The organism is Flavobacterium sp. FlaQc-48 (genome assembly GCF_044007335.1).
GTDB lineage: Bacteria > Bacteroidota > Bacteroidia > Flavobacteriales > Flavobacteriaceae > Flavobacterium.
In genome coordinates this window covers 346,029-403,699 of sequence record NZ_JBIPCR010000001.1, presented here as the reverse complement: position 1 = coordinate 403,699, position 57,671 = coordinate 346,029, and the positions used below count along the sequence as shown (strand labels likewise).

The window sequence follows — 57,671 nt, the reverse complement described above, 5'->3', positions numbered from 1 at the left end:
TACTTTATCAGTATACCCCCGCAGCCCTTGACAGGCGAATACTTTTTACCTAATTTTGCCGCATGACACCAGAAGAAATAAAACGCTATTTTGAAGCCACGCCCCCGCCCCAGGAAATGGACTGGAAGCCCTGGGCGAAAATCACAGATTCCCAGCTTTTCCTAAAGAGCTGTTACTTAACTATAGACAATTACAAAGGAAGCCTCGATATGTGCCCGGCATGGTGGCATCTCAAAGAGGTTTATATGCTTGTAAGACGAGGTTCACAGGGAGCCAAAAGCGAGAATCAAACTGAATAAAATTTAAATTTCCAGCTCTGCTTTAAGCGCATTAATGGCCCTGCCCTACTTACCCCGATAGAAGTAAAATCCTTTTGTGCCGAGGATGGGCACAAAAGATTGCTTGAACTCCTCGTATTTTCATGATCTCTTCAACATCCCGATAACTTAAAGTAAACCTAAGCTTGAAATAGACTGCCGGCAGAATAATAGACTTTGGATAGCAATGACCTTTTGTATTCATTTTTCGATGAGTTTAAAATTCTAAATATAAAAGTTATTCCCAGATGCGACAGATCCACATTTTTATGCTTTATACTTATTTCTTATAATGTTGTTTCCTGAATATAAAATAATCAGGGAAAAATAAGAACCAACAATAAAAAGTCGGGAGAATTTTATCAGGTGTAGAATTTCTACGAAGCAAAAAAATTGCGCAAAGTCAGAGTAGAGACATTTGCGCAGCGTTTCATAAGGAAGACTTCAGAGAGCGGGGTATACAATCAAATATTTTTGATATAAATAAAAACAAAAATAGTCAACCTATATCAGAACAAGACAAATAATAAAAAGCACTGAAAACCAATCCTTTTCAGTGCTTTTTCGATTCTTTATAATTTACTTATGTTATTTCAATTGAGTAGTATTTACTCTTGTTGGCGTATCTTTTCCACTAATAATCGAAGAAGAACTTAATGCAATTGATTTTATTATTTGGGTCATGTTATCAATATCTAACGTTTCAAATTCATCATCGGCTGTGTGATACGTTGGCTCATTATCCATTTTTGAAGTAGAAACGGTATGAGCAGGAACTCCAAGCTTGGCTAACGTAGCGTTGTCTGAGCGGTAAAATAATTGTTGCTCTGGATAAGGATCTGAATAAAATGTAAAACTTGTTCCTGTTAAATTATTTTGTAAAATCTGCCCCATATCCGACTTTTCGTAGCCTGTAATGTAAGCAGAGTTTTTACCCCATTTAGATTCTGTTCCTATCATTTCAATATTGAACATCGCAATCACTTTTTCCGGCACAAGCTGTTTAGAAAAATATTTGGCTCCGTAACCACCTATTTCTTCAGCTACAAATGTGGTAAAAATAATTGTACGCTCGTTGTTATTTTGTTTTTTAAAATATTTCGCAAGCATAATTACTGCTGTTGTTCCGGCCGCATCATCATTAGCGCCATTATAAATAGAATCTGTTGCAGGATGCGGAGCACCTTCTTCAGGAGAGCCTACCCCTAAATGATCATAATGCCCTGAAAAAATCACATACTCATTTGGTTTCGTTTTTCCGGGTAATATTCCAACAACATTATTCAATGTTTTTTTGGAGATTATATTAGTTAATTCAACAGAAAAAGTGGTCGCTTCTATGGTACCAAAAACAAACATAATCGTATTGTTTCCAGGATTAGCATTTATTCGATCAATATGTTTAATATTCGGCAAAACAGTATCAAATGAAGGGTCAACCAGTACCAAGAGATTTTTAGGACTTTTATAATATTCATTAAATTTCTCGCCAATGTTATCCCCTTTATTGATTTTTACAATAGAAATATCGCTTTTTTCAGTTAAAGAAACTTGAGGAAGGTACGAGAATGTTACAACTTGATTATTATTTATTTCTTTACCATCAATAGTAATTTTTGAAGAAGCTGCTTTAGAGGCAGTCATCGAAAATTCTTGTCTGTAATTCGTTGCTGCATTGAAAGTTTGCAAACCAATTGCTGCAAACTCTGATTCTATAAAGGCTGATGCTTTGTCAATACCGGGAGTAAAAGTTCTCCTGCCCTGCATATCATCAGCCGAAAGTATTTTCTCTATACGAGTTACTTCCTTGTTCGTAATAATTTTATCAATCGATTGTCCATGTACATTAAAACATTGACTTAGAATAAACATACTTACAATAATTTTTTTCATATTTTACTTTTATAAATAACATTTTAGTTAAACCAAAAGTAATTTAATTATTTGCAAAATTCAGCGCCTGGTAAAAGTTTTTAATTGAAAAAACTGACAAAATTACTAAATTATAAATTGCAATTACATGACTAAACAATTTTACCGATTCCAAGGCAGACAGTTTGGCTTTTAAAAAGGTAATTTTGCCATTTTTATAAAACCTGATCAAAAAAAGAACTGCATGCCACAAAAAACCGCCTTGCATGAAATACAAGACGGCTGTCCATAAAAACATAATCTTCCATTTTATGCTTCTATCTGTTCTATAAAATGGTAAGCATGCGATAGAGCTTACCTTCTGTTCTTTTTTATTATCGTGATATAGTATCCGTAGGCAAGAGCAATGCCTATTAAAACCAAATCTGAACTAGGGTTAACCCTATCATTAATCATATTATTAACTTCTCCTGCCAAACTTAAAAAGGGGCAAATCCCCAAGCTTTTTCAGATTTATAGAAAAAGTGAAGCCCGTTCTTTGCAATAGTACGGCAGTTTAAGATTATAAGGCTTTTGCAGGGGATGTAAAATATAACTCATTGTAATAATTAACAATATGTTCATAAATCCTAAGCACAGCAAAACCATTTAGTTACCAAGTTTCGCTTGCTTATAATTCAACAATCGTTACACTGAGGTACTACTGCCTTTTTACCATCAGCCTCATTACTTAAAGAGAACCGCCAAAATTCAATATTCAAAGACTCCCATATTTATCCTTATAAGTTTTAAGTTCCCTGTCGGTTTGATCCAGCAGTCTCTCCAGCAGTGCAATTTTATCCCTGTAGAGCATCTCAATATTAGAAAGATCCTCCTTTCCTAGAGACGCCTTGGACTTCATGCAATCGCTCTTAAGGTACAGACTGCTTTCAAAGCCTATAATGCTAATGAGATCCATTTCAAATATAGAGACGATCTCTTCTAATTTATCGCAACTCAGTGCTATGATGCCTTTTTCAATTTTACTGTAGCCCGCCTGGGTAATATTAAGTCTTAAGGCCATATATTCCTGGGTGTAGTCTTTAAGTTCCCGGATGCTTTTTATATTTTCGTTTATTTTTCCCGGCATTTGAATTGGTTTTATAAGTTTACATTTCAAACTACATCATCTGGCGCAAATTCATAAAATAACACTGCACAGCAGTACAAACAGCCCTGAATGGCGAAAGGCTTGCTCCCTAGCCCTGCATCAGGCAATGTATGTCCTGTTTCCCCGATCTATACGACAGGGAAAGTATTAGGAAAAACTCTAATGAATTAGCACTAAAATCTCTCTTCCACTTTTTTACCATTGTAATTAATAATCCTGGTGGTTCCATCTGGCAGTACAACGGTAAATTTTCTGCTGCTTAGCATTCCGGTATATTGTCCCTTCCTGTTGGAAATCGTTAATTTTTTTGACGCCTCATTCCAGGAAAACTCAATTTCGGAATAAAATCCTTTTTCATAATTGTAATTGTCAAACTCATCCTCATAAAGCACAAAAGAGCAATCTTTACCCGGGTATACTTTTATCTGTAAGTTATCCCACTTTTTCTGGGTTGCAAATTGCACTTTTGGACCTAAGGCAATAATTGCTCCTTCCCTTACATAAAGAGGCAGCATGTCAATAGTGGTTTTTCTGTCAATTTCCTGACCTCCTTTAATTTTCTCATTGGTCCAGAAGTCATACCAATTTGTACCAGCAGGCAGATATACATTTCTTGACTTTTCAGCCGTAAAGTCTACCGTTGTTTTATCTGTATTTTTTTTATCTCCTTGCTCATCCCAGCCCGTTGATTCGTTAACTTTTACTATTTTCTCCGGTGTATATTGTGCGTGGACCACGGGAGCTACCAAAATTGACCTGCCAAACATAAACTGATCTTTAATATCCCATCCTTTTTTATCGGTTGGAAAATCCATAAATAATGCCCGCATAAAACTCGACTGCTTACTGGTAACTTCCCATGATGTGGAATAAATATAAGGAAGAAGCGTATAACGAAGATTAATAAATTTCTCAATTGCATCGTAGATAGGCTCCCCTTTTATACCAAAATTATAAATCTCCCTTGGAACATCTGTACCATGAGAACGCATCATTGAATTAAAAGTGCCAAACTGAATCCAACGCACATAGAGTTCCTGATAAAGAGGATTTTTGGCCCCTGACCTTTCATTCCATGCTTGCCTGTAAGCTCCTGCAAAAAAACCACCTATATCTGAATTCCAATGCGGTATGCCCGTAAGAGTAAAATTCAGACCGGCCGGAATCTGATTACGAAGGGTCTCCCAACTCGAGGCTGTATCACCAGACCATGTATTGGCCCCGTAGCGTTGTTGGCCTGCAAAGGCAGATCGGGTTAAAATAAATACACGCTTCTCTGATGTGGTTTTGCGCTGATGGTCGTAAACTCCGCCTACAGTCATTAAAGGATATGCATTTCGCACTTTTCTAAAAGATCCCAGATACGTCTTTGTATCATAATCTGCTGGTTTTGCCTCAAAGTGATCTGGTTCTGTGGAATCCATCCACCAGCCGTCAATTCCATGAGAAAATAGTCCCTTATTGGCATATTTCCAGTAAATATCTCTTGCCTGAGGATTGTAAGGATCATATACTCTAACCCCTGAAGGATAATCTGCATTTGGAGGCCATATTTCTGAACCGGATTCCGGCCAGGTTTTAATATTAAATAACATTCCCTTTTGATCCATTTCCTTATAAGGCTTTGTCTGCGGACCAAAGGAAGACCAAATCGAGATAATCATATGGGCATTAAGATGATGAACCTGATCCACCATTTTTTTCGGATCTGAAAATTCAGGATTCAAAAACTCCATGGCATTCCATAAATAATTGTTGCCCCAATACTGCCAGTCTTGTATTATTCCGTCAAGGGGTACTGATAGCTCTCGATACTTTTTAACTACTTCTACCAATTCATTCTGACTTTTATATCGCTCTTTACTCTGCCAAAAACCATAGGTCCACAAAGGGAACATGGGTACTTTTCCAGTTAATTCACGCATTTTTCCAATTACTCCATCTGCATTGCCCCCGTACATGAAATAATAATCAACAGCGTCCCCCACAATAGATTTAAACGAAGTTTGGGTGGCATCATCTGTAAATTCTGTTGGAGAATAATTATCCCAATAAAGCCCATAGCCTTTTATGGATTGAAAAAAAGTCACCGCATCATCCACATTACCCTGCTCGAGGTGATATTTTTGATTCCTTTGGTTTAAATCTCCTCTTTGATGTTGTCCCAAACCATAAATAGGTTCTTCTTTATCTAAAATAAAAGATTGTGTGACTGTAAAGGTCTTTACTCCTGTATCATCAAAAGGTTCAAAATTGGTTCCCTGAGGTTTTTCTTTTAATAATTCATTTTCAAAGGCTGCAAATGCTACATCTCCTGAAACAGTATTTACACTAACGGTTAATTGATCTGACTTTAAAAAGATAATATTGCCAAGGGTTTTAACACTAAAAGCAGTTTTGGCAGGCTTTAAAACTACCGAGAGACTTTCTTTTAAAAAATTCTTTCCCTCCGGAAATTTAATAACCCTGACAATAGCAGGACTGTAAAACTGTATTTCTATGTTATTGCCATTGGCAATAGTGGTGATTCCTTGAATGGTTTTCTGGAATTTCTGCCCATTACTATGAAGGCAGAAAAGCAACACAGTACATAAGGAGTAGATAATTTTCATTTCAGTTGAGTTAAATAGTTTATAGTGCAATAAAAATAACTTTTGTCATTTTTAAAGCCTTTAAGCTATGTTGAAATAATTATAACTCATGTTGAAACCAGACATCACTTCACCACAAAACACAAAGAATCAACACATTAAAAAACAATTAATTTATTGTATTGAAAAATTTCAATCCCTGCTCTGGCTGGGTGTTTTACCAAAAGTGTCATGAAAGCATTTGGTAAAATACGAAATACTATTAAAACCTACCTGATCAGATACATCGGAAATTGTCAGTTTTTTATCCAATAATAATTCAGCTGCTTTCTTTAGCCGGATAGTACGAATAAAATTTGTGGGAGAATGACCTGTAAGGGCCATAAGTTTTCGATATAAACCAGTACGGTCCATATTCATATCCTCACTGAACTTCTCTACGGTATAATCAGAATTCGACAAATTATCCAAAATACACTGAAAAGTGCGTTTTAAAAACTCCTGATCAATGGGATTATCTGTCAAAGCATCAATTTGCACTTCCTTTTTATTAATGAACGTTTTTCTTCTGGTCTCGTTTATCTCCAGTAGTTTATCAATTCGCAACACCAGCAAATTAATATCAAAGGGCTTTACCATATAGGCATCGATTCCAGCCTTATAACCTTCAAAGCGGGCCTCATCAGAGCTTCTTCCCGTAAGCATAATAATGGGAATGTGACTCACGGCAATGGTATTTCGAACCGATTGACTCAATTGCGAGCCGTCCATTTGGGGCATCATCATATCTGTTACGATAAGATCCGGAACATGCTTTATGGCTTTCTTTAGTCCTTCTTCTCCATTATTGGCTGTGAATACATTATAATACTTTTTCAATTCATCGAGCAGATAACCTCTAAAAAGGATATGATCCTCAACAATAAGTATATTTTTTCTTGCTGATTCTTCCCCTTCTTTAAAAGAGCTCAATTCAGTTTCTTTACCAACTTGTAATAGTACCTTAAAAGAAGTTCCCTGCCCTGGATTACTAGATACCCTGACCCGCCCGCCATGCATTTCTGCATAATATTTTACCATATAAAGGCCTATACCGCTGCCAGAGTATCCACCCTTTTGATTGTCTGCCTGATAAAAACGATTAAAAATATTATCTATTTCTATTGTAGAGATTCCAATCCCTGAATCTTCAACCAAAATGATCAGAACTTTATCCTTATTGTCAATTACGGCCGAGAATTTAACTGCCCCTCCCGAGCCGGTAAATTTAAAAGCGTTAGAGAGCAGGTTAATTATTATTCTGGTGATTTTTTGTCTGTCCAGATACAAATCATCATTTTGCGGGTCGATATCCCAGTTAAAGTCAATTTTTTTTTCCGCTGCTATCGACTCATAGGCTTTACACAATTCAGCGATAAAGGAAAGATTATCATAAAAATTGCGATGTAAAATTTCTTCTCCTGTATCGATCTTTTTAAAATCAAGCAACTGATTGACAGTATCCAGTAAAAGGTCGCTACTGGAACTGATTTGCAAGAGTTCTTTTTTTATTTTCTGATCTTCCACTCTTGCAATCAGCGATTTTAAGGGTGTTATAATAAGGGTAAGCGGGGTACGCAACTCATGACTCATATTGGTTATAAAATCCGACTTTGCTCTCTCTACGGCATAATCTTGCTGCTTTTTGCGGATCAGGGCATTACGTTTTATAAGAGCCTTAGAAATTAAAGCAATCCCTACACATAATAATACCAAATAAAGTACTCTGGCGAGAGTCGTATTCCATATAGGAGGCTCGATGATAATTAAAAGATTTTTCACTCTCCCAGGCCAGTGCAGACCATCAGAACTGGCCTTAACCATAAAAAGATAGCGGCCGGGAGCTATATTGGTATAACTTGCCTCACCTATTCCTGAGGCAGAACTCTCAATGCGCCAATTCCTGTCAATACGCTTCAGTTTATATCTGAAATAAGTATGGGACTCATTGATATAATTGAGTCCGGAAAACCCAATGCTAAAAAAGTTTTGATCATGCTTCAGCCTTAAGGTATCGGTTGATGCGATGGCATTATTTAAAACAATCTCCTGGTTTATTTTCTGACCATTTGTCAAGTTTTTGCCAAACAATTTGAAATTAAATAATATGGGATTAAGAACATATTGAGTATCTATGGCATCATTTCTCTTTAGATTATTCATACCGTCTATTCCCCCGATAAACAATCCGTATTTTGAAGAAATAAGTGCTGAGCCATCCGTAAATGGATATTCCAGCACTCCGGTAAATTTATCATAATTTACAATTCTAAAAGTAAGTCGGTTTGTTGCTCTTTTTTTAATGATATGGCTCACACCGCGTGAGGTGGTAACCCAAAGTGAACGATCTATATCTTCCACTATCGCCTTAATGCTATTGTTTACTAACCCCTTATCGCTATTTAATTCACACAACTTTTGATTTTTATGATCCCAAACTGTCAGACCATTATAAGTCCCCAGCCATAAATCCTGGTCAGAATCAGATAAAATACAACTGTATTTATGGTTCTTTTGGCTGAACATGGGCATTCTTTTATGCCCTTTTGCCAAAGGCATGATAATTTTATCCCCTGCCATATCCATCATAAAAGGGCCATTAGAGGAAATGCCAACCAATTGATGATTCCACTGGGTGATTTGAAATACATCGGCAGGAGAATGAATCAAAAAGGACAGACCAAAAGACTCCAGAGACTTATTCCACTTGAAAATTCCAGTCTCAGTGCAGATATAAATTTCCCCCTGAGTACTTTGATATGCACAAATGGTCAATTGTTTTGTATATTGTTTTATAATGCCATCTCTTCCCTGTACAAACAGTCCTTTATTGGTGGAAATCCAAATTTGACCTGCAGAATCCTTTAACAGAGAATAGCAATGCAATTGGGAGAGTAAAACCCTGAATGATTGGGTATCATTGAGAGGAAGTTCGGCTATATAGAGCGCTTCACTAGTACCGATCAGCAATTTCCCGTCAGAAGTTTCTTCAAAACAATTGACCTGGAATTCTTCATTGTCCTTTAAGTTAAAATTACTTTTTTGATAATATTTAAAACGAGAACGATCCGGATGATGATAATAAATCCCCTTGTTTAATGTCCCTATCCAAAGCCCTCCCTGATAATCGAATAAAACAGTACTTACCTCGGTCTTTATCTTGTTTTTCTCTTTTAAATTTAGCTCTGGATAAAAACTGCCCAGGGTATTGCCCGATCTAAAGTACCAAAGCCCTTTGCTGCAGCTAATGAAAAAATCCCCATTCTTATTTGCTGCAAAAGTGTTAAGCCAATAGGTATGGCTTTGCAATAAGACCACTGACTCTTTGGTCTGGGTATCATATCGGATCAATTGTCCTTTTCCGATTCCCGACCTTACAACATATAGATATTTACCGACCCTCGTGGTGTGATTCCAATCATTAAAATTACCCAAAGCATCCTGGACAATAAATACTTTGTAAATCTCTTTTGAGGTGAAGCGGTCAAAACAACGCACTAATCCTGATCTATAAATTAAATATACCTTCTTTTGATCGCTAACAAGATCATAAAGTAGTTCGTCAGGGCTTCCCTTTATAAAAATGCTCTTTAAAAAGCAGACCACTCTTTTAGAATCCTGCTTGTAACAAAGTAGTTCGCCCAAGTCATTTACCACCCATATATCTTTTTTTTCATCAACAAATAAATCAACCGGGGTGCCTTTAAATCCTAAAAAACGGAGCGTTTTAATTGGATCGGCTTCGCTCCTTTCTTTAGAGACATTAATCAGGCTGATCTTTCCTTTATGCTTGAACCAAATGCGATTGTTCTCTGCATAACTGTGATGAAATCCCCTATAGGAGATAAGTGGAGCAGAATTATCATCGTCAATTTCTATTGTCTTAAAATCTGCTCCATCGTATAAATTGAGCATTCCCACAGTAAAAACACCTATTCTCCCATCCTCGAGTTCAATAAAATTCCTGATTTTCTCTTCATTGAGCTGATGTCTGTTTTCAATTGGAAAAAATAAAAGATCTTGTGGGAAAACTTTACTGCTAAAAGAAAAAAAGATGGCGCAAAGAAAAAAATACCCATGCACAGAGAGTCGCAAAATACCGTTTTCTTTTCTCTGACTCTGCCACAAAAATTTAAATAGTAATTTTGTCATTTATTTGAAGTTTGCATCTATAAAAAAAACTAGTACGGAATTGTAAATAGGTTCTGTCACATCTGTCAGAATCAAATATAAGAATTTAAGTAATTTAAAAGTTATTCCGCCAATCTACAGAATGATTTAAACATAGATATCAAGGCTACGGAATGTTATGGTGGCTGGATTATGAAAACACAATCTCAATTGTTGATGAGGAAATTATCACCGAATTAAAAAAAAATAATATATCAAAGGAGTTCCATCGGGGTTACGTCTTCGCAAAAGACAATTTAGCGGCAAAGTGACCTATCGTGCCGACGGATATTTAGGTAATTACATCATTGTTAATCCAATAAATAATATTGTTGCCGTCAGAATGATAAGCCATCCGAGTCATAAGGAAGAAAAAGACAACTTTTCAGATTTTGGTAAACGGGTAATAGATTTAATAGAATAGATACCAGTAATAACAAAAAACATTTCTAATTGCGTCTGCACGCCAGACACAATTAGAAACATAAAAATAAATAATTGATCAATCAACTTTTACTACATTTTTTAAAGAAATATGACAAAAAATTATCAACTTAAAATTTGTAGTAAAATCATGGTACATAGTGTTTTTGAAAACTAGAAATTTACTAAAACTAAGGAATACAACAGTTGGGCTCGAATGCGTAAAAACCTAACACATTGACTTACTAAAAGTTACGCAGTTTTTTTTTAAGACATTCAGAAATCCTGCTATCATTGAGATTAAAATTTTCATGATTGCAATATTCTAATTTTAAAGTTCTGACTTTAAATCTATTTTCCCTTTCTGAAGTCCTTTACCCGTTACTTCCAATTGTATTGCGCCTGCATTTTTGACTGCTTTAACCAATACTACCAATTTACCGCTGAAAAGCTTCATTTTATTTTCATGAAATATTTCTAATGATGTAGCATCGCCGTTACATGCCGCTCTGTAAGTTGCAGCACCCGTTACTTTAAAATTTAGTTCATTGACAGCTGTCGGGCATGGAATTCCGTTTTTATCTACTACAGAAACGGTTACAAAAGAGATATCTTCGCCATCGGCCTTAATGATTTTGCGATCGGCTTCGAGAACAATTTTATATGCATCTCCTGCGGTTTTAACCTCACTTTCGGCAGCTATTTTTCCATTCGAATCAAATGCTACTACTTTTACCGTTCCGGGTTCGTATTTTACCTCATTCCACATTAAGCGATAGCGGTTTTGCGGAGTTGAATTATTTTTTTTCTGAATTCCCATACTTTTTCCGTTTACAAAAAGCTCAGCGCTGTCGTAATCGGTGTAAACGAAAACGGGAGTAATTTCCCCTTCTCTTCCTTTCCAGTTCCAATGTGGCAAGATATGAAGCGTTTTATCCTGCTTATTCCATCTGCTTCTGTACAGATAAAAACGGTCTTTAGGAAGTCCCGCCAAATCTGAAATTCCGAAATAAGAACTTCTCGATGGCCATTTTTCATCATAAGGTGTTGGTTCTCCCAAATAATCAAAACCGGTCCAGACAAATTCGCCAATAACCCACGGTTTGTCGTCCTGCAATACAAAATCTTCATCAGGAACATTCGACCAGCTGCACGCTTCAAGATCATACGACGAACATTGAAGATCATCGTATTGTTTCTCTTTTTGCTGCACAACAGGAAATTTATAAATTCCTCTTGAACTCACTGTTGAAGCTGTTTCTGAACCTAATATAAATCCTTGTGGAAACGATTTATAAGCTTCTTCATAAAGGTGCACTCTGTAATTCAGTCCCGGTACATCTAATAAAGACCCAAAACCTGACGCCATAGTTTGTTTTACCTGATCCATTCCTACCGTTACAGGGCGCGTAGGATCTTCTCTATGAAAAACATCCTGCAAAAATTTAGCCCTTGTCAAGCCTTCGGCTCCATATTGATCCGGAACTTCATTTCCTGAGCTCCACATGACAATACAAGGATGATTCCTTGTGGCTCTTACTAAATTTACAATGTCTTTTTCTGCATATTCTTCAAAAAAGCGATGGTATCCGTTTTTAACTTTTGGCTTTGCCCATTCATCAAAACTTTCAGCCAGAAACATGAACCCCATTTCGTCAGCCAATTCAAGCTGTTCAAAAGAAGGCATATTATGAGAACTGCGAATGGCATTACATCCTAAATCTTTTAGAATCGTAAGCTGTCTTCGAAGCGCTGCTTTGTTTACCGCAGCACCAAGAGGCCCAAGGTCATGATGAAGACAAACGCCTTTAAATTTTGTTATTTTTCCGTTCAGGCTAAAGCCAACATGCGGTTCGTATTTTATAGATCGTATACCAAATTTTATACTTTGTTCGTCTTTTAAAGTTCCGTCGGCTGCGTATAATTTGGTAATCGCTGTATACAAATAAGGCGTTTCAGGACTCCATAAATGAGGTTGGGCAACCGCAATAGTCTGATGAAATTTTCCGTCTTTTATTTCAGTATCTTTCTGTGTTGCTACTATAGTATTAGCGGCATCTTTTATCTGCGTTACCATCGACAGATTACTGCCATTAACTTCGGCTTTAAGATCTACAACAGCACTAGTTTCTTTGATGTCCGGAGTGGTAATAAAAGTCCCCCATTGTGTAAAGCTTTCCTCCTCTTTTACCACAACACTTACTTTTCTGTACAAACCTGCTCCCGGATACCATCTTGACGAAAATGGTTCATTGGTCAATTTTACTGCCAGTAAATTTGCTGATCCGGGAATAAGATCTTTGCTGATATCAATATAAAAATAGCTGTATCCGTAACCCCATTCTCCTATCTTTTTTCCGTTTAAAAAAACCTGAGGTTCGCTCATGGCGCCTTCAAAAATAAGCAATGCTTTTTTTCCTTTTTTAAACTCGGGAATAGAAAATGTATTGCGATACCAGCCGGTACCAATATGCGGCAATGCTCCGGTACGGCCTGTTTTTTCGGTAGGAACTTTTTCTCCGTTTTGTTCAATTGCCGAAACTTGTTTGTCCCACTCTTTATCAAAAGGTCCGTAAATGGCCCAATCGTGCGGTATACTGACTTTTTCCCATTTCGAAGTATTAAAATCTACCGAAAAAGCATCTCCTTTTACTGCTGCAGAAAAGCGCCAGTTGTCTTTTAAAACAGTGGTGGATTGTGACATCATTTTTCCGGATGAAAAAACCAGAAGAAATACGAACAATATTGATCTAAAAATTAATTTCATTTTATTTTTTATTTTTTCACCATTAAGATAGTTAAGAGCATTTGGCTTAAATCTTAATCCGTTGAATGAAATGCATAAAAATCTAATTAAACACATAGAAACATAGATTTTCTGATTTTGAAAAAAGTAAAGCAAAAAGAAACTCGTTTCTCACACATAGCTATGTGTTTTAATGCAAGTGAAACGCCTTTTTTTGAGTTCAGAAAATCTATGTTTCTATGTGTTAAAAATAATTACACCCAATGGTTTAACTTAGTTTCTTAATAGTAAATTTAATTTTTTATTTAATTTTTGAAAGCATCCAATGCCGGTGACGGTTTCCCATCAGAAAGCCAGGCATTCAATTGATAACCGCTCCAGCTTTTTTCGCCTTGTGGTTCCCAGTAAATAACGCCTAAACCTTTATTATTGGGTACGCTTTTTACGGCTTTTATCGTGGCTTCAAGCATTTCTTTGGTGTTTTGTACCTGTTCGAAATCACCACCCACTTCGACCACCATGACTTCTTTATTGTAGCGTGCTGCCATATCTTTTAGATTATTTTCTAAATCTAAAATAGTACTTTGATAATCGGTTTTGATCCAATACGGATAATACGACAAACCTATTACATCATATTTTACTTTATTTTCTGTGGCTTTATCAAAAAACCATCTGAACTTTTCGCTTTTATTTCCTTCATCCAAATGTACAATTACTTTAATTTTTGGGTCGATGGCTTTTGTAGCTTCATATCCTTTGTCCAGTAATTGTGCAAGCTGACTGAAATTATCTGTACTGCCTTCCGGCCAAAGCATACCGCCTGGGATTTCATTTCCAACCTGAACCCATTCCGGTGTTACTGCGGCTTTTTTTAGCATTTTCAAAACGTCATAAGTATGCTGATACACATCGGTTAACAATTCCGGAAAAGAATGTTTAGCCCATGCAGCAGGTTTATTTTGTTTGCCGGGATCTGCCCAGGAATCACTGTAATGAAAATCGATCATAATACGCATTCCCATTTTTTGAGCACGAACCGCCATGACAACCGTTTCTTCCGGACTGCAATGTCCGCTGGCTTTATCATTATTCGGGTTTACCCAAACACGTAAACGAATGGTGTTTATTCCGCGGTCTTTTAATAATTGCAGACAGTCTTTTTGAGAACCGTCTGCATCATAAAATTTATAGCCTGTTGCTTCCATTTGTGGCAGCCAGCCTACATCTGCCCCGTTTGAAAAGGAGTTTTTTTCGCTAATCATTTTTGGTTTACAAGAAGTAAATGCCAAGGCAATTAGCATCAAAAAAGATACAGTTTTAATTGATTTTTTCATGTTTTATTCTTTACTGAAAGCTTGCATTACTGATAAGGCATTATTATCAAAACTATACAAAGCCTGATTTTCGAATGTAGAACCGCTGGTAGATTGTGGCCCTTTGAAAGCAACCCATTCTCCTCCCCAATACGCGAATCCTTGTCCAAATTGGGATGTTTTTACTAAGTTTTTAATATCCATTACAAAAGTTCTTTGTCCCGCCGGAGTTGCCGGATATCCCGGTACCAGCTGATCGTTTGTTCCTACAATATTATTCGTCTGGTCGTTGTGCAATAAGGTAAAAGGATAAGCGGTTTCTGCAATCAGGACTTTTTTGCCGAATTTTTGTCCTAAAGCATCAATGGTATTTTTTACTACTGTTAAGTCTTTACCGTGCCAAACCGGATAGTAAGATAATCCGATATAATCGTAATCAATACTTTTCATTTTAGTAAAAAACCAATCAGTAGCACCGCCGTCTACACCTGCATAATGAATCATTATTTTGGTGTTGGGCGCTTTGCTGCGAACCGCCGCGCTTGCAGCAGTTAATAATGCGATACATTGTTGTTCGTTACTAATCAGGTTTCCTTGCGGCCACAATAATCCGCTATTGATTTCATTACCAATCTGGATAATATCCGGATTGATTTCTGTCATTATGGTTGATGTGTAATTGGTAACGGCTGTTTTTAAATCAGTAAACAACAAATTTTTCCATTCTTCAGGAACGGTTTGTGTTCCCGGATCAGCCCAATTGTCTGAATAGTGAACAGTAAGCCAGACTCTAAGGCCGGCTTGTTTTGCTTTTTGAGCCAATTGTTTTACTTCGCTTAAACCGGAACGCCCGTTTACAGGATTTTTCCATAAACGAATTCGGACTGTATTACATCCTGCATTTTTTAGTGTTGTAAGCATTGGTTCGGCTTTGCCATTGCTGTAAAATTTAGTTCCCAATGATTCAATCTGCGGAAGAAAAGAAACATCTGATGCTCTGATAAAAGTATCGGTTGCATCCGGCGGGTTAACAGCTTCTGTATCTGCAGCATCATTACCTGAGCAGGAAAACTGAATAGCAGTTATGGCCAATAACCCCAAAATTTTTATATATTTTTTCATGATAATTAATACGTTTTGAATTAGAAGAAGCCTCAAAATACGCTGAAGATTCTCTTATTTTTTTAACCCATCGGGAGTAATTATTTTAACACATAGAAACATAGAATTGTTGAACTCAAAAAAGGCATTTCATTTGCATTAGCACACATAGCTATGTGTGAGAAACTAGTTTCTTTTTGATTTACTCTTTTCAAAAACATAAAAGCTATGTTTCTATGTGTTTATTTTTTTTATGATTACACCCAACGTTTTTTTTAATTCAATTATGGAGTTGATATGAACATATAACGGCCATCTAAGTCATTGAACCAGATTTCATATTTTCCGGCCTCAACAATAATATCTCCGCCATTATCACCCCAGCTTACATCCCATCCGCCATTTGCTTTGAATTTCATTTTTCCTGCTTTTAAAGTTTGGGTAACTTTCCAGATATGGCCATCAAAATCAGATTTTACTAACGGAACTTCTGTATTCCAACCCGTATCATCTCCTGTTAATACAGAACCCGTTAGACCAATTGTTGCGTAGGTTGTCATTGGTCCTGTATAAGGTGTAATTTTGTATGTCAGTTCTTCAAGATTAACTTCAAAACTATAATAACCTGAAGCTGGCGTAGGGAAAACTCCCGGATCAGTATCACTTTCTGTCGCTCTGTATTGTACTTTGGCACCATTTGTTCCGTAAGCCGGAGCCCAGAATCCAATTTGTTCTATTAATTTAAAACCATCTTTATTAAAAAATCCTGTATAATAGAACTTTGCCGTTTCTTTTGGATCTCTGTAAATTGGCATATTGTTGCTTGTTACACTCCAACCTGCAGCAGTTCCGGGACCTACTAAAAACAAATCGATTTTAGGGAATACACCTCTGTAAGGAGTTAATGCAATGGTGATTGGCGTAGAAAGTTTTGGCTCAGAAAGTGTTGTTCCAACGGTAGATTTAATTCTCACATCGATAGTTCCTTCAACATCAGGAGTAAGACCAAGTTCCAATGCTTTTGCATTAAGTTCTGCTACTGTAATAGAGGCATGAGTCGAAGTCGAAGATGTAATATCTACCGGAGCTGCAAACTCTGTATTACTGGCTGCAAACTGTACCGTATAAGTAACGATAGTAGGTGTTCCGTAACTCACTTTTTCCCAGGTAAATGTCAGGGCAGTATTGTTTGGTGTGTCTTTGTTTAAAATAGTCGAAGAACCATTATCAGGCGTAATCATTGAAAAAGCAGCTTCCTGAGGCTCTAAGATCAATAAATCTGTTTCGTTTTCACAAGACCAAAGTCCTGTAATTAAGGCAATAGCTATAAAAATTTTATATATGTGTTTCATTTTTCGTATCGTTTATGTTTTAAAAAAATTTAGTAACCAGTATTTTGAGTCAAATTTCTATTGGCTCCCAATGATCCTTCCGGAATAGGGAAAACGCTCATGTAAGACGGAATAGAGATTCCTTTTGAAGAATTTCCTTTCCATGCCCAATTGTAAGATCCTCCGGTATATTTTCCAAAACGAATTAAATCTTGTCTTCGGTGTGCTTCCCAGTGTAATTCACGTGCTCTTTCATCAATTAAGAAATCAAGGGTTAAGTCGCTTAAAGTGATGTTTCCAACAGTCGAACCGCTATTCGCTCTTTCTCTTAAAGCATTTACATAATTTAATGCCTGAGCTGTGGTTCCGTTTCCGCCTCTTAAAGTGGCTTCTGCATACATTAAATACACATCGGCTAATCTGAATAATGGGAAATCAGTATCTGCATACGTAGAGCTTATACCGCTCACTCCTGTTGACGTTTTATTAGAAAATTTAGACAAAATATAACCTTGTGTTTTTACGCCAATATCCTCAATATCAATAGATCGTTGTTTTGCAGGATCGCCCGTAACACCTTTTCCTATCGTATTTCTGGTATCCTGACTGAATTTTACTCCATCAAATTTTTGAGCAAATTCTTTTCTGATTCTAAGTGCTCCTGTCCAGCCGCCAATTCCAAAATCAGCACCGTTATTTTCCCAGGCACCAATTTGTCCGTTTGTTAAAACAGTTGTTGCTCCCCAGTTTTGAGAAACTGCTCCATCTGACTGGATTCCGAAAATGATTTCCTGAGAAGTGTTGTTATCGGCTTTAAAGTTGTCCAGGTATTTTGGTTTTAAAGTATAACCTCCGGCAATGATTTCGTTACACATTGTGATACAATCATTAAAACGATCGGCCTGAATATACACCTGAGCATTCAAATACATTTTTGCCAAAATCATACGCGCCATAGATTGGTCTAATCGTCCGTATTCATTCGTTCTGGCTGCTTTTAAATCGGGTAAAACCGCTTTTAATTCACTTTCGATAAAATCAAATAATTGTTTTCTGTTAAACTCAGGTCCGGCAAAATTTACAGGATCATTTTCAGTATACATAGGTGCTTTTCCAAATAAATCCATCATGTTGTAATACGCATACGCTCTTAAAACACGAACTTCTTTACGCCAAAGTTCAATATCTGCTAATGTTGTTGCATTTGTAATACCTCTTGAACTTAGTTTTTCCGGCGTACTCTGACGTAAAAATTCATTTGCATACGATACCGAAACCATCGTTCTGCTGAACATTCCTAAAATAACAGGATTTGCAGCTGTCCAGATATTACGCTGTAATTCTGCTGTTCCTCCGTCATTTTCATAACTCCAAACCAACTCGTCTGTAGTTAATTCCTGCATGTACAATAAACATCTTGTAAATTGGCTTGTCCCTGCATCTACGCCTTCTAATGAAGAATCATTAGGGCCAATAACTCCGGTTAAAGTTAGATTTCCGTATACTCCTGCAAAAGCTTTTTTGTATCCTTCCGGAGTCGAAAATAAAACATCAGACGAAAGAACGTCATCATCTTTAGAAACTACGTTTAAGTCATCAGTACAAGACTGAAAAACCGTAGTCAAAGCTAAAATTGTTATTAAAATATATTTTTTCATCTTTATTAAAATTTAAGATTAAGACCAAATAAAACAGATCGTTGTCTAGGGTAAATTGTTTTGTCTACACCATTATTGGTAATTTCAGGATCTAAACCGCTATATTTTGTAAGTACAAAAACGTTCTGAACTCCGGTGGATACTCTTAATGAGGCTTTACTGTTTACCCAATTATTCAGCGTATATCCTAATGTAATATTGTCCATTTTTAAGAAAGAAGCATTCTCAATATAAAGATCTGATAATACTACATTTGAAGTAGTTTGAAAATTAGTATCTCTTATCTGGGAAGGAATATTACTTAAGACACCTCCGTTTTCCATAGCATCATATTGTGCTCTGCTGGCGTCTACTGCATTAAAAATTCTATTTCCTATACTCGCTCTTAAATTGAATGAAAAGTCAAACTTTTTATAATTCATATTGGATGCAAATCCTAAAGTAAAATCGGGATCCGGGTTATTATAAATGTATTTATCAGCATCATTTCTAACATTATCGCCATTTAAATCTGCAAAAGCTCCTTCAATTGGTTTTCCTTCGTTATTGTATAATTGTTTGTATACGTAGAAAGAATACGGTGTATACCCTTCTCTGAAAATTTGCCCCGGAGTTCCTGTTCCTGCAATATTATCTCCTAAAAAGATATCGCTTCCGTTTACCAGATTTTTGATTCTTCTTTCGAATTTAGAAATATTGAAATTCATATTCCAGTTAAAATTCTGTGTTTTAATGGCATTCGCATTAATCGTAAACTCGACACCTTTTGTGGTAAAGCTACCTACGTTTTGATATACACGGTTCGAGAAATTACTACCATCAGATATTGCTGCATTCACTAATAAATCTTTAGATTCTTTGTAATAAACATCAAGTCCGGCAGATAAACGATTGTCTAAAAAACCAAAATCAAGACCTGCGTTATAAGAAGATGTTTGTTCCCATTTTAAATCGTTTGTCCTTTTTGAAGGAAGTGCAACCGGAACCGGGCTTGTACCAAAATAATATTCAGAATTTCCACTACCAAGCTGGTATTTTTGAAGGTAACCGTTTGGCTCAGGAATATCCTGTTGTCCTGTAATACCATAACTTAATCTTAATTTTAAATCAGATAATACCGTACTGTCCTTAAAGAAATCTTCTTTCATTTTCCAGGCAAAAGCTACAGAAGGAAAATTTCCCCAACGATTCGCTTCTTCAAATCTTGAAGAACCATCTCTTCTGTAAGATAACGTTAGCAAATATTTATCTCTGAAATTTAAATTTGTTCTCGCAAAGAATCCTAATAAAACAACATCAGTATCTAATGTAGTTTCAGGAAATGTTGAAGGCAAATCAGGATTTAAAATATTACCCGTTTCAAATTTGGAGCTTTGAAATTTTTGATACGAATAACCACCTGTCATTTCAAAAACCAGTGAATTAAAAGTTTTGTTATACACTAAATAAGTGTCTAATAATTTATTTTTTCTGGTTGCTTCTGTGTATTCATCTGTTCCGTACGGAATGTTGTTGTTTGACGGAGCAGAACCGGCATCGGCACTAACCAATCTTCTTCTTTCTCCATTCGATTCATCATAACCCACATTTACAACAGCTCTTAAAGCAGGTAAAAAATGAAATTTATAATCAACTTCAAAATTTCCAAAAATTCTGTCATTCGTTCCTCTGTCATTGGTATTCAACAATTGTGAAACCGGATTTCTTGCTGCAGTTGAGACTAACGGATAATTTCCGTTCGAATCAATTCCGGTAGTATATTCAAAATAACCTCCGTAAGGTGCACCATCTACTTTTATAGGCTGTGTGGGGTCAAAACCAATTGCAGCTCCTTCAACAGCATCTGTAAATCTGTTTTTTTCGTTGGTATAATTGGCGGAAAGCCTCAATTTTAAATGATTGTCTAAGAAAGTTGGATTCATTACTAAACCAACCGTATTTCTTTTAAAATCATTGGTTAAACGCAAACCTTGCTGATCTGTATTTCCCAACGTTAAACTTGTCGGAATGATATTGAATAAACTTCCTCTGATGGCTAAACTTTGATCTATAGTTCCGGTGTTTCTGTAAATTGCTTTTTGCCAATCTGTATTTGCAGTTCCTAGTTTACCCAGATCATCACTTCTTCTGTCTGCAATAACACTTCTAAATTCATCTGCACTAAAAACATCAACCGTTTTTGTTAGCGTTCCAGCAGCATATTGTACATTATAATCTACAGATAATGTTTTACTTCCTTTTTTGGTAGTAATAATAATGACTCCATTTGAAGCTCTGGAACCATAAATCGCAGAAGCCGATGCATCTTTTAAAACTGTAATAGATTCTACAGTTGCAGGGTTTAAAGAAGCCAAAAAGGAAGAAGACCCCGTATTGGTAGCATTATCAAGAGGTAATCCGTCAATTACAATAAGAGGGTCATTACTTGCAAAAAGCGAACTTCCTCCTCGAATTCTGATTTGAGAACTGGAACCCGGAGCACCGGTTGAATTTACGGTTAAACCCGCTACTCTACCGTTAAGCAGGTTTTCTGTGGTAATATTATTTCCTTTGTTAAAGTCTTTTGTAGTAAGTGCGGTAACAGATCCCGTAGCGTCTTTCTTTTTTACGCTTCCGTAACCTACCTGAACCACTACTTCTTTTAGCTGATTATTATCTTCTTCAAGCTGTACAGTTATACTTTTTTGTCCGGCAACCGGAATAGTCTGAGTGGTATAACCTGTATAAGAAAAGGTAATCTGACTATCGGCTTTTACTCCGGATAATTGAAATTTTCCGTCAAAGTCAGTAGAAGTACTAATGTTGGTACCTACTACTTTTATGTTTACTCCGGGGATGGGCTGTTTGGCTCCCTTTTCCAGGACAACTCCGCTAATGGTGTTCTGAGCAAAAACACAAAAAGGAAGTAAGAGTAATAAAAGTAAAAATTTGGTTTTAATTCTTTTCATACTTTTTTAATTGGGTTGGTTTAAGTTAGTTTTTGTTACAAAATGATTGCAGAGGTCTATAATTTTTAAACAAACAAGCCCTGTTTTTTTTGGATAATTGTTTCTGAAAAATCGTTTCTTAAGATTATAATCTGCTTCTTAAAAAAAAGCTTACGCTCTTTTTTTTTACAATAAGAAAAGGTTTCTCTCTGTAAATTTTAATTGAAGTGTTGGTCATGTTTACATTGTTTTTGGTTACGATAATTGGTTAGTTTGTTTTTATTGACTTATGCTGAACGAAAAAATAAAGCAGTATTACTCAAACGTTGTAGCTTATCAACTTACACTGCAAATTAAGTACAGAGCAAGGTATTAAGACAGGGAAAAATTCATTTATAAAAGGGGACAATTTCGTAAAAGTGTACACCTGATACTTCATAAAAACATATTCCTCAATTTTTTCTCTCAAAAAAAATGATAATATGAATATTTAACCTTTATAATAATAGATTTAATAATCAAACAGATTATGCATTTTAGTCAGTATATTCTCTAAAAAATAATTTTAAAAAGCCTCAAATTTTAATTTTTATATTAGAGAATTCAAAAAACGGCACGATAGAAACAATTATTTTGGATGTAATTATTTTAACACATAGAAACATAGAATTATTGAACTCAAAAAAAGGCGTTTCACTTGCATTAACACACATAGACTATGTGTGAGAAATGAGTTTCTTTTTGATTTACCTTTTTCAAAATCAAAAATTCTATGTTTCTATGTGTTCAATTATTTTTTTATGTAGTGCAGCCAACAGGCTATTATTAATCTAAAAAAACAAATGTTGCTTTTACACAGTATATAATAATTGTGTTAATTTCGCAAAGTATACAGTTTTTAAATATATTCACATAAAAAATTGATCCAGCCATTAGATCACTTTTCTTCTATTTTTCGTATATCAAAAAGCAGCACGCTTTTTAAAAAAATTTCTATGAATAAGTTATTGTTCTTTCTTGTCATTAGTCTCGTGCAGTTATCTGCATCCGGACAGAATTACCCGATAAGGCATCTTGATATTTCATCAGGACTTTCGAACAATTCTGTTGCCTCTATATACCAGGATCAAAATGGCTATATGTGGTTTGGAACTTTTGATGGACTGAACAGATATGATGGAAATGATTTTAAAATTTACCGCCATATTCATACTGATCCAAATTCAATTCAGGGAAATGCCATTAGCTGTATCGAAGGTGATTTTGAAAATAATTTGTGGGTAGGAACAACTGCAGGACCAGTGGTTTTTAATGCTGAACGCTCTTCTTTTAGTCCATTGAAATATTATGATACCAATAAAAAAATCAAACCTTTGAATGTTACCGCTTACGAAATAATCGCTGTTCATTCTTTGCATATCATTCTAGTCGCTACAAAAGAGGCCATCGTATTGTATAAGGAAGGTGAGAAAATTGGAATCGCAATACCTTTCAACAGAAAATTAAATTATATCGCAAGATCAATCTCTTATAATGCTAAAAAACAAATGTTTTATGTTTTTATAACCGGAACCGGTCTTTGCCAATACGATATTAAATCAAAAAAACTGACGCTTCTCAACAATATCATTACAGGCGCCAATTGTATTAAACTTACCAATGAGGGACTCTGGATAGGATCAGACGAAGGTGCGTACTTATATAATGACAGCCAGAATACCTATTCTAAAAATTATTTTCAGGAAAAAACAGTCGTGCGCGATTTTTTTCAACAGGAAAACAGACTCTGGATTGCCACGGATGGAGCTGGACTTTACACTCTTTCAAAAAATCAGACTGCTCCTGTTTTATATCGAGCCAGCGGCCCTGTTGCGTTGCTGAACAGTAAATCTTTGTATGATATATTCGAAAGTAAAACCGGAGAAATGTGGTTTGGAACCCTGCGTGGCGGTGTAAGTATGATGGGGAAAAAACCGCTTTATTTTAATCATTTCAAAAGCAAAGATCCGCTGACCAAGAAAGAAGACGAAGATCCTGCCGCAAACTTCATGCTTTCTTTCTGCGAAGATGAAAAGAAAAACATCTGGATTGGTACTGATGGTGCGGGAATGCGTTATTGGAACAGAAAACAAAATACCTACGACGTTTACTCGACTACCTCATCTGCAGGCAGAAAAATACAGAGCAATTTTGTCACCAGCATCGTCAGGGATGCTGATAATGCCATTTGGGTGGCTATGTGGAAAGGCGGTGTCTGCCGTATTGATCCCCAATCAAAAGCAATTCAGAATTTTTCTATTTACAATCAATTTACTAAAAAAGCAGAACAGGAATCATGGCTGCTCTTTATAGATTCAAAAAAAACGTTGTGGCTTGCTGTTACTAATGGCGGAGCCCTATATCAGTTTGATAAAAAGCAGAACAAATTCGTTTGCTACAGTACAGCTTTACGGGATGTTACCTGTCTCTACGAAACCAAAGACGGAAAAATTTGGGGCGGAACCTTTAATTCTTTTTTTGAAATAGACCCAAAAACGAAAAAAGTAAAAAACTATCATTCCGATTATACTATTCGATGCATCACTGAAGACGAAAACAAAAATCTTTGGATTGGCACTGTTGAAGGCGGTCTGCTTTTATTCAACAGAAAAACTGGCACTTCTAAAAATTACACGACCCAAAACGGTCTTTCGAGCAATACCATACTTCGCCTTTTAGAAGACAAAAAAGGAAATTTATGGATGAGTACGTATCACGGGATTTCAAGATTGAATCCTAAAAACAATACTTTCCGAAATTTTGGCGTTTCTGATGGACTTCAGGGCAATCAATTTAGCTGGAATGCCGGTACCAAACTTTCGACAGGAGAATTTATTTTTGGCGGTATCAACGGATTCAATGTTTTTGATCCTGACAATATAAAAGACAAAAAAAATACCGGCAAATTTTTATTAAATGATTTGCTGGTCAACAACCAGTCTTTAAAATTAGACAGCCCTTACATCACAGAAAAAAAACTCAAAATGATCAGCGCTGCCGAACTTCCTTATGAAAAATCGGCATTGAGTTTTGATTTTGTTTATCTGGATTATGTCAATTCCGAAAAAATTAATACCGCTTATTTTTTGGAAGGATGGGATAAAAACTGGAATTACACCTCCAATAATAACAGGGCAAATTATTCCAGACTGACCGAAGGAACCTATGCTTTTAAGGTAAAAACAACCGATGTTTTTGGAAACTGGACCAATGAAGTAACGCTGGCAACGGTAAAAATACTTCCGCCCTGGTACAGAACCTGGTGGGCTTATACCTTTTATTTAATCGCTGCTGCCGGTGCAATTTATACCTATGTACGGTATCATAAAAATAAGGAAAGGCTTCGCTACGAAATAAAACTGGCCCGTATGGAGCATAAAAAAGACAAGGAACATGCCGAAAAACAGTTTTCGATGTTTACTTATATGGCCCATGAATTGCGCACACCCCTGTCTTTAATCATAAATCCGCTAAAAAGCACCATTGAGAGAAAAAACCGTTCTGAAGATGATCTTGACCTGAATCTCGCCTATAAAAATGCCAAAAGGTTACTGAGTCTCACGGATCAGTTATTGTTGTTTAGAAAAGCCGAAACAGATCTGGATGAACTCAAAATTTCTAAGATTAATTTAAACAGTTTGTGCCGGGAAATCTATGACAGCTTTACGCAAATGGCAGCAGTTAAAAGTTTAAATTATCAGTTTATTGAAGAAAAAACATCCGCTGAAATTTATGGCGATTACGAAAAGCTAGAGATTACTCTTTTTAATTTAATCTCAAATGCTTTCAAATTTACCCCTAATAACGGATCTATAAGTATTGAGATCATCGACAATACTGCTGATGTTTCTATTATTATATCTGATACCGGCAGCGGAATTGAAGAGAATGATATTGAGACTATTTTTGAAGAATTCAAGCAAGTTCAGTCTAAAGCCAGCAATGGGTTTGGAATAGGTCTTTATGTTGCCAAATATTTTGTAAACAAACATCATGGCGAAATAACATGCAAAAGTAAAGTTGGAAAAGGCACTTCGTTTACTATTACACTTCCAAAAGGGAAAAGTCATTTTTCTGAAGTGAGCATCAATGAAAATCATCCGCAAATGTCGCCTCTTGTAGGGGAACTTCTGGAAGGAATGCCTGCAGATAATCACAACACACTTAAAAACGCAAATCAGCCATCAACTCCTGAAAATATACAGTCGGCATTGATCAGTACCAAAAAAGTATTGCTAATTGTTGAAGACAATCAGGAAATGAATCATTATCTGGTACAGCTTTTCTCTAAAAACTATATTGTTTATTCGGCAGCAAATGGACTCGAAGGGTTGAAACTGGTCGAAAAACACATGCCTGATATTGTACTAAGCGATATTTCTATGGAGGGCATGAACGGTTTGGATTTATGCAAGAAAATCAAACAAAATGATGATTTAAGCCACATTCCGGTAATACTTCTCACCGCTACAACCAGCAATGATATTCATTTGCAAAGCATTACTGAAGGTGCAGACGATTATGTTACCAAACCTTTTGACAGTGATATACTGCTGGCAAGAGTTGATTCCGTTCTTCGAAACAGAGGGCAATTGCGCAAGTATTTCCTGGATAGCATAACACTTAGAGAAAATGTAAATAAAGTGCCGCTGGAGTACAAAGAATTTCTGGATAAATGCATCGAAATCGTCGAAGCTAATCTTGAGAACAGCGAATTTAACCTAAAAAGTTTTTCTACCGCAATGGGTATGAGTCATTCCAGTCTTTACAAAAAGATTAAAGCCATTTCAGGACAAACCGTAAATGTTTTTATCAGATCTATCCGAATCCGAAGAGCCGCTGTAATTATGCTTACTGAAAACATTAATATCGCACAGGTTGGCCCTCAGGTTGGTATAGAAGATCAGCGCTATTTCCGTCAACAGTTCATAAAATTGTTTGGGATGAAACCTTCAGAATATATCAAAAAATATAGAAATTCATTTAATAAGGAATTGAATATTATTCAGAAAGGAGATAATACCTAATAGAGTCTTTAATTAAAAAACAGTAAATGAATTGTTGGTATCAATGTTAGATACTAAAAGGGCTTAATACCGGAATAATTGACTGTATCTGCCAATTCCGTAAACAGACAAATCACACACGAGGACTAAACACATAGAACGGTCTGAAAAGAAACTTCAAAATTCAGATATTTAAATTGTTGTCTTTTTTATCTAACAGCTTATTTTATTTTTTCTAAAACAGCTACAAATCCTCCTCTTGGAAGACATACAACATTCAAAACATCTCCTTTTTTCACTTTAATTACTTCGATAGAAAATGACTTATCATTTTCCCCATCCTTAATGAGTTTTAAGTTAAAATTACCCTTTTCAGGAAAATTAAAATTAACTTTTAATGTTTGCTCTATATCCTTGCCATTAAGTCCGCCTAAATACCATTTATTTCCTTTTTTCCGAGCCATAATAACTTTCTCTCCCGGATAACCATCTATAAGTTTTGTATTGTCCCAACTTACCGGAACATTCTTTAGAAATTCTTTAGGTTCATGAGGTAAATTGTAGTACGCTTCAGGTCTATCGGCAAAATGCTGAAAACCAGACTCAAAAACTACTGATAAAGCCAATTCATGACCATAAGAAGTACTATGAGGATGCTGAGAATCTGAAAATGTCACAGGAGTATAATCCATTGAACCAATTACATTGCGAGTAAAAGGTAAAGTAGTATTGTGCTCTGCAGCTTTAGAAGTAAGAACGGGTTTATTGTTATACCATTCAGCTCCGTAAACAGCTTCAGTAGTCATCAAGTTGGGATATGTTCTGGCCCATCCCCGCGGAATAGTTGCTCCGTGAAAATTTACCATTATTTGATACTTTGCTGCATCTTTCAAAATATCTAAATAATATTTCATCATATCTTGCTGGTCTCCGGCAAAAAAATCAACTTTAATACCATATACTCCAATTTTTTTTAGCCAAGCCAATTCTTTATCTCTTTTTTCAACTGTTATCATACGGTCATTAGGAGTTGGATCAAGCCATGCTGTCCCCGAATTATACCACATCAAAGGTTTTATCCCTTTGCTTTTAGCATAATTTACAGCAGCAATTATATCTCCACCATTGGTCATAACATCCCATTCCCAGTCAATAAGTACATAAGGCCATTTCATTTCTACAGCCAAATCAGTATACTCAACCACTTTTTGATAATCCTTTGAACCTCTATTATAGGCCCAATAAATCCAGGAAACTGCACCTGGTTTTATCCAACTTGTTTCTTTTAATGCATTGGGTTCACTAACATCAGTAATTAAAGTAGATTCTGCTATATCAGACAGTTGACCAATTATTAAGGTATGCCATTGCGAATTCCAGGGCAACATGGTTTTAACCCCTGTTTGCCTGAAATTATCTCTGGGAGAAGCATACGTTACTTTATATTCATTGGGATTTTTAAGATTACTTAATTTCGCGGCACAATTATTTTCTGTACTATTTGCTTCAGAAATTAATACCCAAACAGGATTATTATTTACTTTGAACAATGCTGGAAATCCCCATTCTTGTTTGTTATCATCTCTCTTGCCTGTATCAGAAAAAGGGAAAAAATCTTCATAAGAGTCTGTGTAGGATTGCACCCAACGATTTGTACCTGAGGGAATCGTATAAGTTGTAGTTTCATCAATAATAGCAACTAATGAATCTGACTTACCTGTAAATTCATAACGAAATGCTACACCATCATTATAAACTCTAAAAACAATATTTAAAGGCTCTTTATTCGGATTTATATATCTGAAAACTTTTTCAGTTCCTACATTATCACACCATTTTTTTTTACCGGAAATCATTTCGTATTTCTCATTCACCACTTTGGACTCCGATTCGCTAATAAATTGCAGGTTATCTGTAAATTGCTGGTCATTGCGCGCAATACCCAAAGGTGAGTTTGAAATTACGTCAACATATCCTGATTTATTTTTATACATAACCTTAAAACCTACCTTACCAAAAGAGTTTTCGTCTGACGTTTTTTTTGAGTAAACGATTAGCTTAATTTTTTTATTTGGTGAAATAATCTCCTGAGCATTTATTGTAAAAGAAGTTCCGATAAAAAGAGATAGTAACAGATAAATGTATTTCATTGTTCTTTATTTGGTATTTGTCATTTGTGAACTAATAGGAAATAAATTTATACTATGATATAATTTCTAATGCATTTGCATAAGAAACTTCTGGTTTTTGATTTGGAAAATAAACTTCAAGAGCAGTTGAATGCTGTTTGAATTTCAATTTTTGACCAGTACTAACAAGTTTAATTTCTTTTATTTTAGTGGTATGATAAGGCGATTCCTTTCCTAAACTTTTAATAATGGCAGTACCACTTTCTGGCCAGGCCATCACCGTTGCATAAAGTATGTTATCTTTTTGTGCAAAACGAATATCTTCTGAGGTATAAGACTTTCCTTTTCCTTCGTTAAAACCCTGAGCAGTCAATGCTCCGGCACTCTCTTGCTGCGGACCTTCTCCAAATATTTTCCATGGTCGGGTACCATAAATACTTTTGCTGTTTAGTTTCATCCAAACCCCAATTTCATTAACAATTTCGCGTTCTAATTCGTCAATACTTCCATCTCCTCTTACAGGAATGTTTAACATTAGATTCCCGTTCTTGCTTACTACATCAATTAAGGTATGAATAACGGTTTTAGCCGTTTTATAACGTTTATCATTATAAACATCTCGATTATAATGCCATTCCCCAATACAAGTATCTGTTTGCCATGGTAAGGGTTCTATACTGTTACTTTGTCCTTTTTCGATATCCCAAACCATCGCTTTACGCTGCTCTTTATCTAAAATTTTGCCGGTTACAACGGTTTGAACTGTTTTATTTTTTTCAAGGCTTTTATTGTATAAATGTGCCGCAATGCGCAAACCTGCATCACTAATTGGCCAGAGAGGCAGTGCAGTATCATCAAAATAAACCAAATCAGGATTGTATTTGTCTATTAAATCAATCGTTCTGTCTTGAAATTTTTTACAATAATCAGATGTTGGTATTGAAGCTCCATCTCCCCAATCCCATTGACTATGTACTGATGAATTGCCTGAAGGCTTCTCACTCAGAGGATGATTTTGTGCATACAATTCTTGTGGATCTAAACCTTCCCACCAGGTTCCTGCCCCATCCGACTTTGTTAATATACCATCATAAGGAACTCCTGCTAAAGTGCCTTTTTTATCAGTACCCTTAGACGTATCAAACCAATTCCAGGCATGGGCTGCGTGAACACTAACGGCAAAGGGAAGTCCTGCTTTACGGGCTGCTTTTTCCCAACCCGCTATAATATCTTTTTTAGGCCCCATTTTGGTTGAATTCCAATTTGGCTGATATTTACTGTCGTAAAGATCTAAATTGTCATGATGATTGGCCATTGCCATAAAATATCTGGCTCCTGAATCTTTGTATAAATTTACCAATTCTTCCGGATTCCAATTATCCGCTTTCCAAACATTAATTACATCTTTAAAACCAAATTTAGAAGGATGTCCATACTTTTTTAAATGTACCTTATACTGCCGGGAATCTTCTTCATACATTCCACGACCATACCAGTCTCCAGCTTCTGGTTCGCATTGAGGGCCCCAATGCGCCCACATTCCAAATTTAGCATCACGAAACCAATCCGGAACCTGGTATTTGCTTAAAGAATCCCAGGTAGGTTCAAAAATACCTTTGGAAATGGGAGTGTTAAGGATGTAGGAATGTCCCAATAAAGGAGATAAGTAAAGTCCTGCCAGGGCTGACATACCTAATTTTAAAGCATTTCTTCTTTTCATAATTTGAATACTAATTTATACATTTCCGATTTTATCAGTTTATTTAAAACTCTCTTTTTATAGGACTCCCAAGCTTTTTATGACAACTATTTTATATCTAGATTTGATTATAAGTTTTTGATAGCCTATTTTTAATAGCTAAAGACAAATTTAAAATATACACCTTTAGAATTAATTACTCAAAAACGATTTTCTATTATCCAAAAACGATTTTTTATCCTAATTTTAATATCATCATGTCAAAAAGCATTTTCAAATACTCCTTTACCTTACTAAACATTGATTATGTAAAACTTAACAAAAAATGGAATTTTAACAATGTAATTAGCCCTTATTATCGACTTTATTACATTGACGAAGGAATGGGATCTATTTCCCATAGTACTGACAAGTTGATATTAGAACCTGGTTACTTGTATCTAATTCCTAGTTTTACTATTTGCAATTTGAATTGTGAGGAATATTTGAGTCAATATTTCATTCAGTTTTTTGAGGAATCTCCCGATGGAATTTCTTTGTTTAATCAAAATAGAAATGTGATGAAATTAGCCGCCACCGAAACTGATATTGTTCTTATCAAACAAATGCTGCAGGAAAATCCCAGAAGAGGAATTAACAGATCTGACAATCCCAAAGTGTATGAAAAAGAAGTTTATTACAAAGAATACCAATCCCTTAACAATCAACTCAAACCGCACCTGATCTTTGAAAATCAAGGGATACTACTTTTATTGCTTTCCAGATTTCTGAATACTGAAAAATTCAAACAAAACACTCCTCAAAACACTCCTTCAAAAATTTTGGATACGATGAGTTATATCCAACTTCATTTAAGTGAGAATTTAACTGTGGTAGAATTAGCCAAAAGAGTGAATCAAAATAAGGATTATTTTTCGAAACAATTTTTACTTCATAACGGGCAGAGACCTTTAAATTATATTCACGAAAAAAAGATAGAAAGAGCACAATATCTTATTGCTACAACAAATAAGAGTCTTCTTGAAATTGCCTTAGATACCGGTTTCTCGAACTTGCCTCATTTTTTAAAAATATTTAAGAAAATAGTAAACCTCACTCCTGGAAAATATCGCCATCAGAATAATAAACTTTCCATGTGATTTTATTCGAATTTGCCTTCAACATTTCCTGAAACTACATTAGATACTGATGTTGTTTTACTAGGATTCTTTGCGAGAACAAATTATTGCCGCTGCAAAGCGCATGTTCTTTACAGAAAGAAAACTTCATGATACTATGCAGGACATTGCAGATGAAATTGGTGTAACACGACCAGTTGTGAATTATTACTTCCGAACTAAAGATGTTCTAATGGAAAAATTCTACAAAGAAACCATTGAATGTTTAACAGTGCGTCTCAACTTTTTGCTCGATACCGATTCTTCGTTTTACAATAATATTTCAAATTTTATAGAAGACAGTTGGCAAGCCAATCTCTTGAAATCCTGCATAAAATGGTTCAAAATTTGTCGTTTAGCGGTCACTCTAAAAAACATAAAATCTTTCGATTTAATGTTTTTTTATACCTTTTTCGTTCTATTTAACCCATATTCAAGTAATAATTATTTAGGGAAAAATAATAAAAATGACTACAGTTACAGTTTATATTCTCTTTTCACTTTAAGATATATTTTATTTTTTGTAAAAATAATACAGGTGACAAACTCAAAAAACAGTAACTTTTAAATTACTTCTTTTTGAGTTTGTCACCTGAATATGTCATAAATTAAATATTTATCTGTTTAATTAGGCAATTTCTGATTTTGCAGAGCCCAGAAATATTGAACTATCGCGAAGAAAAGCTGTAATCCAGATTAAGACCATAGGGATTCCCGGATTCAGCATCGAGTCGCCTTTAGCCAGCTCAGTAGCCATTGCACCTGCAAAATAACAGCAAAGTAGAATAAAACCTATTCTCATTGTTTTAGGTATGGCAAACAGTATTACAAATACCATCTCCATTAATCCTAAAATGCTTGGATTGTATTTTTCTAAACCTGCTACTGACCAAGGGAGATGAATAAATTTCATAAGACCGCTTACAAATATTATTGCCGTTGTCAATGATGTCAGCGAAATCGCAGTGATTTTTTTTAATTTCATGTTTTTTTAAAATTAATTTTTTAATTCTCTCGCCTCAACAATTACAAAATACCCAATGCGTTCTTTAATAAGCCATTTCCCCTCCTGGAAAACATATATATCGTCATATTTAACGCTGTAATCTGAAAGAACATCCTTTCCTTCCGCTTCCCTAATCATTTTAATTTGTGTAAATGAAATACCAGTAGCTGTATTACCATTGATCTTTACCGAATGCTGACCATTTAATGTAAAATAAGTTTTAACATGAGACGCGTGTACATTGAACTCTTTCTCCATGTTTTCTCTTCCGGAAACATTTCCTGCTAAAAAATCCCCCATATAAGCTTTATAAACAACGTCCGGTGTAAATAAATTAACTACCTCGGAGATCTTTTTTTCATCACTTAAATAGGCATAGTCATCAATTAAATTTCTTAATTGTTCTTTTGTGTTTAAAATTTCTAGTGTCATAATTTTATAATTAATAGTGTAAATAATTCATGCTTTAAATAAATAGCTGTTGTAATTGTTTCTAATTTTTTCGGTTTAGATGATCAAAATGCTTTATCCCCCAGCATTCTATAGCACGCAGCAAGCTTCTAAGTGTCTTTCCGTGAGCAGTTAATTCATATTCTATTGCAATACAGCTATGTTTTGATTCACTTCGAAAAACGATGTCATTGAGCTGTAGTTCCTGAAGTGCCTTTGACAGGATCTTGGGAGATATGTGGGATATACCCCTTTGAAGATCCATGAAACGCGTACTTCCGTGCTGTAATAAGAAAACAACTATCTGCATTTTCCATTTTCCTGACAATAACAGCATTGATTTGCTGATCGTTTGTAGAGAAATTTCATCAGAACCTGTTGCATTTTCTTGTAATTCCATTTATTATCCTTTTTTAATGCCGGGCTGTTAACTTTATACAGTCATTAGTTTTTATTATTGTATCTAATCAAGGTCAATAACTTCAAATAGCTCGTACGGCTGCAGCATTTTTGCGTCAAATCCTATATGGAAATCCAGATCAGAAAGCACCGTTCCGAGAGTCTTTAGTTCAAGTCCCTGCCGTTGGGCTAATTGAAAAATCAATCCAATACCCATGCTGGTAATATTGTCTGTCCACTGATTAATTTCTTGTACATTATCAAATTTATTTACAAAGCTCTCCACAAAAGCCTGTCTGTAGGCAGTTGCAACAGTCTCATACTCTTTTGAGTTTTGGACATAATCGGATATATCTTCTTTGTCAAAGTCTGTTCTTTTTAGAACAAGCACCAAGCACTCTGATACTGGTGAGTTTTCAAAAGGCAGCCCGGTAATCTGTATGCGATCTATCCGCATTATTGTAAAAGGCCATTCGCCGGTTGAGGGCATTAACTGATATAAATTCAGGATCGAAGAGTCTATTTTTTGTTCTGTTTCCATATTCATCTTTCAATTTTTCAGAATGAGCCACTGAGCTTAGAAAAGCTTTCAAGCCTTGATTTATTTTTTATTAAGTTTTGTTTTTTATTCTGGACAAAATTAATTTATATTTGCTTACAATTTATTACCTATTACCTAAAGGTTAGTAGGTAATTATATAGAACCACGACATGAAAGAGCAAAAAGAATCAGAAGAAATTGTTGTAAATAAAGAATTTACAGATGAGTGCCACAGGGTAATGGCAGCAGTAAGTGATGCCCTCTACGCTATTGGTGGAAAGTGGAAATTAATGATCATCATTGCTATGGCCAGAGGCAATAACAGATTTACAGAACTCCAAAGACAGGTTACCGGAATTTCGGCCAGAGTACTCTCAAGTGAGTTGAAAGAACTAGAACTTAACGGTTTCATCATCAAAAAAGTTGCTGTGGGATATCCCGTAACAATCGAGTATCAACTTTTACCCTACAGCCATACTCTCGAAGAAGTTGTCGGTGCGATGACCAAGTGGGGAATGCAGCACCGTGAGAAGATCAAAAAAGACAGATCTTAGTATAAAAAATAATGCTAGCCCTTGATAAATAACTAAAACCGTCCTGTTTTTTCTCCCGGACGGTTTTAACTGTATCACTATGTAAATCGCCTACACAATCAAAAATAGAAATGAGCTAATTACAATACCACTATTTGAGGTTTTTCTATTTTTTCTATTTTCCCTCCTGTTAATGCCATTCTGTTTTCCAGAGCGTTATTAAAATCATGCGGATAACCTTTAGGTACTGAGCTGGCATCATCCAGTTTTTTAATCTGCATTGTATTTAAATGCAAATCAGCTGCTTTTAGATTGTTTTGAATCTGCTCAAATGTTCTGGCGCCAAGAATCGGAATTACTCCTTTTGACTTCAGCCAGGCAAGAGCTACCAATTCCGGCTCACTCTCTATTTCACCAGCAATTGAAAACAATTCATCCAGCACAGTTTCTGCAATAAGATCACCTTCATAAGGAATACTGCCTTTAAACGCAGTAGCCCTGCCACTTTCGCCTTTTCGGTATTTACCAGTTAGAAGCCCGCCTGCCAAAGGTGACCAAGCCAGTACCCCAAGGCCAAAAGCCTCTGCCATTGGTAAAATGTCACGTTCTGTAGTGCGCTGTAAAAGACTGTATTCTACCTCTATAGCACTCACAGCCGACCATTCTCTAAGATCAGCAAGTGTTGCGGCTGCCGAAACCCGCCATGCCGGAAAATTAGAAATACCACCGTAAACAATCTTTCCTGCACGTACAAGATCATCAAGGCCTCGTACAATTTCTTCAATAGGAGTAAAAAAATCATCCTGATGAACAAAATAGATGTCAATCCTGTCAGTATTAAGTCTCTTAAGGCTGGCCTCTACAGACTGAATCATATTTTTACGATGGTTACCAAGCGTTCCTAAAGCTTGTTCCGGGACTATTCCTCTGGTATATTTGGTAGTGATTACCAGATCATTTCGTTTTGAAGCTATTGCTTTTCCCAGAATTTCTTCTGATTCGCCGCATTGATAAGTATCAGATGTATCGATAAGGTTTCCTCCATATTCAGTATACAAAGAGACAATTCTATCAGCTTCTATTGAGTCCGTGCCATATCCCCATGCCTGTCCAAAATTTCCGGCACCTAATGCAAATTCACTAACTGGTAAGCCTGTTCTCTTTCCTAAAAGTTTGTAATTCATCTTTTTAGTTTTTAAATTGAATTACAAAAGTATTTACTTAAGTGTTACTTTATGTTAGTGCTATACAAAAGGTTAGCGGTTATTATTTAGTTATCAGTTATCTTATTTTTGGATATTTATGATCATTTCTAAAATAAAGTACGGGTAAAAGTATTTGCTTTTGGAAAAGATTATAAATGAGCCTTAGAGTAAAGTAAGCTAACATCTAAAACTTTAAATTTGCATATAATTCTACAACATGAACCAAAAACAGGAAGAAAAATTAAGAACCCTCAGCTATTCAGGAATTTTCCTGTCCTGTTTTGCTGAATATAGCGAAAAGTGCATTCATGCTACACCGGAGCATGTTTTGGTTTATATATATTCCGGAGAGCAGGTAATTGAAGATCGTGACAAAAAAATTACACTGCAAAAAGGGGATTGTGCCTTTATAAGAAGAGATCATCGTTTGAAAATGTTTAAGAATAGTAAAAACGAAGATTTATACAAAGGCATTTCCCTTACCTTCAAAAGAAATGTACTGCGTGAGTTTTACAGTAAAATAGATAAATCGGAATTACCAAAATACATCCCTGTTTCAGATGAGAATGTTTTTAAGCTAAAAGCTACACCAGCGATAGAAAGTTTGTTTCAATCACTTACCCCCTATTTTGACAGCAATATAAAACCAACAGAAGGGATAACTCATTTAAAACTACAAGAAGGAATTTATGCTCTATTGAACAGTAGCGAACTTCTTTATCCTGTACTATTTGATTTCGCAGAACCCTGGAAAGTAGATATTTTAGAGTTTCTTAATGAAAACTATATGGACGAATTGACTATGGAACAAATAGCATCCTTTACAGGTCGAAGTCTGGCCACCTTTAAAAGAGATTTTAAAAAAATAAGCAATCTTACACCACAAAAATGGCTGATTAAAAAAAGACTCGAAGTAGCCTATGTTAAACTTAAGGAAGAAGGTCAAAAAGTACAAGATGTATCTATCGATGTCGGGTTTAAAAATCCTTCACACTTCTCTACAGCATTTAAAAAGCAGTATGGAATACCACCAACAGAAGTTTAGATGTGTTACAAAAACTGAGCTTCTCAGAAAAGACATTTGAGCCTCGCAGTAAAGTTACTGCGGGGCTTTGTTTTTAATTTTGCATTGTAAAAAGACATTAAAAACAGAAAAATGAACGCAATAGCGAGAGATATATTTGAAAGATTACGAAATGGTGAGACTATTAGTCCAAACGATCCTCAGGCTCATCAGCTTAGGGAAGCCTCATATGCGGTTAAAGAATTGCTGCTTCAAATGAATAATTCTTCTGATGCTGATACAATCAGAATGATACTAAGTCAAATTACAAATACTCAAATTGATAAAAACACAACTGTATTTACACCATTATATATCAATTATGGAAAGCATCTAAGTATTGGTAAAAATGTGTTCATCAACTTCGATTGTACATTTTTGGCATTAGGAGGTATTACCATAGAAGATAATGTACTTATTGCGCCTAAAGTTAGTCTACTATCCGAAGGACATCCTGTAGCTAGTAACCAAAGACATTCACTTGTTCCGGGTCATATTCACATAAAAAAGAATGCCTGGATAGGTGCAAATGCGACCATTCTTTCAGGAGTTACTATTGGGCAAAATTCAATTGTAGCAGCTGGGGCTGTAGTATCTAAAAATGTTCCTGACAATACTATTGTGGGCGGTATTCCGGCAAAATTTATTAAAACAATAAGTGACAACTAATAAAAAAGATGATGAAAATTAAAATTTTAGCAATCGTTAGCCTAATGATATTAGGTCAGGCCTGCACGCAAAAAAAAGAAAAAGAGCAAAAGAACCAATCCGAAAAAATGAAAGAAATGGAACAAATAGCATCAAAAGAATATACCACTTTTAAAGTCAGTGATAACGTTACAATGTATCGCGTTGCTTTTAAGAACCAATTTAATATGGAGGTTGCAGGACATTTATTTATACCGAAAAATTTTGATCGTAATGCAAAACATCCTGCTATTGTAGTTGGGCATCCTATGGGAGCCGTTAAGGAACAAAGCGCTGATGTTTATGCTTCAAAAATGGCAGACCGTGGATTTATAACCTTAGCGATTGATTTGTCTTTTTGGGGAGAAAGCGCAGGTGAACCCAGAAATGTAGTAGCTCCCGAAATTTACGCTGAAGATTTTAGTGCTGCTATTGACTTTTTGGGAACACGCCCTTTTGTCGATAGAAATAATATTGGAGCGATTGGAGTCTGCGGAAGCGGAAGTTTTGTTATTAGTGCCGCAAAGATTGACCCCAGAATGAAGGCTATTGCAACGGTTAGCATGTATGATATGGGTTCAGCAAGTCGTAATGGACTAAACCATTCTCAGACAGTTGAGCAAAGAAAGAAAAATCAACTGGAAGCTGCAGAACAGCGCTATGTCGAATTCACAGGCGGCGAAACAAAATATACCAGCGGAACTGTGCACAAACCAGATGACAAAACAGATCCTATCCAGCGTGAATTTTATGAATTCTATCGCACTCCACGTGGCGAATATACTCCTAAAGGCGGATCTCCAGAGACCACAACCCATCCAACACTTAGCAGCAATATAAAGTTCAATAATTTCTATCCGTTTAATGATATAGAGACGATTTCACCTCGCCCCTTACTTTTCATCACTGGCGACAAGGCTCATTCAAAAGAATTTAGTGAAGATGCTTATAAACGTGCTGCAGAGCCTAAAGAATTATATTATGTTAAAGATGCTGGACACGTAGATTTGTACGACAAAATTGAATTAATCCCATTCAATAAGTTAGAGTCATTTTTTAAAAAATATTTACATTAAGAGATTTTAAGGTTTTAAAAATTATAATCGAAGAAGCTTCTGATACAATTAAGTCTTTTTAACTAAATCCCTAAATCATTTATTATTACTAAAAAACTAAAATAGTGGCCATAATCCCTAACAAGACATCCAAACCAAAATGTTGAAGCCGTACAAAGACAGCCCTTACATCCAGTAAGCCAATCCCGTCAAATCTTCCATAAAATTTATAGAAATTTGTCCCGTAGAGGTCACCACAGCCAATAGGCGCCAATTGTCTTCAATTGGCGCTATTTTTTTATTATACACTATTAAATAAAGTAAGTTTGAATCATTTTGCTTTTATAATCTTTTTTCAGAATCACTTTAAAAACAAAAAACAACTGCAAAAGACTATGTATTTATACGAAAAACAAGGTGGGGTTTAAGCTTATCCTTCATAATTTAACAAGATTCGAACACAAAGAACGGAAGAGAAATTATGACTTTATAATATCCTAAAATGTTTTAATTGCTGTTCAATCACAAATAATGAAATCTCATTTAAAAAATGGTTTAATATTTCACGATTACTCGAATTTTCCTCCCTCATATTTTAGGTTATTAATTGTTGCTCGACTGAGGCAAAAAATTAGTTAATTTCTTATTTATCTTTTAAAAAGATGGTCCGTACTAGCCAGAAGAGCATTAAAATGTTTTTTAATCAATAATTTTGATTTAGCTATTGATTACTATTTCATTAAAAGATTAATTTAGAACGACGAAAACTTAAGTATGAAAGAAGATTACATAAAACGAATTAATAATGTATTATTATTTATTGACCAAAATTTAGATCAGGAACTGAATTTGGAAACTATAGCTAAAATTGGAAATTACTCGCCATTTCATTTGCACAGAATTTTTAAAGCAATTACAAATGAAACTATAAATGAATACATTACGCGCAAAAGAATTGAAAAAGCGGCGTCAATACTTTTACGCAAAAGAGAAATAACCATTTCAGAACTTTCATTACAATATGGTTTCAACAGTAACTCATCCTTTACCAGAACTTTTAAGAAATTTTACGGGATAAGCCCTAAAGAATTCCGACAAGCATATCCAGATAAATTTAGCAAGATTGGTAAAATGGATAGCAAGAATAGACAAGAAAATGGGATATTTGACCAATATATTTGCAACATTAATAATCATAATAACTGGATAAAGATGAAAGCAAAAATTGAAATCAAAGAAATGCCAAAATTGGATCTTGCTTATATTTCACAAATTGGACATAACGGAATGCAGGATGCTTATTCAAAATTAATTAAGTGGGCAACTTCAAGGAGGCTTCTGGAAAACGAAAACTTAAAAATAGTTACCATTTACCACGATAGTTTTAAAATAACTGAACCTGAAAAAGTCAGAATGAGTGCCTGCATTTCGTTGAAAGAAAAAGTGGAAGTTGATGGAGAAATTGGATTAACTACAATTGAAAGAGGTAGATTTATTGTCGGACATTTTGAAATTCAAATAAACGAATTTGAAAAATCATGGAGCGGTCTTTTTATTTGGATGAGTGAAAACGGATATAAAAAAGCTGATCGAAATCCTTACGAAATTTATTATAATGATTTCAATGAGCATCCGGAAAAAATGAGCATCGTGGATTTTTGTATTCCAATTGAATAAATTAAAACTTCTTAAAAATGGTATACAAAGAAATAAAAACAGTGATAATTTTGACTTTAATAATTACAACGTTTTTGGCAGTGTTTGAATTAAATATCACAAAAAAATATTATTCTAATAAGAAGTCCAAAGTCAGTTTCACTGAAATAACAACTTATGCGCTAAAAATTAGAAATACAAAGTAAAAATAAGCTCTAACTATTAAAATTTAAAAAAAAGCTAAAGTTAGATGGTCATACCCAATAGAAATTCAGCGGATTTAAACTTCCCGTATTATGTTTTTTTAATTGATAATACTAGTTTTAATCAGGATTCAAATCTATTGGAATTGTGTGCGGAAAATTGGGAATACATTTTAATTTCTTAAATACAGTAAGCAGATCAAATTGAAAAAAAGTATAAAACACCACATGAAGTGGTGTTTTAACTTCAATGGAAAATTTAATGAGTTTAGCGCACATATCCTCTATTGTTCAGGACTCTTTAGTTATGTGAAAGCTGTTCAACTCTATAGCCTGATGCAGCAGATCCCGCTATAAAAACAGTATAAATTTTACCGGCAGAAAAATCAGTTGTCCCCAATGTTGCCAATATTTCAGCAGCTCCCGAACCATGCACCTGAATGCTTAAAGAACCGGCGTTAATTTCGATATAGCTGCTTTGGCTGTATCTCCCCAGATTTGTTGAGAGGTTATTGCCTTGCGCATCAACAAAATCAATACTGGCAGGTGCACCCGCACTTAAATGAATAAACTTTACTTTGGCTTTCCCGCTGGCCGGAGTGGTCATATTGTCCTCAAACAATCTCACTTCGGCATCATCTCTTGACTCTCCTGTCAGATATACAGTATATTTTTTGTCATCGCTCAGATTAAGTTCTTCTGCAGCATATAGATCATTATCACTTTGATCTCTAAATTGGCTCACCAGTTTATTTCCTGAGGTCACACTATGATAGGATACAGAATGCTCTAAATAGCTCAGATTGCTTATATAAGGAATGTTAACCATTATAAATTTTTGAGAGCCTGAGTTGGGAGCAGCATTTACGACTTTAAGATCTGCAGAACCAAAAGGATCTATTTGATTGTTATCACACGAGGATAAAAATACAAGAGCAGCAACTGCCATTAAATTTACTGCTATTGATTTACGGATTGTTTTAGTTTTCATAATTTTAATTTGGGGTTTTACTTCGTATTTTTTTTAAAAAAATTTTTATTACATATATTTCACCTTAATGCTGATTTTGTTGTCTTGACTTTTGACGACAATCTTAAAGTCATCAAAGGCAGGTTTTTTCATTTTTTCCATAAAAAAATTGGAAAAACCAAAACCTTCCTTAGGAATGCCAATGAAACTTTTGTTTAGTTCTGCGTCTTTATTTTCATCATCAATTAAGGTAATACCGTAAGTTCCGGGAGCCAGATCACAGGCAATGACCATCAGTCCTGAAGTGATTGCTTTTTTTTCAAATACCAATTTCTTAAATACTTTCTCTTTGTTGTAAGATTCATCATCTTTAAATACATTGAGAATGATTTGGCCTTTTTCAGACCGAATACCTGAAATCATAACATGGGTATTCTGCCCGTAGGAATCAGCGGCAGAAAAAACAGCCAGGACGATAATCAGCCAGGCGGCATAATAATTGTTTTTTGTTTTACTCATAATGGTTTTTATTTTTAAGATTGCTTGACGAAGGTAGAAAAGCAGGTATTTAAAAACCGCAAAAAATAAGTTCAAACGGACAATTTTGAACATGAAGCGTTATGCTGGGAAAAAGCAGATTATTTTTGGAGAAAAATGATCCGATACCGAAAAATTGAAGAAAAATCAGAATTATTGCTGTGATTAGAGCAGCAAATACCCCCATAATAAGTCGTATAGACAGACTATCACCAAGCTGCAATCACAGCTGCTCAAGAAAATACAGACAGAACTATAAAATTGACGATTTTCACTTAAATTTTCAGAAAAATTTAAGTGCATCCTGATTCTTCTTTTTAAATGATATTACCTCAATACGATGTTATCATTCCTTTTTTTTACTTAAAATTATTACAAATTAAAAAGAGCTGTTGGCAAAACAGCTCTTTTAGGTTTTTCAAATAATGTACAAGCTTACTAATTCAAATACTTCTAAAATAATAATGAATGAAAAACCAATAAATTTTATAAGACCGCGAAACGGTTTAAATTTTTGATTTCATAACCACTTCTACAGTTTTAGGCTGTGTAAAAAATTGTTTCGCAAAGGCCCTTATATCTGCTGCGGTTATTTCGTTTAATGTTTTCCTGTAGATACTATCGTCCTTAAAATCATCATTATTCATCAGCATGTTATTTAGGGTTCCAAGCCAGAAACTGTTAGTTAAAACTTTTTCTGCTCTTAATTTTAAAATTGTATTTTTTACCGCTTGAATATCTTCTTCTTTGACTTCTTTTTGCTGCATTAAATCAATCTGCCCGTAGACAATTTTAGTCAGTTTTTCTTCTTTTTCAGGATCACTGTCAAAATTAATTGTCATTGAGTATTGATCTGACGGAAGACGGCTTACTGATCCGGACACATGAACTCCATAACTTCCGCCCTCTTGTTCCCGAATTAAATCCAAATACTTTTTAGACAATAATTCCGATAGAATATGGATTATAAAGATGTTTTTATAAGTGTAGGGAAACTGTTTTACAAAACGAATGTAAACACTTGCCTTTGGCACATTCATTTCGCGAACTAATAATTGTTTGGAAGTTCCATCTGCCGCATCAAGATGATTGTCTATATACTTTTCCTTTTGATTTGGATTTGAAGAGATGCTTCCGATATATTTTTCCAATAATGGAATTGCATTTTCCGGGAGGTTTCCAGTAAATACGAACGTAAAATCGGCTGCATTTTGAATTCTTTCTTTATACAATTCTGAAGCTTTTTCGAAACTCAATTGTTTCAAAAAATCTTCATTAAACAAGGGTACTCTTTTATTACGATTATAGTTCAGCTGTGAGATTGTATCCTGAAAAACTTTCGGATTTGTATTGGCAGCGTTTTCCAATGAGTTATTAAAACCCGTCAGCATTCTCGTATACGAATCTTTCTCAAATCTTGGCTGCTCAAAGTATAAATATAAAAGCTGCAGTAAAACTTCAAAATCTTTTTGATTGCTAGAGCCTTGAAAACCTTCACTCAATTCTGTAATGTAAGGCTTAACACTTGCAACTTTCCCATTTAGTTTATCTTTTAAATCAGTACTTTTAAAAGCTCCTAAACCAGAACTTTCTACCAGACTTACCGCAATTTGTGAAGAAGGAATATCTGCTGTTTTGATTAATGAACTTCCTCCAAAACTAAAAGCCGAAAACAAAACCTCGTCTTTGGCTAAATTGGTCGGATACAAAACAATGTTCGCTCCATTACTTAAAACATAACTTTTTGCACCGTTAATGCCATCAATTGGAGTCTCTTTTACAACTTTAGCACCTTTTAGTTCTGCTGTTATTAAAGGCGCATCTGTATTGGTTTCTTTGTATTTTTCCAGCGGCATTTTCTTTACCGTCGACATAATATTTAGATACTCTTCTTTTACAGGATAAACAATATCGCTTTTGTCCGGACCGGTCACTGTCATGACAATATTATCAGCTGTCTGCAATTTTTTAACGGCCTGGTTTACTTCTGCAAGGGTAATAGATGCGAGCCTGTTTTTGATGTTTTTATATTGTGTTTCAATACTTTCAAACGATGTTGCTTTCAAAAAATAATTAACCAGCTCTTCTGCAAATTCATCATTGTTAATTTTATCTTTATTCTGAAGCAGATTTTCGTAATAACTTAAAACACTTTCTTTGTTTCGGTCTAATTCTTTCTGCGTAAATCCGTAACGCACTGCCCTTTCGGTTTCGATCATCATTTCTCTGAAACCTGCTGCTGTTTTATTATTTTTTGGAACAACATATAAAGCGTATGAATCCGTTAATCTCGATACTTCTGAAGGGCCGGCTGCCATTTTGAGTACCGAAGTTTCGTTATTTTGAATAAACTCGTCATAACGTCTGCTCATCATATCGGCAGCTAAATTATGGACCAAATCTCTTCTTATCGTTTCGTTGTTCTTTACTTTATCAAAATCTTTTTTATAATAAAGCACGATAGAAGTTTCCTGCGCTTCTTTATCTTTGGCTAAAACATATTCTATTGCCTTGTTTTTTGGAAGTGAAACATAATAACGTTCTGCCGGATTTTTTGGCATTTCTATTGAAGAAAAAGCAGCAATAATTTTCTTTTCTATTTCTTTCGCATCGATATCGCCCACTACAATAACAGCCTGTAAATCTGGTCGGTACCATTTTTTATAATAATCCCTAAGAACCTGATAATCAAAATTATTAATGATATTTAAATCGCCAATTACATCACGCTTTGCATATTTAGATCCTTTGTAAAGTGTTTTATCGGTTTCTAAACGCAATCTGAAATCTGAGTCACGTCTTGTACGCCATTCTTCTCTAATTACCCCGCGTTCTGCATCTATTTCTTCATCTTTTAAAGAAAGAAAACCCGACCAGTCGTGCAATGCCAAAAGACAGGAATCTACCAGATTTTTATCTGTGGCAGGAACATTGCTTAGATTATAAACGGTCTGATCTTGTGCTGTGTAAGCATTAATATCGTCACCAAAACGAACACCTTTTTTTTCCAGCATATCAATAATGCCTTTTCCTTCAAAGTTTTGTGTTCCGTTAAAAGCCATATGTTCCAGGAAATGTGCTAATCCGTTTTGATCGTCATTTTCTAAAATGGCTCCCACATTCTGGGCAAAATAAAAACTGACGCGGTCTTTTGGAAACGCATTATGGAGTACATAATATTTCATTCCGTTTTTTAATTTTCCGGAGACAACATCTTTGCTCAACGGAATTGTAGTGGAAAACTGGGCAGCGCTTTTAAATCCGATTAAAAGGATAAAAGCCCAATATTTTGATTGAAAGATTTTCATTTGATATTTTATTTTGTCGGTATCTTTTGTTTTAAACACATAGGCACATAGCTTTTATTTTTTTTGAAAAGATTATAAAAGAGAAACTCATTTCTCAACACATAGTCTGAATGCCTGCTATGTTTGTTTAAATAAATGAAATGCCTCTTTTAAATTCGCAAAAAAATCTATGATTCTATGGGGAAATAAAAACTAAACACACCTTTTTATTATTTCTTAAAGTTCCGGACTCCTTCCTGCAGCCATTGATAATAGCCGTTAATATCCGGATTATAAGCAGAGGGTTTGTTTAGATCATTTTCGTTATGATCCATTAAAACGTAATAAGGCTGCGCATTGGTTTTGTATTTTAAAATCTGGAGTTCACTCCATTTCTGTCCTGTGTATTTCAATACTTTACCGGTAATTTTAGACACAACCTGTTCTTCAATTGGCAGTGGTCTTTTGTCATCTACGTATAAAGAAATCAAAACAACATCGTTATTTAAAACATTCAAAACTTTAGGATCCGGCCAGACGCGTTCTTCCATTTTACGGCAGTTTACGCAGGCATATCCTGTAAAGTCAATCATTATGGGTTTGTTTACTTTTTTGGCGTAAGCTAAACCTTGCTCATAATCATGAAAAGTCGGAATTCCGTTTGCACCGCTTTCTGCACCTTCCGGCAATGCTTGTTTTTCTGTACTCTGCGTTACTGCATTTCCAAAACCATTTGGTGATTCGCTGTATTGTTTTGCGGGCGGAAATCCACTAATATACTGTAAGGGAGCTCCCCAGAGTCCCGGAATCAGGTAGATTACAAAGGATAATACGATAATTCCTAAACTCAGTCTTCCAACAGAAATATGAGTTACGGGCGTATCATGTGACAATTGGATTTTCCCAAATAAATAAAAAGCCAGTACAGAAAAAATAGCAATCCATATCGCCAGAAACACTTCTCTTTCTAATAAATGCAGTTGTAAAACTAAATCAGCATTGCTTAAAAATTTAAAGGCTAAAGCCAATTCTAAAAAGCCTAAAACTACTTTTACCGAGTTTAGCCACCCACCCGATTTAGGAAGTGAGTTCATCCAGCCTGGAAATGCTGCAAATAAGGCAAATGGCAATGCGATTGCCAATGAAAAACCAAGCATTCCGACAATTGGTGCAATTCCTGCCTGACTTGCGGCCTGAACGAGTAAGGTTCCGACAATTGGTCCCGTACATGAAAATGAAACTACAGCTAAGGCCAATGCCATAAAGAAAATGCCAAGAGCGCCGCCAATTTCTGATTTCTGGTCGATTTTAGTCAGCCATGAACTTGGCAGTACAATTTCGAAAGCTCCTAAGAATGATACTGCAAAAACCAGTAAGAGAATAAAGAATACTATATTAAAAACGACATTTGTAGCTAAAGCATTCAGGGCATCTGCACCGAAAATGGCTGTAACCAGACTCCCCAAAATCACATAAATCACGATAATAAAAATACCATACATCACTGCATTTTTAATTCCTGCAGCTTTGTTTTTACTTTGTTTGGTAAAGAAACTTACTGTCATGGGAATCATTGGAAATACGCAGGGCGTAAACAAAGCCGCAAGACCTCCTAAAAAGCTGAAGAAAAATAATGTCCATAAACTTTCTTCAGGGTCTGTTTTTCCTGTTGAAGCTTTTTCAGCCGCATTATTTACGTTTTTAGGAATGTCTGTGCCGGCAGTAGAAACAGAATCTGTTGTGTTGTTTGTGGTATCCTGTTTAACTGTAGATTCGTCTTTTGCAGGCGAATCGGTATTTTTTTGAGCAGTGCTTACCTCTGAATTTTCTTGGTTTTGAACCGGCAGATTTGATTTTTTGAAGGTGAATTTTACTTCCTTATCTGTTGGAGGCAGGCAACTGTTATCATTGCAGACCATAAAAAATATGCTGGCATTAATGGTAAAGGCAGCTGCAGATTTTCGTTCTATATTTTGTGTAAAAACTGCTTTGTCTGCAAAGTATTTAATCCTCATTTGAAAAACCGGATCATCTACTTCATGTCCTTCTGGTTCAGTAACAGCTCCTATGGTTTTAAAATTTTTCGATTTAGGAAAAGTAAAACTCGTTGGTGCCGGTCCGCCTTTTGGTACATTCTGAGAGTAAATATGCCAGCCTTTATCGATCTTGGCAGTTATGATCAGGGTATATTTATTCTCTCCAATTTCTTTTATGGAAGAAGTAAACGAAACTGGATCGTAAATTTGGGCAGTAAGGTTACTTACCGCAAAGAAAATTGCGATAAAAAGAAATATTTTTTTCATGTTATTGGAATGTTTAAAATTGCCTTGTGCAGCTTTCAGTCCTCCGTATCCATTGTCAAATTTCACACCCTGACAATGGCGGGGATATGTTTTTCAGATCATTATTTTTTATACCTAGAGAGAATCCACTTAGAGATATCATGCAAAACTTCGGGGGCAAAAACCTCTTCGATTTCTTTACTTTCACTCTGCTTGCAGGTTATGCAGTGCTGATACATATGATTGAGATCCGGATAGATTTTGGTTGTGACATCAGTGCTCTTGAGATATTTTTTAAAACTTTCCAGATTTTCCTGCGCAGGAACCTGAATGTCTTTGTCTCCGTTTACAGCCAAAACCGGAATTTCAATTTTTGGCAAATAATCCTGTGGATTGTAATGAATCGTGTAGCGGTACCATTTGCGTTCTGCATCTTTGCCGTAACGGTATATAAAATCTTTCTCGCGTCCGCCCCACATATGAATCTCTTTCAGAGTAGTCGAATCCTGTGTTTTTATCCATTGGTCCAGTTTTAGCTGCAGTACCGGTGTTACAGAATCTGATGCTTTTGTATCGTAAACGGCTTTAAACATAATATTATACATTTCCATTTGTTTATTCACCACTTTGTCCGAAAAACCATAATTCTTCAAAATTGCCGTGTTTTGCAGGTTCAGCATTTCGAGCCCGCTTACCGCCACGCCTGATAAACTCACCATAAATTTTACATTTTTATTTCTTGCACTCACAATTGAGGCGATCATACCACCTTCGCTGTGGCCGATTAATCCAATATGAGACGCGTCAATATTTTTATCACTTATTAAGTAAGCAATCTGTGCGTCAACATCATCGGCAAAATCTCCTGTTGTTGCATTTTTGAAATCTCCTGAGGTCTTGCCAATTCCTCTGTCATCAACACGCAGTGAAGCAATTCCTTTTCGGGCCAGTTCATCAGCCAGAACGGTGAAAAATTCCCTTCCCATATACGTGTAGTTGCGGTCGTGCTGTCCGGTTCCGGAAATTAAAATCGCCAGAGGATACTTCTTTTTATCCTGCGGAATTGTTAAGGTTGCTCCATAGGTTAGTTTGGTGCTTTTTCCCAGAAAAGTCATATCAATAACCTGATACGGATATGGCTTTTTAGGATGCTGCGCAAAATACAAAGGCTGGATTTCTTTTTCCTTCTTTAAAACAACTGCTGCATTTGGAATGGAGTAATAATTAAAAATTCCTGAAATAGCCGTTTTCTCCTGGTTATACTTTCCTTTAAAAGAAAAACCATACATCTCATTTTTAAAAAACAGGCTGTCTGCTTTTATTTCAGTAACTACTTTTTTATTGATATCTAATTCCGGGATACTCACATTCAGCGAATCTGTCTGGTAGCTGTTCATATTTCCCGATAAAATAATACGGTACGAATGATGCTGGCCCTGCCAGATAGTTTGTGCAAAACTATACTGGCTGGTCATCATCAAGAAAATTAACGATCTTAAAAGAAGGTTTGCTTTCTTTAAATTAAATAATCCTTTCATTATTTTTTCTCTGACTTTAAATACTCAACAATAATTGAAATTTCATCTACCAATTCGCTTGGGCTTCCAAAATAACCGTTTGACATCCAGCGTAATTTTCCGTCGGCATCAATAATCATTTTCTCTGGAATTCCAGAAAATTTAAATGCTTTCGAGTACTGCTCATACACTAGATCTAACTTTCCAGTTTTGGGATTTTTCCCATCATACAGCACATTAAAATCAAATCCTTTTTCTTTGATAAATGCCTGAGTCTGTTCTTTATAATCCTTAATATATTCCTGAGTATCTACAAAATAGAATTTTACATTCGCATCTTTTTTGTATTTTTCAACTGCCATCTGCATTCCCGGCATGGCATTTTTACAGGGTCCGCACCACATTGCCCAGAAATCAAGTACTACAATTTTTCCTTTTTGATCAGATAGTTTAACCCTGCCGCCTTTGCTGCTTTCTAAATCAAAACCTGCAATAGGAAGGTTTATCAATTCTGAAATTACTTTCTTTTTATGTTCTTCAATATTGCTCAGCGATTTTAAAGATTCTAAGTAGGTATCAAATCCTGCAGCGGCACCACCTTCTTTTAGGTAAATTTCTTTTAAGGAAGCCAACATCTGTGGTGTTACCTGATTTTGTTTTACCGCAAGTGCCATATAATTTTTAGCATCGGCTGTTTGTCCTTTTCTCAAGAGCATTCTGGTGTAAACTTCATTGTATACAGCGTCATTATAACCATATAATGGTTTAATTTTGGCCAAATATTTTTCTTCTGTATCATAGTTTTTTGTAGTTTCAGCCAATTTAGCATAAGTAAAATATTCTCTTGCCATCATTTGTAAAGCCTGCTCCTGCCATTCTTTTAGTGATAATTTTCCGGCATACATTTTTGGAACATAGGTTAATCTGTTTTCCATTTCTCCCATAAAAACATCCGCATACTTTTTTAAAGTTTCCATAGAAGCTTTTTCGGTTCCTTCACGATCTCTGTCAAAAGGAATCGATACTAAATGCCAGTGATAATCTAATAAGTTGCCAAAAGAAACGGTCTTTACACTATTAAGGGCATAATTGTAATCTTTATTGTTTACAATATAACCATAGACAATTCCTTTGATCATTTTATCATAAAACAAACTTTCTGTATCTGTGTAAACATCTTCAAAACTGCTCTGCGGAAAGTTCTTTTGATAATCATCATACAATTTAACTTTTGTTTTAAAATCAGCTTCCATAAAAATCTTTCTTATCTGCTGATCGCGTGCCAGAACTCCTTTTGGATATTTGGCCAATACAACCTTCTGTACAGAATCTACAAATACTTTATTGGCTTCCAATGGCAATAATTGTATTGTTTTCTGAATATTATATTGTGTTGTATTGTTAAGATTATTATCTGCCAGTACCGAACGTAGTTCTTTTTTAATAAGTGCTGCCTGATCTTGTCCAGATTGAAGCTGTTTTAATTTTAGTCCGTAATAAAAAATCTTTTTACGGCTTTCCGGATGGTATTGCAATTCATAATTGATCCACATCAAACCAACCTGGTCTGCAATGTATGCACTGTCACTCACCACATTTGGAACTTCATCCTGAAAGGCTTTGCTTCTCAAAATCCCCCAGCCTGTATAGGCTCCCGGAACCTGTGCAAACATGTAAGCGTTAGGCATTCTTTCCCCTCTGTCAACTATTGTGTCTGATTTGAAAACACAGTTAATAAACGAAGCATGGTCTGAAAGCTTCATTTTGGCTTCCCATTTTTTATCTCCTGCGGCTTTTAAAGTAATATCGTTTGTAATCCATTTAAAATTATCATAGGTATACACCACCCCATTTACATACATGGCATTGGCCAGCGGTCCGTTGGCAGCATTATAGGTTATAGTGATCTCATCACCTGGATTTGGATGTTCGGGAGACAGAACAATTTTCAGCATCGGTGCTGCATCTTGAGCCAATAAACATGTTGTGATACTTAGAAAAAATAGTACCAATTTTAATTTTTTCATTTTCTTTTTTTTTGAATTTAGTGCACTCAAAAAAAAAATTGAGTGCACATTTCTTAATTAACTTAATTATGGATTCTGTTGCAAGTTTGGTGCGTATTCAAAATAAATTGGGGCAAAAGGCATTTGATAACGATCACTATTTGGCGCAAGTGTAAAGGTCTGTCCCGCAAAATCATGAGTAATGGTTTTGGCAAATTCGGGTTCTTTGTTTAAGCGTTTCAAATCAAACCATCTAAAACCTCCAGTTCCCATTAACTCTCTTCTTCTTTCTGCCAGTACTTTGATTAAAGCGTCTTTGCTGTCTGTTGCAGTCATAGCAGTATATTGCGACGCTCTGAATCTTTTTTGTCTTAATTTATTTATCTCAGCCATTGCTAAATCGCCAGAACCTGCTCTTGCCAGACATTCTGCTTTTATCAGCATCATTTCAGGAACTGTTGGCCCTGCATTTCTGCTTTCTCCTGTTAAGCCTTCTTTAGAATATGTTCTCCCTAAAGTATATTCAGAATTAAAAGTGCTTGATGGCTTTGTAAACAATACGTAGCGTAAATCATTGGTATCAAACGAATTGATCAATTCATTGCTTAACGATAATATTTGCGGTGCGTAAGAGTAAGTATTATATCCATTCCATTTTGATAACATTAATTCTTTATCCAGTTTTCTTGATGGATAAATCGCAAATTCATAATCTTCAAGATTGTTAAGTGTGCTTTGTAATGCCAGGGATTTTTCGGCATTTTCTAAAGCCAGCGGATAATTGCGCATATACAAATAGGTTCTCGCCAAAAGTGCATATGCCGATGCTCTGGATGGGAATGCCACATTGTTGCCGGAATTTACAGGCTTTAATCCTGAATTTACGGCATCATTAAGATCGCCAAGAATTACATTATAAGCGTCCTGAACTGAACTTCTTTTGATATCATCTGAAACAGTTGGTGTTGTAAAAAGAACAATTCCGGGATCTGTAGCCGAAGTATTGGCATCATATGCTTTTCCAAAAGCATTGACCAGCGTTAGAAAAATAAAGGCACGGTGTACTTCTGCTTCTCCTTTTATGGCTGCTTTCTCGGCTTCCGTTCCATTTGTACTTTTCATTACTTCATTGATCACTATATTAACAGTGTATAATGCATTATACAGATTGCTCATATCATAATCCGTCTCCCCGTCAAAATAGACAGCATCAGACCATTTATACAAATTAGTAAAAGGACGAAGGTAATCTGCAGCCCCTAATGCAGTGGTCTGTGCCTCATTCTGAAAACTGATATCATCTGATGGTATATCTACATTACCATAAGTTTTGTCTAATGTAGACGTATTGTTTAGAAGATATCGGTAGTTTGATGTTTCCTCAGGTATTAGTTTCCCTTCGGTCTTAATATCTACATAATTATCACAGCTCAACACAATTGCTCCGAATCCTGCAATTGCGATGTATTTTAAAAATTTTTTCATCTTTAAAAAATTAAAAATTAACATTAAAACCAATTGAATACATAGCCATTGCAGGCAATTTCATGTTTACTCCTGTGTAAGGTAAAAAGTCAGGATCTAAACCGTCTTTGTTTTTTCGCCAGAAGAAACCAAGATTTCTGGCTGTAAAATTTACCGAAGCTCCTCTTACAAATCCTCTGTCAATAAGGCTTGTCAAATCATATTTTAACGAAAGTTCTCTAAAACGAATATGATCCCCCTGTATTATCTGATCTTCTCCATAAATGTATCTTACATAACTTAATCCTGTTGATCCCTGGATACCCGGAACAGAAGTAGTCGTCTCATCGCCCGGATTTCTCCATCTTTGATCGATATCTGTATTTAAGTCATATTGGTTAAATCTTCCCTGTCTGTTTACATAACCTCCATAAGTTGGCTTAAATAATACATAATCAAACTTGTAAGTGGCCAAAATGTACAATGACAACTTCTTATAATTGAAAGTCTGGCTTAAACTTCCGTAATACGAAGGAATATTGGTTCCCATGTATTTCATATCTGCAATATCTTTTAGAGAAGTAAAAGAATTTACAACATTACCGTCTTTATCATACACCTGAGTTCTTCCGGTTGCGTCTAATCCTGCTGATCTAAAAGCAAATACACTATTTAAAGGATAACCTTCAATTGGTGGTGTTGATCCTGTACCGTTTAAATAAGAACTGTAGTTCTGAAGACGGGTATCTGTAACTTCTGTATTGTTAAAAGAAACTACAAGAGCCGAATTCCATGAAAAATCTTTTGTTTTAAGAATAACTCCGTTTAAATTTAAATCGATTCCATGCCCTTCTAAAGTTGCAGCATTTTGCACCAGTGTATTGTTTGGCGCTCCGTAAAATGGTGAAACAGGAAAGTCTACAATTAAATCCTTACTATTTTTTTTATAATATTCTACTGTACCACTTAATCTGCTGTTTAAGATCGAAAAATCCAATCCAAAATTTAAGATTGCTGTTTTTTCCCAACGCAAATTAGGATTTGCAGGTTGTGTAATAAAAGCATAAGGTTGTTGCGAAAAGGTATCTAAATCACTTAAGCTTATGTTTGTAAAAGGAAAAACATCTAAGTTTATATTTCCGCTATATCCGTAACTTGCCCTAAAACTTAAATTATTTACCAGACTTACATCTTTAAGAAAATTTTCATCTTTAATATTCCATTTTGCTCCCGTAGACCATAAAGGCGTTCGTCTTAATTTTTTACTTACTCCAAAATTGTTATAGTCGTCTAATCTTGCGCTTCCTGTAAGTGTATATCTATTTTTGAAAGTATAACCCGCATTCGCATAATAAGATAAAAATCTTCTGTGGAAATCTTTATGTAGATTACCATTACCTATAGTGTAATTATAGCCATTAACGTCTACATAATTTTTTGATGGTAAATCTATAGAAGTTTGTGTTCTTGAATTGTAGCCGTAAAGTGTTCTTGAATCCTGGGTTTCTCCAGTTTCTCTGGCCTCAATACCTCCCATAGCGTTAATCAAATGATCTTCGCCAATAATGCCGTCATAATTTAGCTGTCCTCTCATAGTAGAACTTGTTTTTCCAAATCTATTACTTTGAAAAATACCTCCTAACGGAATTCCGTATACTAAATCGCCGTTACTATTTATTGATGTTGCTGAATTGACCGCGTCGCGGGCGTAATATGTGTTTTCATTGTACATATTATCATTAGATGAAGTTGAAGTTTCTACAGAATACATACCTACAGCATCTAAACCTTTTAATAGAGGAAGTGTAGCAGAAACGGTAGCACCAAAATTTTGCTCGTCTATGGTATTATCTTTATTGTTTAATTCATCAATGTAATTGTAAGTCCACGGCAAATACCCTTTCTGTTCTAACGGAATTGTTTGTGCGGCATAGTAATGACGGTAATAATCAACTGAGTTACCATTATCTCCAACGATTTGATCGTAAGGCAATAAAGTTGTTGCAGAAGTTCCCAAAGGAGAAAGTCCTAAACCGTTTTGTTGGTATTTAAAGATCGAACCTCTTAAATTTGTATTTATTTTTACATAATTAAAAAGCTTAAAATCCTGATTAGACAGTAATGTCAAACGTTGTCCGCCAGTTCCTTTTGCCTGGGTTTCTTCTTTAGAATAGGAACCTGACATAAAATAAGAATAATCATTCTCTGCTCCGCTAAAAGACAAATCATAATTCTGGCTTGTTGAAGCCTGTAGCAAATACTGCTCTGCCTGACCGTAAGTATTACGACCACGTAAAACATCTAACCCGGCATCTCTCTGAGCCTGTGTTATTTGACCACGTTTGTACTGAAACATTAAATCCATTCCCTGGCTAACTGGCGTAGTCAGCATATATGTGACACTTGCCGGATCTGTAACCAGATTTTTATCTACAAATTCCTGCTCTAAATTTAAAACCTGAGAAGAATTCATCAAGGGTAATTTTGATAAAGAAGGTTTGTTGGAGAAACCATAATTTTGAGAAAAATTAATTCTGGTTTGCCCCTGTTTTCCTTTTTTGGTATTAATTACCATTACACCATTTGCTGCTCTTGCACCATAAATAGAAGCTGCAGCGGCATCTTTAAGAAAAGTAATTTTTTCAATATCATTTGGGTTTATCGTTCTAATGTCTAATTCTGTAGGTGTTCCATCAAGAACAATTAAAGGCATTGCATTAGTTCCGCCAGCATCAAAAGTAGATTTTCCTCTAATGGCAACATTGTAGCTCGATTTTCCTGCTCCTGCCCCAAAAGTAGTTCCATACACAAAGGTATTGTCAGAATCTAAAATGTTCAATTGCAAACCGGCAACCTGACCTTCCAGCCTGTGTAATACATTGTTTACGGGGATTTTTTCTAAATCTTTTGCCGTAATTACAGCAAAAGAACCTGTAGAACGTTCTTTATCAATATTTTGATAACCTGTAGAAACGACTTTTACTTCATCCAGTTTACTTATATCTTCCAGCATGATAGGATTGATAATCAAACTGTCCGAAACTGTAACTTCCAGTTTTTTGTAACCCATATACTCAAAAATAAGCACATCACCTTTTTTGGCCATGATTTCGTAAGAACCATCAAAATTAGTCATCGAACCATCTTTTGTGCCTTTTACCCAAATCGTTGCTCCTACTAAAAACTCTTTTTTAGAATTTGTTACAACTCCTTTAATTTTTATTTTCTCTTCCATTATAGAAGCGGTTCCTGATTTTATTTTTGGATTTAAAGCAATCACAATCAGTTTGCTGTTTGCAAATTCGGCTTTATAACCGTCACCAATTAATTGTTTGATAACTGCCATAACATCGGCATTATTTACAGCTATATCAACTCTTCTCTGCGCATCAAAAACGTCATCGCTGTAGAAAAACTCGACATTGGTTTTTTTTGTAATTGATTTTAAAACAGAAGATACAGATTGGTTCCTGGCTTTTAAAGTTACTTTCTGCGAATAAGCAAAAGCAACTATATTGAAAAGAAATATTGATAATATTAGGGATTTCCTCATAATGACAAGAAATTTATCCCAAAGAGCGGATTTTACCCCACAATCTTTTGCGGATAGGTTTTTTTTCATACTTTTAAATGTTTTGGTTGGTTAATTGATTTCGAACTCTTTTTTTCGACTGAACAAATACTAGCCGGGAAATGGTGCAAACATTTTCCGGTTTTTTTTATTTACTTAGTTACGGTTACTTCATAGTTTTGGTTTGTTTTGGTTATTTTATAATTCACATTCGATGTTTTACTGATAATATCCAGAAGACGATCTATAGGTTCCTGTTTTAAAACAATCCCGGTAAACTTAATCTGCTCCAAAGACTTATTCTCAAACTTCACATTAAAGTTGTACCATCTTGACATCTTGGTCAAAATGCTTTTCAGGCTCTCGTTTTCAAAATAAAACCTGCCGTCTTTCCATGCTGTGTAAGCCGCAGGATCAACTTCTGCTACTTTGATATCTTCATTTTTATGATATATTCTCGCCTGCTGTCCCGGCGTTAAAATAACGGACGTCTTTTCTGAATCATTGGCAGGGCCTAAAACCTTAACTTTTCCTTCTGCCAGAGTTGCGGCAAATACCTGATCTTCCGTATAAGAACTCACATTAAAGTGTGTTCCTAATACCGTGACATTACCCGACTTTGTTTTTACAGTAAAAGGACTATTGGGATTTTTAGCCACTTCAAAATAAGCTTCTCCCTCAAGGGTTACTGTTCTTTTATCTGAGCTGAATTCAACTGGATATTTCAGGGATGATTTTGAATTTAACCACACTTTTGTTCCATCAGAAAGGTTTACGGCGTAGATACCGCCCACAGGAACTATTAAAGTATTATCTCCCGTTGAAGTTGTTCCGTTTAAATCTTTGGCATCATAAACCAAAACGCTGTTTACATTGGAGATTACACCATTTTTAGAAACAATTTTTTCTTTTTTTGGTTCTAAGGAAACAACCGTTCCGTCTGCCAAAACCAAAGTTGGGTTATGGTACACCGGAGCAATGCTTTGAACTACCACTTCCTTTTTTTGATTTATGTCATTATTTCTAAAAATAAATGTCGCGGCAAGCCCAAGTAGAAGAACAAAAACTGCCGCGTATTGTAGAAATTGCCTGTAGTTAAAAAATGCGATTACAGGGGTATTATCCTGGCTAATCTTTTCTCTCACTCTTGCAAACGCGGCATCTGTATCGATACTGCTGTAAAATACTTCTTTTGATTTTAAGGTTTCAAAACGAATCAACTTTTGATAATACTGCTGATTCTCCGGCACGGAAAGCCATTTTTGCAGTACAGCATTTTCCTGCGTCGATAAACCGCCCCCGGACAGCTCTTTTCTTATAAGATCAGCGATTACAAATTCTTTTTTTCCTAAAGACATATTTTTTGACATTAAGTATCGGTTATTAACACTTTAAGTAAATGTTATATAACTAAGAGTACGAAAGACTAAAAAAGGGTGGAAAGATTTAAGTTAAATTTTCAAAAAAAATAAAAAAAACAGTAATTCCGGGTAATTTGTAAGTTTTGTCTTTAACAATTCGATAGCGCGTGAACGCTGAGACTTTACGGTGTTTATAGAAATATTAAG

36 protein-coding genes (1 of these 36 only partly in view) are annotated in these 57,671 nt (G+C 35.4%); 9 read left to right on the top strand and 27 right to left on the bottom strand.

The features are described 5' to 3' along the window. Positions 1-62: 62 nt before the first annotated feature. Positions 63-299: a DUF6965 family protein gene (locus ACHRWY_RS01630; RefSeq protein ID WP_395351881.1), complete on the top strand. Its 237-nt coding sequence runs from the start codon at positions 63-65 to the stop codon at positions 297-299. Positions 300-905: 606 nt separating this feature from the next. Here ACHRWY_RS01630 and ACHRWY_RS01625 read toward each other — a convergent pair. The 10 genes from ACHRWY_RS01625 to ACHRWY_RS01580 all read right to left on the bottom strand — a co-directional run bounded on the left by ACHRWY_RS01625 (position 906) and on the right by ACHRWY_RS01580 (position 21,662). Beyond that, positions 906-2,210: a M20/M25/M40 family metallo-hydrolase gene (locus tag ACHRWY_RS01625; RefSeq protein WP_395351879.1), complete on the bottom strand. Its 1,305-nt coding sequence runs from the start codon at positions 2,208-2,210 to the stop codon at positions 906-908. Positions 2,211-2,946: 736 nt separating this feature from the next. Then, positions 2,947-3,318 carry a helix-turn-helix transcriptional regulator gene (locus ACHRWY_RS01620; protein ID WP_395351877.1) on the bottom strand — a complete coding sequence of 124 codons (372 nt, stop codon included), beginning with the start codon at positions 3,316-3,318 and terminating at the stop codon, positions 2,947-2,949. A gap of 194 nt (positions 3,319-3,512) precedes the next feature. Continuing rightward, complete coding sequence (locus ACHRWY_RS01615) at positions 3,513-5,951, bottom strand: TIM-barrel domain-containing protein (RefSeq protein WP_395351876.1); 2,439 nt, start codon at positions 5,949-5,951, stop codon at positions 3,513-3,515. Positions 5,952-6,122: 171 nt separating this feature from the next. After that, positions 6,123-10,121 (bottom strand): ATP-binding protein, encoded by a 3,999-nt coding sequence (locus tag ACHRWY_RS01610; RefSeq protein ID WP_395351874.1) that lies wholly within the window; start codon positions 10,119-10,121, stop codon positions 6,123-6,125. A 772-nt stretch (positions 10,122-10,893) separates the two neighbouring features. Then, the gene (locus tag ACHRWY_RS01605) at positions 10,894-13,329 is read right to left on the bottom strand and encodes a DUF4982 domain-containing protein (RefSeq protein WP_395351872.1); all 2,436 of its coding nucleotides are present in this window, start codon (positions 13,327-13,329) and stop codon (positions 10,894-10,896) included. 284 nt (positions 13,330-13,613) lie between these two features. Then, complete coding sequence (locus ACHRWY_RS01600; RefSeq protein WP_395351870.1) at positions 13,614-14,645, bottom strand: arabinogalactan endo-beta-1,4-galactanase; 1,032 nt, start codon at positions 14,643-14,645, stop codon at positions 13,614-13,616. Between the two features lie 3 nt (positions 14,646-14,648). After that, complete coding sequence (locus ACHRWY_RS01595) at positions 14,649-15,746, bottom strand: arabinogalactan endo-beta-1,4-galactanase (RefSeq protein ID WP_395351868.1); 1,098 nt, start codon at positions 15,744-15,746, stop codon at positions 14,649-14,651. Positions 15,747-16,009: 263 nt separating this feature from the next. Further along, positions 16,010-17,077, bottom strand: a complete 1,068-nt coding sequence (locus ACHRWY_RS01590) for a SusE domain-containing protein (protein WP_395351866.1) — start codon at positions 17,075-17,077, stop codon at positions 16,010-16,012. A 29-nt stretch (positions 17,078-17,106) separates the two neighbouring features. After that, entirely contained in the window at positions 17,107-18,714 is a 1,608-nt protein-coding gene (locus tag ACHRWY_RS01585) for a RagB/SusD family nutrient uptake outer membrane protein (RefSeq protein WP_395351864.1), read from the bottom strand. A gap of 5 nt (positions 18,715-18,719) precedes the next feature. Continuing rightward, positions 18,720-21,662 carry a SusC/RagA family TonB-linked outer membrane protein gene (locus tag ACHRWY_RS01580; RefSeq protein ID WP_395351862.1) on the bottom strand — a complete coding sequence of 981 codons (2,943 nt, stop codon included), beginning with the start codon at positions 21,660-21,662 and terminating at the stop codon, positions 18,720-18,722. Between the two features lie 974 nt (positions 21,663-22,636). Here ACHRWY_RS01580 and ACHRWY_RS01575 point away from each other — a divergent pair. Continuing rightward, complete coding sequence (locus ACHRWY_RS01575; RefSeq protein ID WP_395351860.1) at positions 22,637-26,707, top strand: two-component regulator propeller domain-containing protein; 4,071 nt, start codon at positions 22,637-22,639, stop codon at positions 26,705-26,707. Between the two features lie 200 nt (positions 26,708-26,907). Here ACHRWY_RS01575 and ACHRWY_RS01570 read toward each other — a convergent pair whose 3' ends face one another. Then, positions 26,908-28,836 carry a glycoside hydrolase family 97 protein gene (locus ACHRWY_RS01570; protein ID WP_395351858.1) on the bottom strand — a complete coding sequence of 643 codons (1,929 nt, stop codon included), beginning with the start codon at positions 28,834-28,836 and terminating at the stop codon, positions 26,908-26,910. 52 nt (positions 28,837-28,888) lie between these two features. Continuing rightward, positions 28,889-30,535, bottom strand: coding sequence for an alpha-L-fucosidase (locus ACHRWY_RS01565; RefSeq protein ID WP_395351856.1), 1,647 nt, complete (start codon positions 30,533-30,535; stop codon positions 28,889-28,891). Positions 30,536-30,771: 236 nt separating this feature from the next. Here ACHRWY_RS01565 and ACHRWY_RS01560 point away from each other — a divergent pair, with 236 nt between their 5' ends. Together ACHRWY_RS01560 and ACHRWY_RS01555 are read left to right on the top strand one after the other, a co-directional pair. Further along, positions 30,772-31,653, top strand: a complete 882-nt coding sequence (locus ACHRWY_RS01560) for a helix-turn-helix domain-containing protein (protein WP_395351854.1) — start codon at positions 30,772-30,774, stop codon at positions 31,651-31,653. Between the two features lie 70 nt (positions 31,654-31,723). After that, positions 31,724-32,239: a TetR/AcrR family transcriptional regulator gene (locus tag ACHRWY_RS01555; RefSeq protein WP_395351853.1), complete on the top strand. Its 516-nt coding sequence runs from the start codon at positions 31,724-31,726 to the stop codon at positions 32,237-32,239. A gap of 60 nt (positions 32,240-32,299) precedes the next feature. On the opposite strand, the gene ACHRWY_RS01550 is transcribed toward ACHRWY_RS01555, so the two are convergent. From ACHRWY_RS01550 to ACHRWY_RS01535, 4 genes are all read right to left on the bottom strand, one after another. Then, entirely contained in the window at positions 32,300-32,656 is a 357-nt protein-coding gene (locus ACHRWY_RS01550) for a DoxX family protein (protein WP_395351851.1), read from the bottom strand. A gap of 12 nt (positions 32,657-32,668) precedes the next feature. Next, complete coding sequence (locus ACHRWY_RS01545) at positions 32,669-33,109, bottom strand: nuclear transport factor 2 family protein (protein WP_395351849.1); 441 nt, start codon at positions 33,107-33,109, stop codon at positions 32,669-32,671. Between the two features lie 61 nt (positions 33,110-33,170). Beyond that, positions 33,171-33,527 (bottom strand): winged helix-turn-helix transcriptional regulator, encoded by a 357-nt coding sequence (locus ACHRWY_RS01540; protein WP_395351847.1) that lies wholly within the window; start codon positions 33,525-33,527, stop codon positions 33,171-33,173. A gap of 63 nt (positions 33,528-33,590) precedes the next feature. Further along, complete coding sequence (locus ACHRWY_RS01535) at positions 33,591-34,067, bottom strand: hypothetical protein (protein ID WP_395351845.1); 477 nt, start codon at positions 34,065-34,067, stop codon at positions 33,591-33,593. Between the two features lie 239 nt (positions 34,068-34,306). Between ACHRWY_RS01535 and ACHRWY_RS01530 the strand changes: the two genes are divergently transcribed. Further along, complete coding sequence (locus ACHRWY_RS01530) at positions 34,307-34,621, top strand: winged helix-turn-helix transcriptional regulator (RefSeq protein WP_395351843.1); 315 nt, start codon at positions 34,307-34,309, stop codon at positions 34,619-34,621. 119 nt (positions 34,622-34,740) lie between these two features. Here ACHRWY_RS01530 and ACHRWY_RS01525 read toward each other — a convergent pair whose 3' ends face one another. After that, positions 34,741-35,784, bottom strand: coding sequence for an aldo/keto reductase (locus ACHRWY_RS01525; RefSeq protein WP_395351841.1), 1,044 nt, complete (start codon positions 35,782-35,784; stop codon positions 34,741-34,743). A 238-nt stretch (positions 35,785-36,022) separates the two neighbouring features. Here ACHRWY_RS01525 and ACHRWY_RS01520 point away from each other — a divergent pair, with 238 nt between their 5' ends. From ACHRWY_RS01520 to ACHRWY_RS01505, 4 genes are all read left to right on the top strand, one after another. Continuing rightward, positions 36,023-36,850, top strand: a complete 828-nt coding sequence (locus ACHRWY_RS01520) for a helix-turn-helix domain-containing protein (protein WP_395351839.1) — start codon at positions 36,023-36,025, stop codon at positions 36,848-36,850. A gap of 111 nt (positions 36,851-36,961) precedes the next feature. Next, complete coding sequence (locus ACHRWY_RS01515) at positions 36,962-37,537, top strand: acyltransferase (protein ID WP_395351837.1); 576 nt, start codon at positions 36,962-36,964, stop codon at positions 37,535-37,537. A gap of 116 nt (positions 37,538-37,653) precedes the next feature. Further along, complete coding sequence (locus tag ACHRWY_RS01510) at positions 37,654-38,631, top strand: alpha/beta hydrolase (RefSeq protein ID WP_395351835.1); 978 nt, start codon at positions 37,654-37,656, stop codon at positions 38,629-38,631. Between the two features lie 753 nt (positions 38,632-39,384). Next, on the top strand, positions 39,385-40,287 hold the full coding sequence (locus tag ACHRWY_RS01505) for a GyrI-like domain-containing protein (RefSeq protein WP_395351833.1): 903 nt from the start codon (positions 39,385-39,387) through the stop codon (positions 40,285-40,287). 483 nt (positions 40,288-40,770) lie between these two features. Here the strand turns inward: ACHRWY_RS01505 and ACHRWY_RS01500 are convergent, their stop codons facing one another. The 10 genes from ACHRWY_RS01500 to ACHRWY_RS01455 all read right to left on the bottom strand — a co-directional run. Next, on the bottom strand, positions 40,771-41,460 hold the full coding sequence (locus ACHRWY_RS01500) for a DUF4397 domain-containing protein (protein WP_395351831.1): 690 nt from the start codon (positions 41,458-41,460) through the stop codon (positions 40,771-40,773). 48 nt (positions 41,461-41,508) lie between these two features. Then, positions 41,509-41,958 carry a DUF2141 domain-containing protein gene (locus ACHRWY_RS01495; RefSeq protein ID WP_395351829.1) on the bottom strand — a complete coding sequence of 150 codons (450 nt, stop codon included), beginning with the start codon at positions 41,956-41,958 and terminating at the stop codon, positions 41,509-41,511. Between the two features lie 524 nt (positions 41,959-42,482). Beyond that, a complete protein-coding gene (locus ACHRWY_RS01490) occupies positions 42,483-45,284 on the bottom strand; it encodes a M16 family metallopeptidase (RefSeq protein ID WP_395351827.1) in 2,802 nt (933 codons plus the stop codon). 209 nt (positions 45,285-45,493) lie between these two features. Continuing rightward, a complete protein-coding gene (locus ACHRWY_RS01485; protein ID WP_395351825.1) occupies positions 45,494-47,566 on the bottom strand; it encodes a cytochrome c biogenesis protein CcdA in 2,073 nt (690 codons plus the stop codon). Between the two features lie 101 nt (positions 47,567-47,667). Next, the gene (locus ACHRWY_RS01480; protein WP_395351823.1) at positions 47,668-49,083 is read right to left on the bottom strand and encodes an alpha/beta fold hydrolase; all 1,416 of its coding nucleotides are present in this window, start codon (positions 49,081-49,083) and stop codon (positions 47,668-47,670) included. After that, the gene (locus ACHRWY_RS01475) at positions 49,083-51,089 is read right to left on the bottom strand and encodes a redoxin domain-containing protein (RefSeq protein WP_395351821.1); all 2,007 of its coding nucleotides are present in this window, start codon (positions 51,087-51,089) and stop codon (positions 49,083-49,085) included. The genes ACHRWY_RS01480 and ACHRWY_RS01475 overlap by 1 nt, the downstream gene beginning before the upstream one ends. 66 nt (positions 51,090-51,155) lie before the next feature. After that, entirely contained in the window at positions 51,156-52,553 is a 1,398-nt protein-coding gene (locus ACHRWY_RS01470; RefSeq protein WP_395351819.1) for a RagB/SusD family nutrient uptake outer membrane protein, read from the bottom strand. Positions 52,554-52,563: 10 nt separating this feature from the next. Next, positions 52,564-56,154 carry a SusC/RagA family TonB-linked outer membrane protein gene (locus ACHRWY_RS01465; protein ID WP_395351817.1) on the bottom strand — a complete coding sequence of 1,197 codons (3,591 nt, stop codon included), beginning with the start codon at positions 56,152-56,154 and terminating at the stop codon, positions 52,564-52,566. 101 nt (positions 56,155-56,255) lie between these two features. After that, positions 56,256-57,461, bottom strand: a complete 1,206-nt coding sequence (locus tag ACHRWY_RS01460) for a FecR family protein (protein WP_395351815.1) — start codon at positions 57,459-57,461, stop codon at positions 56,256-56,258. Positions 57,462-57,554: 93 nt separating this feature from the next. Beyond that, positions 57,555-57,671, bottom strand: the end of a protein-coding gene (locus ACHRWY_RS01455; protein WP_395352493.1) for an RNA polymerase sigma-70 factor. 405 nt of this gene lie beyond the right edge of the window; 117 of the gene's 522 nt are visible here — the last part of the coding sequence; its start codon lies off the right edge, out of view; it ends in the stop codon at positions 57,555-57,557.

Excerpts from the sequence above, each read along its gene's own strand:
- ACHRWY_RS01495 (WP_395351829.1), bottom strand. The coding sequence starts at position 41,958 with ATGAGTAAAACAAAAAACAATTATTATGCCGCCTGGCTGATTATCGTC.
- ACHRWY_RS01620 (WP_395351877.1), bottom strand. The coding sequence starts at position 3,318 with ATGCCGGGAAAAATAAACGAAAATATAAAAAGCATCCGGGAACTTAAA.
- ACHRWY_RS01585 (WP_395351864.1), bottom strand. The coding sequence starts at position 18,714 with ATGAAAAAATATATTTTAATAACAATTTTAGCTTTGACTACGGTTTTT.
- ACHRWY_RS01520 (WP_395351839.1), top strand. The coding sequence starts at position 36,023 with ATGAACCAAAAACAGGAAGAAAAATTAAGAACCCTCAGCTATTCAGGA.
- ACHRWY_RS01615 (WP_395351876.1), bottom strand. The coding sequence starts at position 5,951 with ATGAAAATTATCTACTCCTTATGTACTGTGTTGCTTTTCTGCCTTCAT.
- ACHRWY_RS01480 (WP_395351823.1), bottom strand. The coding sequence starts at position 49,083 with ATGAAAGGATTATTTAATTTAAAGAAAGCAAACCTTCTTTTAAGATCG.
- ACHRWY_RS01465 (WP_395351817.1), bottom strand. The coding sequence starts at position 56,154 with ATGAAAAAAAACCTATCCGCAAAAGATTGTGGGGTAAAATCCGCTCTT.
- ACHRWY_RS01575 (WP_395351860.1), top strand. The coding sequence starts at position 22,637 with ATGAATAAGTTATTGTTCTTTCTTGTCATTAGTCTCGTGCAGTTATCT.
- ACHRWY_RS01560 (WP_395351854.1), top strand. The coding sequence starts at position 30,772 with ATGTCAAAAAGCATTTTCAAATACTCCTTTACCTTACTAAACATTGAT.
- ACHRWY_RS01475 (WP_395351821.1), bottom strand. The coding sequence starts at position 51,089 with ATGAAAAAATTAAAATTGGTACTATTTTTTCTAAGTATCACAACATGT.
- ACHRWY_RS01610 (WP_395351874.1), bottom strand. The coding sequence starts at position 10,121 with ATGACAAAATTACTATTTAAATTTTTGTGGCAGAGTCAGAGAAAAGAA.
- ACHRWY_RS01525 (WP_395351841.1), bottom strand. The coding sequence starts at position 35,784 with ATGAATTACAAACTTTTAGGAAAGAGAACAGGCTTACCAGTTAGTGAA.
- ACHRWY_RS01530 (WP_395351843.1), top strand. The coding sequence starts at position 34,307 with ATGGCAGCAGTAAGTGATGCCCTCTACGCTATTGGTGGAAAGTGGAAA.
- ACHRWY_RS01595 (WP_395351868.1), bottom strand. The coding sequence starts at position 15,746 with ATGAAAAAATATATAAAAATTTTGGGGTTATTGGCCATAACTGCTATT.
- ACHRWY_RS01630 (WP_395351881.1), top strand. The coding sequence starts at position 63 with ATGACACCAGAAGAAATAAAACGCTATTTTGAAGCCACGCCCCCGCCC.
- ACHRWY_RS01600 (WP_395351870.1), bottom strand. The coding sequence starts at position 14,645 with ATGAAAAAATCAATTAAAACTGTATCTTTTTTGATGCTAATTGCCTTG.
- ACHRWY_RS01625 (WP_395351879.1), bottom strand. The coding sequence starts at position 2,210 with ATGAAAAAAATTATTGTAAGTATGTTTATTCTAAGTCAATGTTTTAAT.
- ACHRWY_RS01535 (WP_395351845.1), bottom strand. The coding sequence starts at position 34,067 with ATGGAAACAGAACAAAAAATAGACTCTTCGATCCTGAATTTATATCAG.
- ACHRWY_RS01570 (WP_395351858.1), bottom strand. The coding sequence starts at position 28,836 with ATGAAATACATTTATCTGTTACTATCTCTTTTTATCGGAACTTCTTTT.
- ACHRWY_RS01515 (WP_395351837.1), top strand. The coding sequence starts at position 36,962 with ATGAACGCAATAGCGAGAGATATATTTGAAAGATTACGAAATGGTGAG.
- ACHRWY_RS01550 (WP_395351851.1), bottom strand. The coding sequence starts at position 32,656 with ATGAAATTAAAAAAAATCACTGCGATTTCGCTGACATCATTGACAACG.
- ACHRWY_RS01500 (WP_395351831.1), bottom strand. The coding sequence starts at position 41,460 with ATGAAAACTAAAACAATCCGTAAATCAATAGCAGTAAATTTAATGGCA.
- ACHRWY_RS01545 (WP_395351849.1), bottom strand. The coding sequence starts at position 33,109 with ATGACACTAGAAATTTTAAACACAAAAGAACAATTAAGAAATTTAATT.
- ACHRWY_RS01470 (WP_395351819.1), bottom strand. The coding sequence starts at position 52,553 with ATGAAAAAATTTTTAAAATACATCGCAATTGCAGGATTCGGAGCAATT.
- ACHRWY_RS01540 (WP_395351847.1), bottom strand. The coding sequence starts at position 33,527 with ATGGAATTACAAGAAAATGCAACAGGTTCTGATGAAATTTCTCTACAA.
- ACHRWY_RS01505 (WP_395351833.1), top strand. The coding sequence starts at position 39,385 with ATGAAAGAAGATTACATAAAACGAATTAATAATGTATTATTATTTATT.
- ACHRWY_RS01490 (WP_395351827.1), bottom strand. The coding sequence starts at position 45,284 with ATGAAAATCTTTCAATCAAAATATTGGGCTTTTATCCTTTTAATCGGA.
- ACHRWY_RS01460 (WP_395351815.1), bottom strand. The coding sequence starts at position 57,461 with ATGTCTTTAGGAAAAAAAGAATTTGTAATCGCTGATCTTATAAGAAAA.
- ACHRWY_RS01565 (WP_395351856.1), bottom strand. The coding sequence starts at position 30,535 with ATGAAAAGAAGAAATGCTTTAAAATTAGGTATGTCAGCCCTGGCAGGA.
- ACHRWY_RS01590 (WP_395351866.1), bottom strand. The coding sequence starts at position 17,077 with ATGAAACACATATATAAAATTTTTATAGCTATTGCCTTAATTACAGGA.
- ACHRWY_RS01510 (WP_395351835.1), top strand. The coding sequence starts at position 37,654 with ATGGAACAAATAGCATCAAAAGAATATACCACTTTTAAAGTCAGTGAT.
- ACHRWY_RS01580 (WP_395351862.1), bottom strand. The coding sequence starts at position 21,662 with ATGAAAAGAATTAAAACCAAATTTTTACTTTTATTACTCTTACTTCCT.
- ACHRWY_RS01485 (WP_395351825.1), bottom strand. The coding sequence starts at position 47,566 with ATGAAAAAAATATTTCTTTTTATCGCAATTTTCTTTGCGGTAAGTAAC.
- ACHRWY_RS01605 (WP_395351872.1), bottom strand. The coding sequence starts at position 13,329 with ATGAAATTAATTTTTAGATCAATATTGTTCGTATTTCTTCTGGTTTTT.